Consider the following 57,671-nt stretch of genomic DNA (forward strand, 5'->3'; position numbering starts at 1 on the left):
TGCCATATCGGGCGGAAAGCGGAACATTTCGGCGGCGGTTTGGGCGTTCAGATAACGCGTGGGGACGTCGAATTTTTGCGGAATGGGGAAGTTTTGGTCAAACCCTGCCAGCACAAATCCCCATTCGCCAAAGGAGGGGACGTAAACATGATAGGGCGCGGTATTCAGCTTGGCCGCTTCGAGGGTGGCGACGACCGACCAGTAGGCATTGGGTGCGAAATAAGGCGAAGTCGATTGCACAACAATCTTGCCCTGCGGCTCGAGATGGCGGGCGACGAGGCGGTACATGGGGACGGAGTAGAGTTTGCCCAGCGAGAAATTGGAGGGATCGGGCAGGTCGATGATGATGACGTCGAATTTTTCAGACGACCCTTCCAGCCATTTGGCGGCATCGTCGTTGACGACGTGCATTTTGGGGTGGGACAGCGAACCTTGGTTGAGTGCGCTTAAGGTGGCGGAGGTTTTAAAAGTGGCGGTCATGTCGGGGTCGAGATCGACCAAAGTAACATTTTTGACTTGCGGATATTTCAAGACTTCGCGTGCCGCCAATCCGTCACCGCCGCCGAGAATCAGGACGCGTTCGGCATTGGGAACCATCTGCATGGCGGGCAGAACGAGAGCTTCGTGGTAACGGGCTTCGTCGCGTGAGGAGAATTGCAGGTTGCCGTTGATGTAGAGGCGGGTGTCGTCTTTCCAGCGGGTCACGACGAGCCGCTGGTAGGGCGAGTGGCTTTGATAAACGACGGGATCGCCGAAATAGCTTTGTTCGGCTTTGAAGGAAATGCGGTCGGCGTAGGCGAAGATGATGGCGAGGATGGACAAGACAATCAGCGCACGCAGGCGGATGGCTCGGTAGCGTGGCAGTTCGGCTTTAAACACGCGCGCGGTCAGATAGGCGACGGCGGCGTTGAAAATGCCGAACAAGAGGGCGGAACGCGCCATGCCGAGTTTGGGGGCGAGCAGGAGCGGAAATAATAACGAGACGGCAAGTGCGCCCAAGTAATCGAAGGTCAATACTTTGGAAACGAGTTCTTTAAATTCCGCCCCTTTTTGGTTTAACACGCGCATGACCAACGGGATTTCCATACCGACAACCGCGCCGACAATCAGCACAAAAGCGTAGAGCAGGGTGCGGAACGGTGCGGCGGATAAACCGAAGGCCACAAATAATGCCAGCGCGGAAATACCGCCGATGATGCCGACCAGAAGTTCGATTTCGATAAATCGGTGCAACACGTCTTTATCTTTGATGTATTGGGTCAGGTGCGCGCCTATGCCCATCGAGAAAAGATAAAGCCCGATGACGGAGGAAAACTGCAAAATACTGTCGCCCAAAAGATAGCTTGCGAGCGCGGCAATGATGAGCTCGTAAGCGAGGCCGCAGCTGGCGACGATAAAAACAGAGATGATGAGGGTGCGGTGGGCATTCATGATGACGTTTTTGTTGCTTGAGTGTGGGCAATGTAATGATTTTTAAGGTGGGCTGCAAGTTTATTTATAGGATGTAGAAAAGGCCGTCTGAACAAATTGTTTCAGACGGCCTTTAATCTGTCAGGCATTAATAGCGGTGTTTGAATACCATGCCCACTGCGTAAGAAGATTTTTTCGGCAAATCTTCGTCGTATTTCGGATTGACGTTTTCTTTCAACCAGCCGGCGCCGAGTGTGGCGGTCGTCCGTTTAGAGAAGCTGTAATCGGTGCTGACGGCGACGTGTTTGTAGTCCTCGCCGATAGAGCTTTTACCGTAGGCAAAGCCGATTTGAGGTTTGAAATTACCTACTTTGTATGAGCCGGACACCATAAATTCTTTGGTGTTGTTGATTTCTTTGTCGTAAGAACCGGCTACGTTGCCTGCCGCATCTTTCCATACGCCCCAGCAGCTGAAGCCGTCGCAAGTGTTTTTGGCGTATTGGAACGCGGCATCAACGGAGATTTTGTCTTTGCTGTATCCGGCCATGAATGCATGGGCTTGGAAGTCTTTGGTTTCGGTCGGAGAGTCGTTGGGTGCGTATTCGGCAGCGTAGTGGGCTTTAAAGCCGTTGCTTGGGTGGTAGTAGTCCACGCCCCAGCCGAAGACCCAGTCGCCGTCACGTTTTTTGTCCGGATTCCAGTCGTTATTGTTGCGCGCGGCATTGGAACCGGGGGAAACGTTGAATTTGAATTGGAAACCGTTTTTCCAAGGAGACTCATAAGCCATGGAAACGCGACGTTGGCCGAAGCGGGAAATTTTGCCGAATTCCAAAATCGAGCTGTTGGTGTCGAACGGGTTCAGATAAATGCTGTTCATGGGCGTACTGATGTAACCCATTTTGACGGTGCCAAGGTTTTTGTAGCTGTTGAGCGCGACGTATGAGTCGGCAGTACCCCAGCCGCCCCAGCGGTCGGAATCGAAGTAAATAAAGGAGCCAAGTTGCCATTTCAGCCATAAGTCGTTGTTGAGTCGTACTTCATCGGAGAGATAAAGACTGGAACTTTTATCGGAAATGGTTGTATTGGTGACGCCGGTTTTATTGTTGTGTTCGACCTCGGTCATGATGTATATGGTACCGCTCATTTTAGGTTCGGCGTGGGCGAAGCTTATGGAAGAGCCGATGAGGGTAGTGGCAACAAAACAAGATAACTTGTTCATTTTGTTCTCCTTTTATGTCTTTTTCTTAATTGGGGACGGGAAATTCGGATAATCTTATTTGACAAATTATAAAAAATCAATACATTTGTAACTTATCGTAGGATAAATTGAAAAATAGTTTTCAGTTACGTATTTTTGTGTTAATTTGCCGACAATCTTAGACGGCTGCTTTTATTTCGATGGTATAGGTAGTTTTAAACACTATTTTTATATTTAGAAATAGAGGATTTAACTGGGTTTAAAAACCTTAAATATTTGTAGTTAAGTGTAGTTTGAATAATCAGGCCGTCTGAAAAAGAAGAATACCCAAAAGAAGGAATGAAATATGGCCGGAAAAACCTATCCGCTGTTGGCTGCATCATTGGCCGCCGTATTTGCGTTGTCGGCGTGCAGCCGCGATGTCAAACCCGCCCCTGAGTTTAAGCGTACGGATTATGAGCGCGTGGTGGTCAGCAACGGCGTCGAGCCGGGCACGCTGGATCCTCAGATGAGCGGCGATATGGCGGCGGGTGCGATTATCCGCCAGCTGATGGATGGTTTGGTCGGTACGGATGCCGAAGGCAAAACCATTCCTGCTTTGGCGGAAAGATGGGAAAGCAAGGGCGAGCGTGTCTGGACTTTCCATCTGCGTGATGCCAAATGGAGCAATGGCGATCCGATTACCGCCGAGGATTTTGTGTACAGCTTCCGCCGTCTTGCCGATCCGGCCACGGGCGCACCTTTCGGCAGCTATTTGGTCGATGCCCAAGTGGAAAATGCGGAAGATATATTAAACGGCAAAGCCAAGCCTGAGACATTGGGCGTTAAGGCGTTGGACGCAAAAACCCTGCAATTTACGCTGATTGCGCCCGTACCTTATTTCCCCGATATGCTGATTCAGCAATTCACGTTTCCGGTGCACCGCGCCACTGTCGAAAAATACGGCAACAAGTGGACGCAACCCGGTCATTATGTTTCCAGTGGCGCTTATCTGTTAAAGGATTGGAAAGTCAACAGCCACATTAATATGGAACGCAACCCCAATTATTACGATAAAGACAAAGTGGCCATTCCGAAGGCGGTTTTCTTGTCAGGCAGCGGCGAGTACAACCGTTATCGCGCCAATGAAATTGACGTGACTTACGGCATTCCCAGCGATCAGGTCAAAGTGGCGGATATTGAGTTTCCGGGCCAAGTGAAACGTACGACTTCTTTGTGCAGCTGGTATTTGGAGCCGAACCACGAAGCAGCGCCGTTTAATGATCCGCGCGTCCGCAAGGCGCTCAATATGCTGACGCGCCGCGACATCGTCGTCAAAGTGGGCGGCCGCGGCGATACGCCTGCCTTCCAATTGACGCCGCCGCAAATGCAGGGCGTGATTCCTGTTTATCCGGAGTGGAAAGAGTGGACGCCTGAAAAACGCATCGAAACCGCACGCAAACTGTTGAACGAAGCAGGCTACAACGATGACCATCCGCTTGAGTTCGATATTTTGTACAGCACCAGCGAAGCGTCTAAAAAACAAATCACTGCCGTGCAGTCGGTGTGGAAGGCCGCCATTCCGTTTATCCGTCCGACTTTGTCCAACGAGGAATGGAAAACTTATTTGGATACGCGCGCGCAAGGCAATTTCAAGGTTTCGTTCAGCGGCTGGTGTTCCGATTTCAACGATCCGGCAGGCATGCTCAATATCTTGAAATCCAACAATTCAAACAATGCATTCCGCTACAAAAGCGCGGCGTTTGACGCATTTATGAACAATACGTTGAAAGATGGCGTCAGCAAGGAAGCGCGCAGCCGTCTTTATGCCGATGCGGAGAAGCAGCTTCAAGAAGACGCTGCGCTGATTCCGCTGTATCATCAGGTTGAAGTGCGTATGGTCAAACCCGATATTATCGGCTATTCCGACAAAGACCCTTTGCGGAACTACACGGTCAAGAGCTGGTCGTTCGCACCGAAAAAATAGATTGATGATAGACAGCACAAATTTTCAGACGGCCTTAATGACAGGGGCCGTCTGAAACAATAGGAGACATAACACATGAAATCTGTACAACAACGTTTGTCCGCTTTACGCGAAGCCATGAAAAAACATGGCGTGGACGCGTTTGTCATTCCTTCCGCCGATCCGCACCTTTCCGAATACCTGCCCGAGCATTGGCAGGCGCGCCGCGATTTTTCCGGCTTTACCGGTTCGGCCGGTACTTTGGTGGTAACCGCCGATAAAGCTGGCGTGTGGACGGACAGCCGCTATTGGGAACAGGCCGGCCAACAGCTTGCGCCAAACGGCATCGAGCTGCAAAAAATGGGCGTTGATGCGCCTTATACCGAGTGGCTGGCACAAAATCTGCCCGAGGGCGCAGTGGTCGGCGCGCCTGCCGATATGTTCGCACTCAGCGGCGAGCGCGGTTTGAAGCAGGCACTTGCCGCCAAAAACATCCGCCTCGAATATCCTGAAACCTTGTTGGACGAAGTGTGGGACGACCGTCCTGCATTGCCGACTCAGGAAATCTACGTTCACCATCCCGATTACGTTTCCGAAATTGCGGCCGAAAAACTGGCCCGTATCCGTGCGGCCATGAAGGAGCAGGGCGCAGATGCGCATTTGGTTTCTTCTTTGGACGACATCGCTTGGATTACCAATCTGCGCGGCGACGATGTGCCGTTCAACCCTGTGTTCTTATCTCATCTGTTTATCAGCCAAGACAAAGCCGTATTGTTTACCGATGCAGGCCGTCTGAAAGCCGAATCTGCCGAAGCTTTGAAAGCGGCAGGTTTTGAAGTGTTACCTTATGCGCAAGCGGCAGACTATTTGGCAGACGTTAAGGGCGCATTGCTGATTGATCCGAACAAAACCGCCGTCGGCACTTTGCGCCGCCTGCCTGAAGATGTTCGTTTGATTGAAGCCATCCACCCAAGCACATTCTTCAAATCAGTCAAATCCGATGCCGACATCGCCCATATCCGCAATACCATGGCGGAAGACGGCGCGGCATTGTGCGGCTTCTTTGCCGAGTTTGAACAAATCTTGGCAGACGGCGGCGAATTGAGCGAGTTGGACATCGACGGCATGCTCTACAAACACCGCAGCCAACGTCCCGGCTTTATTTCACCAAGTTTCGACACCATCGCCGGCTACAATGCCAATGCCGCCTTGCCTCATTACAGCGCGACACCGGAAAACAACAGCAAAATCAAAGGTGACGGTATGCTGCTGATTGACTCCGGCGGCCAATACTGGGGCGGTACGACCGACATCACGCGCGTGGTGCCTGTCGGCAATCCGAGTGCGGCCATGAAACGCGACTACACTTTGGTGTTGAAAGCGCATATTTCTTTGGCGGAAACCATTTTCCCTGAAAACATCAAAGGCCCGATGATTGATGCCATCTGCCGCAAATCGCTCTGGCAGGCGCAATGCGATTACGGTCACGGTACAGGTCATGGCGTGGGCTATTTCCTCAATGTGCACGAAGGCCCACAAAGCATTGCCGTTGCCGCCGTACCGCAACCGCATCACGCAATGAAATCAGGCATGCTGACGTCCAACGAGCCGGGTCTTTACCGTCCGGGCAAATGGGGTATCCGTATTGAAAGCCTGGTCATCAACCGTCCGGTTGAAAACCCAGAGGAAACCGAGTTCGGCAAATTCCTGTATTTCGAGACCGTTACCCTCTGCCCGATCGATACGCGCCTCATCGATACCAAACTGATGACCGGTAGCGAAATCGAATGGCTGAACCAATATCACGCCAAAGTGCGCCGCCGTCTCGAGCCTTTGACAGAAGGCGCGGCCAAAGCATGGCTGATCGAACGCACCGAACCTTTGGCGCGTTAACGTGAAAGGCCGTCTGAAACGGCGGATACCAAGTTTCAGACGGCCTGATAACAACAATTATCTACAAACTACAAAACCTTACCCGACTCCGAATAAAAACAATAACCCGGTCGGAATAGAGAGAGAAACCGGCGCGGCGACGTTACAGATGCCTGCTGCCATTCATCCGATTTCCGCTTCAGGTCAGCTTTGTTTTCACGAGTCCGGTATGTTCAGACAGGACAGCCTGATTATGTTGAAATTCATCATCAAACGGATATGTGCTTCCATCCCGACCATGCTGGTGTTGATTACCGTATCGTTTTTCCTGATGCGGCTCGCACCGGGCAGCCCGTTCACAGGCGAGCGCAACCTGCCGCCTGCGGTCATGGCCAACATCGAAGCCAAATACCACCTCAATGATCCGATGTACCTCCAATATTTCCACTACCTCAAACAATTGGCGCAGGGGGATTTGGGGCCGTCGTTCAAATATAAAGATTTCAGCGTTAATGAGTTGCTTGCCCAATCCCTGCCGGTATCGGCGGAACTCGGCTTCTACGCCTTTTTGATTGCCGCTATCTTCGGCATGTTTATCGGCATCATCGCCGCCTTGAAACAAAACAGTTGGCTGGATTATGCGCTGATGAGCGGTGCGATGACCGGTATCGTCGTTCCCAGCTTTGTGATGGCGCCGGTATTGGTGCTGGTGTTTGCTGTCAGACTGCAATGGCTGCCTGCCGGCGGCTGGAACGATGGCGCACTGATGAACTTGATTCTGCCCGTCGTTACCTTGTCCATCGGTTATGTATCCAGTATCGCGCGGATTACGCGCGGCGCGATGATTGAAGTATTGAACAGTCCCTTTATCCGCACGGCACGCGCCAAAGGCCTGCCCATGAGCCGCATCATCCTGCGCCATGCGCTGCGTCCCGCCATGCTGCCGATTGTTTCTTTCTTAGGCCCGGCATTCGTCGGCATCATCACCGGCTCCATTGTGATTGAAAACGTGTTCGGTATTCCCGGCGTCGGACAATTGTTTGTCAACGGCGCGCTCAACCGCGACTACGGCATGATTTTGGGTTTGACGATTTTGGTGGGCATCATGACCATTTTGTTTAACGCCATCCTTGATATCCTGTATGCCATTATTGACCCGAAAATCCGTTATTAATCCCATTTGCGCAAAGGCCGTCTGAAACGTTCAGACGGCCTGAAGAAAGAAGAAAAAGCGAGAGAGAACATTATGTTATTCAAAAAGAAGCAGACTCAGGCCCTTGCAGAGGCAGCAGAATACGCCCAAGTACACGGCAAAAGCCTGTGGAGCGATGCATGGCGGCGTTTTAAACAGAACAAAGCGGCGGTGTACAGCATTATCATCCTGTTGCTGATCAGCATTTTTGTGATTGTGGCGCCATGGATTGTCCGCTACACCTACGACTTCACCGACTGGGACAATATGCAGATTCCGCCGTCCTTTTCTACCCATCACTATCTGGGTACGGACTTGCTCGGCCGCGATTTGCTGTCGCGCGCGGCAACCGGTGGACGTATTTCCTTGCTGGTCGGTGTGGCCGGCGCATTGGTGGCCGTTGTCATCGGTACGCTTTACGGCGCGATTGCCGGCTTTATCGGCGGTAAGCTCGATTCGCTGATGATGCGTTTTTTGGAAATTTTGAACGCGTTTCCGTTTATGTTTTTCGTGATTCTGCTGACCACATTCTTCGGCCGCAACCTGCTTTTGATTTTTGCCGCCGTGGGTTTGGTGTCTTGGCTGGACGTGGCGCGTATCGTGCGCGGCCAAACCTTGAGCTTGAAGCATAAAGAGTTTGTCGAAGCAGCGCGTGTGAGCGGCGTGGCAAAACGTAAAATCGTAACGCGCCACATTATTCCGAATGTTTTGGGTGTGGTGATGGTGTATGCCTCATTGTTGGTACCGGGCATGATTATGTTTGAATCCTTCTTGAGCTTCTTGGGTTTGGGCGTGCAAGAGCCGATGACCAGTTGGGGTTCGATGCTGCAAGAAGGCGCGATTTCGATGGAAGCCGCACCATGGCAGCTGCTCGTGCCGAGTTTCTTCCTGGTAACCACTTTGTTCTGTTTCAACTTTATCGGCGACGGCCTGCGCGATGCGCTCGACCCGAAAGACCGCTAAACCGCAACCAAAAGGATAATCAAAATGACAAAACAGTTACTGGTTGTAGAAAATTTGGACATCAATTTCGAACTGCATGAGAAAACCGTGCACGCCGTGCGTAATGTCAGCTTTAAAGTGGCAGAGGGCGAAACATTGGCTTTGGTCGGCGAATCCGGTTCGGGCAAGTCGGTAACGTCCATGTCCATCATGCGTCTGCTGCCTGAAAAATTTGCCCGTTATGGCAAAGATTCGCGCATTACGTTTGACGGCATTTCCATTTTGGACGCCGATGAGAAAACCCTGCGCGATTTGCGCGGCAACCGCATCAGCGTGATTTTCCAAGAGCCGATGACTTCCCTCAATCCGTTTATGCGCATCGGTACGCAACTGATTGAAGCGGCGCGTGTGCACAATAAAAAGCTCGGCAAAAAAGAGGCAGGACAAAAAGCATTGGCATTGTTGCAACGAGTTGGCATCAAAGAAGCCGAACGCCGCATGAAGCAATATCCGCACGAGTTTTCCGGCGGTCAGCTGCAACGCATCATGATTGCCATGGCGCTCATCAATGAACCCGACCTGCTGATTGCCGACGAGCCGACCACCGCTTTGGATGTGACCATTCAAGCCGAGATTCTCGATTTGCTCCATGATTTGCAACAGCAAATGGGCATGGCGATTATCTTCATTACCCACGATTTGGGTTTGGCGGAACACTATTCCAAAACCGTCTGCGTCATGCGCAACGGCGAAATTGTCGAACGCGGCAAAATCAAAGAAGTATTTGCCCATCCGAAACACGAATATACCGCCGAACTCATCAATGCCATTCCCAAAGGCATGAAAGAGCCGGAAGAAAACAACGCCGGTGTGTTAATCGATGCCGATAATGTCCATGTTTCTTTCGTATTGAAGCAAAACTTTTTCGGCAAACCGCTCAAAACTTTTGACGCCGTCAAAGGCATCAGCCTCAAAATTAAAGAAGGCGAAACATTGGGCGTCGTCGGCGAGTCCGGTTCCGGCAAATCCACGCTGGGCAAAGCCGTCATGCAGATGCTGCCTTATACCGGCAATATTTCCTTTGAAGGCAAAGACCTGAAAAACTATACCGCCGAAGAAGCACGCCGTCTGAAATCGCAACGGCAAATTGTGTTCCAAGATCCGTTCGGTTCGCTTTCCCCACGTCTGACCGTTGGCGAAATTATCGGCGAAGGTTTGACGGTTCATCATCCTGAAATGAACAAAAAAGAACGTATCCAGCGCGTTTTAGAAGTCATGAAGGAAGTGTCCCTGCCGCTTGACGCGCTCAACCGTTATCCGCACGAATTTTCCGGCGGCCAGCGTCAGCGTATTGCCATTGCACGCGCCGTTATCCTGCGCCCGAAATTCATCCTTTTGGATGAGCCGACCTCTGCACTTGACCGTTCCGTACAATCCAAAGTGGTCGAACTTTTGCGCGATTTGCAGAAGAAATACGGCCTGACTTATATGTTCATCAGTCATGACCTGTCTGTCGTGCGCGCCGTCAGCGACAATGTGATTGTGATGAAGCAGGGCGAAATGGTCGAGTACGGCAGCGCGGATCAGATTTTCCACCATCCGCAAAACGACTACACCAAACGTTTGATTAACGCCGCGTTTGATTTGTAGAAAAACCAAAGGCCGTCTGAAAAGAGATTTTCAGACGGCCTTTTTAAGCGGGGGCTTTTTTCATTTAATTAGCGCTACTATTGCCTATGCCTGTGCGGCATCCAATGCCTGTGCCAAGTCGGCAAGCAAATCGTCGATATGCTCGATACCCACGCTCAGGCGTACCATGTCGGGGCTGACGCCTGCTGCGGCGAGTTCTGCATCGTCAAGCTGACGGTGAGTCGTTGTAGCGGGATGGGTAGCCAGCGATTTGGCATCGCCGATATTCACCAAGCGCAGGAAGAGTTGCAGTGCGTCGATGAACTTCGCGCCAGCTTCACGACCGCCTTTAATACCGAAACTCAGCAAACCTGAGGCTTTTCCGCCGTAGTCTCGGTCAATCAAGGCTTTATACGGACTGTCGGGCAGGGCAGGATAGTTCACCCATTCGACCTGCGGATGTTTCTTTAAGAATTCGGCTACTTTTAGGGCGTTTTCGCAATGACGTTCCATACGCAGGGCGAGGGTTTCCAAACCTTGAAGCAGTAAAAATGCGCTGTGCGGAGACAGGGCGGCACCGGTGTTACGCAATGGGACGACACGGGCACGGGCGATATAGGCGGCCGCACCAAAATGTTCGCAGTAGTTTACGCCGTGGTAAGACGGATCAGGCTGATTGAAGGTTTTTTCAAAACGCGGATTGCCTGCCCATTGGAATTTGCCGCCGTCGATAATGGCACCGCCAATCGTTGTACCGTGACCGCCGATGTATTTGGTCAGGGATTGGATAACGATGTCGGCGCCATGCTCGATGGGGCGGAACAATGTGGGCGTAGCGACTGTGTTGTCCACCATCAGTGGCAGCCCTTGAGCGTGCGCGGCTTGGGCGAATACTGGAATATCAACGACATTGATGGCGGGATTGCCGATAGATTCGCAATACACCAGTTTGGTACGGCTGTCGGTATTGGCGGCGATTTCTTCGGGTTTGGCCGGATCGATAAAGCGTACTTCAATGCCTTGGCGCGGCAGGCTGTGGGCAAAGAAATTGTAAGTGCCGCCGTAGAGCGTTTTGGTTGCGATGATGTTGTCGCCTGCTTCAACCAAGGTTTGAACGGCATAGGTAATTGCAGCCATACCGCTGGCGACAGCCAATGCGGCGATACCGCCTTCCAAACGGGCAACGCGTTCTTCCAAAACGGCAGTGGTCGGATTCATGATACGGGTGTAGATATTGCCCGCTACATCAAGGTTGAACAAGTCTGCGCCGTGTTGCGTGTTGTCGAAAGTGTATGAAGTGGTTTGGTAAATGGGGACGGCAGCGGATTTGGTAGTCGGTTCGGATTGATAGCCTGCATGCAGGGCAATGGTTTCCCGTTTCATTTAAATATCCTTGTAGCGATTAAATAATGATAAATAGAGGCCAGCAGATTCGGATTTGAAGGGCAAACTTTCCATAACGGAAAAGTTCGGTATGCAGCAGCATACAGCCTTTCCTACAAGAAAGATTACCCTGAGCGACACGCAACTGACCCAAGAAGAACGATACCACATTCAAGACCTGTCCTGCCACCACACCATCATCGAATGACACCCCATCACAATACCGTTTACCGCGACCTTCTCCAAGATAAAAGCAACGGCGGTACTTTGTGGCAACAGCTCGGAATATGCAGCAAACCCTACTGCAAACGATACGGCGGCATACAGACCTAAGGCAAAATGCACGATCGCGTCGGCATGGAAAACGTCCCTCCATGGTCGAGCAAAAATTCCGTATTGGTGATGGGTAGGCTAATACCCTTGATGACAAAGATCAGAAAAGCGAAGACCTTTGCAAAAATCCCCCAAATTTCTAAATGTCTGGGTAGGACTTTAGGGATTTGGGGGATTTTTTAAAGGGATTAGGCCGTCTGAAACTGCGTCATAGAAAGTTTCAGACGGCCTTTACGGGATTCTTTGGATTTGAAAATAAAAAAAGACTTGAATCATCAAGTCTCTCATTTCATTTTTCATTAGATAAAAAAATATCAAGAATGGCGGAAGCGGTGAGATTCGAACTCACGGAGGGCTATCAACCCTCGACGGTTTTCAAGACCGTTGCATTAAACCGCTCTGCCACGCTTCCGTTCTTGAAGCCGTAATATTAATGGAACTTACGGCCTTTGCCAAGTGGTATTTTAGGGAAAATATCTAGTATTTTGTTTTTATTTGGATTGTTCTTCACGCATGAATACCCATTCGGCTTCGTTTGAAGCTGCTTCATTGAATGAATAGCCCTCGTAGTCGAAATTTTTGAGCATTTCAGGCTCGGTAATGCCGTGTTCTGCCGCGTAGCGTACCATCAAACCGCGCGCACGTTTGGCGTAGAAGCTGATGATTTTGTATTTGCCGTTTTTCTCGTCTTTAAAAATCGGCGTAATCAGGCGTGCGTTGAGTTTTTTGGTGTTGATGGATTTGAAATATTCTTGTGAGGCGAGGTTGATTAAAACGTCGCTGCCGGCCTGCTTCAGCGTTTGGTTGAGCAGGTCGGTAATTTTATCGCCCCAAAATTCGTAGAGGTTTTTACCGCGCGAGTTGGCAAAGGCCGTGCCCATTTCCAAGCGGTAGGGCTGCATCAAGTCGAGCGGGCGCAGTACGCCGTATAGGCCGGAGAGCAAACGGACGTGTTGTTGCAGGTAGTTGATTTGCTCCGGCTTGAGCGTATCGGCGGCAATGCCTTCATAGACGTCGCCGTTGAACATAAATACGGCCTGCTTGGCGTTTTCAGGTGTAAACGGCGTGTGCCATACGGCATTGCGTTCAGCGTTGAGCAGGGCGATTTTGTCGGAAACGTGCATCAGCTCGGCGATTTGTTGAGGGGCAAGTTTGCGCAATTCCTGCATCAGGATTTCTGCTTCGGGCAGAAGGTCGGGCTGGGTAAAGCTGCTGACGGGGGAGGGGTCTTTTTCGTTGAGGTTTTTGGCTGGGGATAAGACAAAAAACATAATAATTTCGGCTTTGAAATGAATAATGTGTGGGATTGTAGGTTTAAAATCGAGGAAGAACAAGACGGGCTAAACGCATTAATTGAATGCTTTTATTGAAACGTATTTCTGTTGAAAGTAAAATTCGAAGCTTCCACCTGTTTCTGACATTTCTACTTGAGGAGAATATCATGTCTAAAACCATTATCCATACCGACAAAGCCCCTGCCGCAATTGGCGCATACAGCCAAGCAGTCCGCGCAGGCGATACGGTTTATATGAGCGGTCAGATTCCTTTGGATCCGGCTACGATGACTGTGGTCGGTAATGGCGACTTCCGCGCCGAAGCCGTGCAAGTATTTAAAAACCTGCAAGCCGTAGCTGAAGCGGCCGGCGGTTCTTTGAACGATATCGTCAAACTCAATGCTTATTTGACCGATTTGGCCAACTTTGCCGTGTTTAATGAAGTGATGGCTGAATTTATCGAGCAACCTTTCCCTGCGCGCGCGGCAGTTGGCGTGGCCAGCCTGCCTAAAGGCGTTCAGGTTGAAGCGGAAGCAGTATTGGTTTTAAACGCATAATTGATGTTTCAGACGGCCTGGGCTGGGCTTGAGGCCGTCTGAAAATAATAACAACGGAAAACAATAATAATGGCACATTACGCAATCGGAGACATTCAAGGCTGCTTTGACGAGCTGACTTTGCTGCTTGCCAAAATCGGCTTTAATCATGGTACGGACACCCTTTGGCTGGTCGGCGATATTGTCAATCGCGGTCCGAAGTCATTGGAAACCCTGAAATTTGCCAAAGAGCACGACAGCAGTGTGCAAATGGTTTTGGGTAATCATGATTTGCATCTTTTGGCCGTCGGTTGCGGTGAAGGAACGCTCAAGCGCAGCGATACGGTTGAGCCGATTTTGACCCATCCCGAGAGTCAATCCCTATTGGACTGGCTGCGTCATCAACCGCTTTTGGTGCGCGGCAACAGGCATGTGATGGTGCATGCCGGTATTTTGCCGCAATGGTCGGTTGATAAGGCCGAAAGCCTTGCCCGTGAAGCCGAGGCTGAATTGCAAGGTAAAAAATACAGGAAATTTTTTGGCAAAATGTACGGCAACAAGCCGACTGCGTGGACGGATGATTTGACAGGCTACGAGCGCCTACGCATGATTGTCAATGTCTTTACCCGTATGCGTGCGCTGACGTACAAAGGCGAATTGGATTACGAATATAAATCCACTTTGAAGAAAATGCCGCTTTACCTGCGCCCTTGGTTTAAAGCGCCTGATAGACAGAATTTGGATTATATTACCGTGTTCGGGCATTGGTCGTCATTGGGCTACGTTAACACAGACCAAGTAATTGCTTTGGATACCGGCGCGTTGTGGGGCGGAGAGCTGACAGCGGTCAATTTGGATACCAACGAAGTGATACAGGTACCGTCGTTGGGCGGATTGGACTGGAAAACGGCATTGAAATAGTTTGGATAAGATGAAAGGCCGTCTGAAATGTTTCAGACGGCCTTTTTGTATTGGTTAATCCAAAGAAGGCAGGAGTTTTCCCGGATTCATGATGCCGTAAGGGTCAAGCTGATTTTTGATGGCATGCATCAGAGCAAGTTCGGCCTGTGTGCGCACTCGGGGCAGCCAATGTTTTTTGATGATGCCTACGCCGTGTTCGGCGGCAATCGTGCCGTGGCAGGCAAGGATGTTTTCATAAACAATGGTATTGACGGCGTCTTCGTATTGGTAGGCTTCGTTGCTCAATACGTTGGGCAGGAATGTATTGTAATGCAGGCTGCCGTCGCCTAAATGTCCGAAGCAGACAATTTGTATGCCGGGAAAGTGGGTTTCCAAGGCAGGCGCGCATTGGCGGACAAAAGCGGCTACTTGGGCGATAGGGACGGCGATGTCGTGTTTGATGCTGGTGCCGAGTTTGCGTTGGGAAGCGGAAATATTTTCACGCAGGGTCCACAAATCAGCGCGTTCTTGCTCGGATTGCGCCAAGATGCTGTTTTCCCATCCGTTTTGATAGAGAAATTCGGCAAGCTTTTCATCCAAACCTGCGTCGGGAACAGAGTCGGCAAGTTCAATCAAAATATGCCATTCTGCATCGGCAGGCTTTTTGAGTTGGCTGAATTCCGAAGATAAATCGAGGGCAAAGCGGCTAATTAGCTCGAAACTGGTCAAGCGTTCGGCAAAATGGCCTTGAACAGCGGTCAAAAGCGAGACGGCAGATTCAATATCATCTAGGCCTACCCATGCAGTCGCTTTGGTTTTGGGCTGGGCAAAGAGTTTGAGTGTGGCGGCGGTAATGATGCCTAATGTTCCTTCGCTGCCGATAAAAAGATGGCGCAAGTCGTAGCCGGTCGTGTTTTTGTGTAGGGGCTGAAGGTGGGAAATCAGTTCGCCGTTGGGTAAAACGACTTCCAAACCCAATACCAAATCACGCATGCTGCCGTAACGCAAGACATTCAAACCGCCTGCATTGCAGGCGATATTGCCGCCGATTTGGCAAGAGCCTTCGCTGGCAAGGCTGAGCGGAAACAGTCGTCCGGCTTCGGCTGCCGCCTTTTGAGCATTTTGCAAAATCACGCCGGCCTCAACCGTCATGCTGTTGTCGGCAAGATTGATATCACGGATGCGGTTGAGCTTGGAGAGGTTGAGCAGTACGCCTTCGTTGGTTACCGTCGCGCCGCATAATCCGGTATTGCCGCCTTGCGGGGTGACGCGGATGCGGTTTTCAAAACAGAAACGCATGATTTTCTGCACACTTTCGACAGAGTTCGGCTGTAAGACAATATCCGGAGAAGAAGTAAAACGGCGGCGTTGGTCGTTTAACAAGGCCGGAGTGGCTTCGATGATTTCAGTGGCAGAAAGAAACGCTGCAAAACGGTCGTGAAGGTGCATGGCGGTCAGACGGAAATATTGGGAAGGGAAGATGAAGGAATGTAAAAAAGCAGGATACGCAATGGTATCCTGCTTTTTTTATATTCAAAAGAATATTATTTAGCAGCTTCAGAAGCGGCAGAAGCAGCGGCATCAGTAGCAGACGCAGCAGCTTCAGTAGCAGAAGCAGCGGCTTCAGTAGCAGAAGCAGCAGCTTCGGTAGCGGCAGAAGCAGCGGCATCAGCAGTAGAAGCAGCAGCTTCAGTAGCAGAAGCAGCGGCTTCAGAAGCAGCAGAAGCGGCAGTTTCAGCAGCTTTATCAGCACCGCCACAAGCGGCCAAAGCTAAAGACAACAAAGCAGCAGCGAACAGAGATTTTTTCATTTTTAAGAACCTTTTTTAAATCGATTTAAACTAAAAATAGCCGTCAGACGGCCTATACAGTAGAAATTCATTGCTGAATTTTTCAATATTATGCCCCACGGGATAGGTCAATGCAACGTTGCGTAACCGTTTGCCGGCTAAAATCAATACGAAAATAGTGAAAATAATGTAAATCATATTGGCGCGCGAAAAATCATCTAAAAATATTCATTATTAATGAAGATTTTAAAAATATATTGTATTCAATGGTTTGTGTATTTTTATTTGTTATTGGTTTTAAGGGTTTGGAATGTTTTTGCTTTGGGGAAGTTTTTTGTAATTTAATCACTTTGTGTTGTGAAAAAGCAACTTCTGCGTATTGAAATCATTTGATTTTGCTTTTTTATATAGGCTTTTATCTTTTTGTCGCATTTGCACGGGGTATTTATTAAAGCAAGCCGATTGTTTGGTTGCGGCTGTGATAGAATAACTGTAACGTAACTTTTAAATATTGATTAAGGACGGCATGATGTCTATTGTTAAAAATTCCGTAGTTTCCCTGCATTATGAAATGTACGATGCCAACAACCAGCTGTTGGACAAAACCGAAGAGCCGATTGCTTACCTGCATGGCGGTTATGACGGTATTTTCCCTTTGGTGGAAGAGGCGTTGCACGGCAAAAATGTAGGCGATACCGTCGAAGTGGCTTTGTCGCCCGATGATGCTTTCGGCGAACAAGATCCTGAGTTGGTGCGCATTGAAGATGTCAGCGTGTTCCCTGTTGAAGTAGAAGTCGGCATGATGTTTGAAGCCGATGATCCGGAAACCGGCGATGTATTAATTTATCGTGTAACCGATGTTGCCGACGGCAAAGCCGTGGTGGACGGCAACCATCCTTTGGCCGGTATGAAAGTATTGTTCAAGGCGACTGTTGAGGGTGTGCGCGATGCGACCGAGGAAGAAATTGCCCACGGTCACGTACACGGTCCGCACGGTCATCACCATCACTAATCAGGCTTAACGCATGATAAAGGCCGTCTGAAAAGGAATGAAATCCTCCTTTTCAGACGGCCTTTAAGTTTTTACAAGACAGATAAATAGGAAATTTTGGCTCAGGTCAAATCAAGCGGGGAAATATGGGGTTTGTTTGAGACTACAATGAATTACATATCACGGTGCGGCAGAATCTGTATTAAGATTCAGATATTGGTAAAACAGGCAGAATACAATGAGTGAAACATTGGAGCAGCAGGCGGTGCAGGCCGGTATTGATTTAGGTTACCACGACATCAACGGCACTTATCATGTGACCAAAACGGAAGTTTTGGAATCGATTGTCGCTATTTTGGATAAAAGCAAACCGGATTCAGACGGCCTTTATTTGAATACGATGGTTGCGCATGAAAACGGCGAAGAATCTTTACAGATGCCGTCTGAATTTCATGGCGCTGAAGCGGTCGTATTGATTGATGAAGCAAATAAATGTCAGACCTTGACTTTGTATCCGGGCGACAACGATACGCTTTGGATTAAGCTGCCCCAACTGGCTTGCGGTTATTACACCTTGTCGGCCGAGACCGGCGGCAAAAGTTGCCTTGTGCGCCTGATTGTTGCGCCTGAATCGGTTTATCAGCCTAAACTGCTTGCCAATGGCGGACGGATGAATGGTTTGACCATGCATTTGTACAGCCTGCGTTCTGAGCGCAACTGGGGCATAGGCGACTTTACTGATTTGCTGAACCTGATGAAATATGCGGCGGAGAAAAAGCTGGATTTTGTCGGTATCAACCCTTTGCACGCTTTGTTTACCAGCAAGCCCGCCTTTGCCAGCCCGTATAGCCCTTCTTCGCGCGAATGGCTCAATCCGATTTATTTGGATGTTGAGAAGGTCGGTGCGTTCACTTATAACGAGCAACTAAAAAACTGGCTGGCACAACCGAAAATCCGTCAGCGCATCGCTGCTTTGCGTATCACGGAAACGGTGACTTATACAGCGGTTTGGGCATGCAAGCGTGATGCGCTGCACATGGCGTTTAACGCGTTTGAACAAGATACCTGCGAAGCCGCGGAAAATGAACGCGCTGTATTTGAAGCTTTTGTATTAGAAAAAGGCAAGGCTTTGCAGGGCTTCGGTTTGTTTGAGGCTTTGGACCAGTATTACAGCCGTCCCGGACAAGTGGGTTGGCAGTCATGGCCGTCTGAATTTCATCAACCCGATGGCGAAGCGGTAGAAAAATTCGCGCGCAGCCATGAACGTGAAATCCGTTTTTATATGTGGCTGCAATGGCTTTGCGCGGAGCAGTTGCGCGAAGTCAACCAAGCCGCTGCCGAATACGGTGTCAAACTCGGTATTTACGGCGATTTGGCAGTCGGCGTGGCGCGCGGCAGCGCGGATACTTGGTTAAACCGCCAAGATTATTGTATGGACTTGTCAGTCGGCGCGCCGCCCGATCCTTTGGGGCCGACAGGGCAGAATTGGGATTTGCCGCCACTTAATCCGTTGATGTTGAAGCATACGGGCTATGAAAAATTTGCCCATCTGTTGCGCGAAAACATGCGTCTGTATGGCGTATTGCGGATCGACCATGTAATGGCATTGTGTCGTTTGTGGTGGGTATTAAACGGTAAAACGGCGGATTTCGGCGCGTATGTGCATTACGATGCCGAAGTGATGTTTGCTATTTTGGCGTTGGAAAGCCGGCGCAACCGTTGCGTCATCATCGGCGAAGATTTGGGAACGGTACCTGACGAAGCCCGCCATCTGCTCAACCGCTATCAGGTGTTCTCGTACAAAGTAATGTATTTCAGCAAGGGCTGGAACGGTTTCCAATTGCCGGAAGAATACCCCGAGCAGGCGATTACGGTCATCAGCACCCACGATGTTGCGCCCTTGGCAGGCTATTGGACAGGCAAAGATTTGGATACGATGTTCAAACTCGGTACTCTGCCTGATGCAGCCGCTTTTCAGACGGCCTTGGATGAGCGCGAACACGATAAAGCCGATTTGCTGGATAAATTGAAAGAAACCGGCTGTCTGGGTGCAGACGTACAAATGCCGGCAAAAGCCGATGAAACCTTGTTGGCGGCTTTGCACAAATACGGCGCATTGAGCCGCAGCAAGCTTTACGCCGTACAACTGGAAAACCTGCTGGGCGTCATTGATAATCTGAATGTCCCGGGTGTAACCGAAGGCTATCCGAACTGGGCGCAAAAAATGCCGGTTTCTTTGGAAGATTTCCTACAACACCGCCTCATGGGCGGCCAACTTGCCATTATTGACGAGGTACGCATGAAAACAAACAGCCAAATCAAGACTTATCATGAACTTGACCAAATCGAGCGCGATACGGTCGAAAGCCTGTTTCTTGCCACCCATAGCGATGTGTTCGCTTATCTGGGACGACACCGCCTTCCAGAGGGTGATGAAGTAGTACGCGTTTTGATTCCCGGCGCAGTAAGCGTGGATATTGTGAACCGCCGCAGCGGCGAACTCATCGTGCCGTCTGAAAAAATTGATGAACGCGGTTTCTTTGTGGCCGTCTTGCCCGATGATGCGCCCGATTACGCTTTGCGTATCCGTTACACCGAAGACACCGAGCCAGTGATTGAAGAAGACCCTTATCATTTCAGCTCTGCGTTGCAAGACATGGATTCCTGGCTGTTGGCCGAAGGCAAACACCTGCGTCCTTATGAGACTTTAGGCGCGCATTTTGCCGAGTTGGACGGCGTGAAGGGCGTACGCTTTGCCGTCTGGGCGCCCAATGCGCAACGCGTTTCCGTTATCGGCGAGTTCAACAACTGGGACGGCCGCCGCCATGTGATGCGTTTCCACCGCGACAACGGCATTTGGGACATCTTCATTCCTGCCGTCAAACTCAACGCCCTCTACAAATTTGAAATCCGCGATGCCAACGGTAATGTACGTGAAAAAGCCGACCCGTATGCTTTCGGTGCGGAACTGCGCCCGACCACGGCATCTATCGTGCGCGGTTTGCCTGACGAAGTGGAAGAACCGGCCTTCCGCGCCCGTGCCAATGCCATTGATGCGCCGATCAGCATTTATGAAGTACATTTGGGTTCGTGGAAGCGCAATCCGGAAAACAATTACTGGCTGACTTACGAACAGCTGGCCAAAGAGCTGGTGGCATACGTCAAAGACATGGGCTTTACCCATATCGAGTTCCTGCCTGTTTCCGAATATCCGTTTGACGGCTCATGGGGCTATCAGGCAACCGGATTGTATGCGCCGACCAGTCGTTTCGGTTCGCCGGAAGAATTGCGCGCATTGATTAAAGCCGCGCACGACGAGGGCATCAGCGTTATCCTCGACTGGGTGGTCGGCCACTTCCCGACCGACGACCACGGCCTGGCCAAGTTTGACGGCACCGCGCTGTACGAACACGCCGACCCGCGCGAAGGCTACCATCAAGACTGGAACACCTTGATTTACAACTTCGGCAGAAACGAAGTGAAAAACTTCCTGCAAGGCAACGCCCTGTATTGGATAGAACGTTTCGGCTTCGACGGTATCCGCGTTGACGCGGTTGCTTCCATGATTTACCGCAACTACTCGCGCAAAGACGGCGAGTGGATTCCGAACCAATATGGCGGCCATGAAAACCTTGAAGCCATCGCTTTCCTGCGCGATACCAACACCATGTTGAAAGAGGAAGTTCCGGCTGCGACTGAAATCGCCGAAGAGTCTACTTCATTTGCCAATGTAACCCGTCAAGAAGGTTTGAACTTCAGCTTCAAATGGAATATGGGCTGGATGAATGATACTTTGCGTTACATGATGGAAGATCCCATCAACCGCAAATATCACCACAACAAAATGACCTTCGGCATGATGTACCAGTACAGCGAAAACTTTGTTCTGCCGCTTTCACACGATGAAGTCGTGCACGGCAAACGCTCGCTGCTCGGACGTATGCCCGGCGACTGCTGGCAGCAATTTGCCAACCTGCGCGCCTACTACGGCTTTATGTACGGTTTCCCCGGCAAAAAACTTTTGTTCATGGGCAGCGAGTTTGCGCAAGGCCGCGAGTGGAACTACAACGAAGGGCTGGATTGGTTCCTGCTGGAGCAAGAGGGCGGCTGGCACAAAGGCGTGCAAGACTTCGTACGCGAATTGAACCATGTCTATAAAGACACCGCGCCGCTTTACCAATTGGACCAATGGCCGGAAGGCTTTGAGTGGCTGGTCGCCGACGATGGTAATAATTCCGTATTCGTCTTCGAGCGACGCGACCGCGAAGGCAACCGCGTTATCGTTATTAGCAACTTCACGCCTGTGGTGCGCGAAGGCTACCGCTTCGGCGTGAATTCTGCCGGCGAATACCGCGAAATCCTCAATTCGGACGACCTGCATTACAAAGGCAGCGGCGTTTCTGCCGGCGCAACGGTGGAGACAGAAGAAGTTTGGTCGCATGGCAAACCAAATTCCCTGTCTGTTACCGTACCACCGTTGGCAACCGTTTACCTGTATCAGGCGGCAGTCAAAGACGAAGCGTAAATCAACTTTGAGGGTGGGCATCATGCCTGCCCAATCAGCTGAAAATTAAAAGATAGTGGTATAAATATGACTCAAGGCCGTCTGAAAGATTTTCAGACGGCCTTATATTGGACACGAAACCAAATACATACCAAGGAATCATTCTATGTCTGCCAAATCATGGCATATCGAGGAAGGCAAGCCTTATCCCATGGGCGCGACCCTGACAAGCAAGGGCGCGAATTTTACTTTGTTTTCCATCAATGCCGAAAAGGTCGAATTGTGTCTGTTTGATAAAGATAAAGAAACCCGTTTGGAGATGCCTTCGCGGCGCGGTTCGGTATTTTACGGATTTGTGCCGGACGTTAAGGCAGGGCAGCGATACGGTTTCCGCGTGTATGGGCGTGAAAACGCAGAATACGGCTCATGTTTCAACCCCAATAAATTGCTGATTGACCCGTATTCCAAAAAAATTGACGGCAAACCAAACTACCGTAACGCCGAAGAAATGGCATGGTTCAGGCCGGAAGATGAACGCGACAATGCCGCCGTTGCGCCCAAAAGCGTCGTGGTCGGACGCAGCCGATTCAATTGGGCCAAAGATTGCCGTCCGGAAATACCGTGGGGCAAAACCGTTATTTATGAAGCCCATGTCAAAGGGTTGACCAAGCAATTCCCCGATTTGAAGTACGCAGGCACTTATAAAGCTTTGTGCGATAAACGGGTTTTAGCCTATTTGCAAGAATTGGGGGTAACGACGGTCGAGCTGCTGCCGATTCATTATCATCTGGATGAATACCATCTTCAGCAGATGGGTTTGAGCAATTATTGGGGCTACAACACTTATTCCCATTTTGCCGTCGAACCGTCTTATGCCGACAATCCCGAACGTGCGGCGGCGGAATTTAAACAAGCGGTCAAAGCCCTGCATCAGGCAGGTTTGGAAGTGATTTTGGATGTCGTGTACAACCACACGGCCGAGCAGGACGACAAAGGCCCGATGCTGTGTCAGCGCGGTATCGACAACACCTTATGGTATTGGCACACCCCTTACGGCAATTATGAAAACTGGTCGGGTTGCGGCAATACGCTCAATATTGTCCGACGCGACGTTACCCGTTGGGCGGCAGACAGCCTGCGCTATTGGGCGGAAGAGTTTCATATCGACGGCTTTCGTTTCGATTTGGGAACCGTATTGGGACGCGAGCCTGATTTCCAATCGTACGGCCGTTTTTTCCAAGTCCTGTATCAAGACCCGGTTTTGGCCGGTTTGAAGCTGATTGTCGAAGCATGGGACATCGGCGAGGGCGGCTATCACTTGGGTAATTTCCCGCAACCTTTTGCCGAATGGAACGGCCGTTTCCGTGATGACATGCGCGCGTTTTGGTCATGGGAAAGCGGCAATTTGGGCGCATTTGCCGAACGCTTGGCCGGGTCGTCCGATATTTTCAACCATAGCGGCCGCCACCCGTCCGCCAGCATCAACTTCATCACTGCACACGACGGCTTCACTCTGCGTGATTTGGTCAGCTACAACGAAAAACACAACGAAGCCAACGGCGAAAACAACCGCGACGGGCATAATGAAAACATCAGCTACAACCACGGCGTAGAAGGCGAAACCGATGATGAAGAGGTGTTGCTCAACCGCGAATACACCTCCAAAGCGCTGCTTGCCTCCTTGTTTTTATCCAACGGTACGCCCATGCTTTTGGCAGGCGATGAGTTCGGCAACAGTCAGCAAGGCAACAACAACAGCTACTGCCAAGATAATCCGATTACATGGTTGGATTGGCAAAATGAGCCTCATGAGTTGCAAAATTACACTCAAGCGCTGATACGCGTACGCAGCCGAATCAAGCTGCTGACAGATGATTGCTGGTGGGAAAAAGAGCGTGTGCAATGGCTCAATGCGGACGGCAGCCCGATGACCGAATATTGTTGGCATAACAGGGGCAGTAAGGCGATTCAGGTTGTTTTGGACGATGAATGGCTGCTGTTGGTCAATGCCAAACGTAGTCGTCAGTTATTTAACCTGCCTCAAGGCAATTGGGAAATTTCTTGCGTACCATCTGAGAAATTTAATTACGAAGAGGCTGGAAAATGTGTTGTCGAACACATGGGGATTTGGGTTTTACATAAAACGAATTAAATGAAAACCAAGCCGTTATTGTGTTAACTCTTTGATATTTCGTCTGTATCCGTTGGGCCGAAGCTTGCATGGCATAAATGGAAATGCCGATGAGATGATGAGTGGTTTAATTTGTAATTAAATGTTTTATAAAGAAAAAATAATACGGAGTTGAATCTTTCAGTTATAATCCGTATCAAACCTGAAACAAACCTACCTATAAATTTTTCAGACGGCATTTATACTTCTTCAGGCCGTCTGAAAACTGAATGACGTTGTTTCTATAAACCATCAGGCGCGTTGTCCAAGTGCCTCAAATGAAAGAAAGGCTTCCATGGCTAAGCAAAAACTCCCCATCTCCGGCTACGATTACGTTATGCCCAAACCGGATGCAGAAACCATCCGCAAGTCCATTGTTTACAAGTTGATTTTCATCTTGGGCGTCGATCCTAAAGAAGCAACTTCACACCAATGGCTCAATGCCGCCATGTTGGCCGCACGCGACCTGATTGCCGAGGATTTCCTCAAAACACGCCGCGCCCACATCGACAACAGCAAACGCATGGTTTATTACCTGTCTATGGAATTCCTGCTCGGCCGTGCGTTTGTCAATGCGCTGATTAACGAAGGCGTTTATGCCGAGTTTGAAGAAGCCTTCAAGCAACTGGGCAAAGAATTTGCCGATGTCTGCGAACAAGAAGAAGATCCGGGTTTGGGTAACGGCGGTTTGGGCCGTCTGGCCGCCTGCTTCCTCGACTCATTGGCAACCCTGCGCATTCCTGCCATGGGCTACGGTATCCGTTACCAATACGGTATGTTCAAACAAGAAATCGTGGACGGCCAACAAGTCGAAAAACCCGATTTGTGGCTCGACCAAGATTTGGCATGGCAGTTTGCCCGTCCGAACAAACAATATTCCGTCCGTTTCGGCGGCCAAGTATTGAACTTGGGCAACAAAAAAGAATGGCAGCCGAGCGAAGAAATTTCCGCTTGGGCATACGATGAAATTATTCCGGGCTATGGCGGCGAATGTGCCAACCCATTACGCTTGTGGGCTGCACACGCAGGCAACCTGTTCGACCTTGCCGACTTCAACCGAGGCGACTATGCCTCTGCCGTTCGCGCACAAAACAGCGACGAAAACATCTCGCGCGTCCTCTATCCTAACGACTCTACCGATTCCGGCCGCGAATTGCGCCTGAAGCAAGAATACTTCTTGGTTTCTGCTTCCGTTCAAGATATTGTTGCACGCCACAAATGCCGTTTCCCAAGCATCCGCACGCTGGCGGACGAAGTCGCCATCCACTTGAACGACACCCATCCGGTACTCGCCATTCCAGAATTGATGCGCATCCTGATTGACGAAGAGGGCATCGAATGGACTGAAGCATGGAATATGTGCTGTAAGATTTTCTCTTACACCAACCACACATTGATGAGCGAAGCCTTGGAAACCTGGCAGGTTGACCTGATGGGCCGTCTGCTGCCGCGCCATTTGGACATCATCTTTGAAATCAACGCCTACTTCCTCAATGCCTTACGCGCCATCGGCAACTTCGACGACGACTTTGTCCGCCGCGTATCCATCATTGACGAAACCCACGGCCGTCGCGTCCGCATGGCATGGCTTGCCGTGATCGGTTCGCACAAAGTTAATGGCGTGGCCAAAATCCACTCCGATTTGATGACCACATCCATTTTCGCCGACTTTGCCAAAGTATTCCCGGAACGCTTTACCAACGTAACCAACGGCGTAACCCCGCGCCGCTGGATCAACATCGCCAACCCGGGCCTGACCAAATTCTTGGACAAACATCTGGGCAACGAAGACTGGCGTCTGCATTTGGACAACCTGACCAAGCTCAACGACAAAGTGGACGATGCCTCCGTACAGGCAGAATTCGGCGCAGTGAAAAAAGCCGCCAAAGAGCGCCTCGCCAAATACATCGAAACCGAGCTGGGCATCAAGGTTAATACCGATGCACTTTTCGACATCCAAATCAAACGTATCCACGAGTACAAACGTCAAGCGTTGAACGTGATGCATATCGTCGACCGTTACAACAAAATCCTAGAAAACCCGGATTTCGATTGGCAGCCGCGCGTGTTCATCTTTGCCGGTAAAGCCGCTTCCGCCTATTACATGGCGAAGAAAATCATCCGACTGATTAACGACGTTGCCAAAGTCATCAACAACGACACCCGTATCCGCGACCTGATTAAAGTTGTATTCATCCCGAACTACAGCGTCAGCCTCGCCCAAATCATCATCCCGGCCGCCGATTTGCACGAACAAATCTCACTGGCGGGTACAGAAGCATCCGGCACCAGCAACATGAAATTCGCCCTCAACGGCGCGCTTTGCATGGGTACGCTGGACGGCGCGAACGTCGAAATTTTGGAAAAAGTCGGCGCGGACAACTGCTTTATCTTCGGTAACACCGTCGAGCAAGTTGAAGAAATCCGCCGCAACGGTTACGACCCGTTGAGCTATATCGAGCGAGACAGCGACCTGCGCCGCGTCGTCAACCAAATCAGCCAAGGCACTTTCTCTCCGGAAGAGCCAAATCGCTACAACGACGTGTTGCAACCATACGGCGACTTCTATCAACTGATGGCCGATTTCCGCAGCTACATCGATACGCAATACAAAGCGGACGAACACTACCGCAACGTATCCGCATGGCGCAAATCAGCCTTGATCAACATTGCCAACATGGGCTTCTTCTCATCCGACCGCTCCATCGCCGACTACTGCCGCGATATTTGGTACATCAAACCATTGAGCGAAAAAGAATTGCCCGGCAAAAATTAAGCGTTGAGCAGATAGCGAGAGCCGATACATCGGAAAGGTGTATCGGCTTTTTTTATATTCGCTGTTTTGAATTGGATAACAAACTTAAAAGGCCGTCTGAAACCTTTCAGACGGCCTTTTGTTTCATTTGCTTTGAGTATCAATCAAGCAAGATTATTTTTCAGCTTCTTCAAAGCCGACGACTTCGAGGCCGAAGCCGGTTAGGCCGGTGAAGGATGACGGTTGGCCGAGGACGCGCAGTTTTTTGACGTTGAGACCGGCGAGGATTTGTGCGCCTATGCCGTAGCTTTTGCTGTCCCATTTGTAGGCTTGGTTGGCGCCTTTGGGCAGGGTGCGGTCGAGCAGGGTGGCGCCGTCTTCGGTGCGGTGCAGGAGGATGACGACGCCGCTTTCGGCTTGTTGGATGCGCTCAAGGGCTTTGGGCAGCGACCATGAGTGGCGCGGGTTGGTTTGGATGAAGTCCATGACGCTGAAGGGTTCGTGGACGCGGACGAGGGTTTCTTCTTCGGCGGAAGGTGTGCCTTTGACAAGGGCGAGGTGGGTTTCGCCGGAGAGTTTGTCAACGTAAACGTGTTGTTGGAACTCGCCCCACGGGGTTTGTACGGGCGCGTTGCCCATGTCTTCAAGCAGGCTTTCGGTACGGCTGCGGTATTCGATGAGGTCGGCAATGGTACCGATTTTGAGGTTGTGTTCTTCGGCGAACTTCATCAGTTCGGGCATACGCGCCATGGTGCCGTCGTCGTTGATGATTTCGCAGATGACGGCGGCGGGAATCAGGCCGTTCATTTGTGCCAGGTCAACGCCGGCTTCGGTGTGTCCTGCGCGGACGAGTACGCCGCCTTTTTGGGCACGCAGTGGGAAGATGTGGCCGGGTTGGACGATGTCTTCAGGTTTGGCGGATGGGGAAACGGCGGTTTGAATGGTCAGGGCGCGGTCGGCGGCGGAAATGCCGGTGGTGATGCCGTGGGCGGCTTCGATGGAGACGGTAAAGTTGGTGCCGTATTGCGCGCCGTTTTTCTGGGTCATCATGGGCAGGCCGAGTTTTTCGACCATTTCACCGTCCATCGGCAGGCAGACCAGGCCGCGTGCGTTTTTGATCATGAAGTTGATGGCTTCGGGGGTAACGAATTGGGCGGCCATCAGCAAGTCGCCTTCGTTTTCGCGGTCTTCGGCATCGGTGATGATGACCATTTTGCCGGCTTTGATGTCTGCTAGGATTTCGGGGATGGTGGAGATGTGGGACATGGTATTTCTTTCTTGGCTGATGGTGGGGGCGTGGCGGTCTTGGTGGTCTTGATCCAGCCACATGTCAGGCATATTGGCTGCCTGCTCGATTTTTCGGGCTTTTTTCTCGCCGAAAGATTTGTTTTTCAGCAGGGCGGACAGCTCGCCTTGGTTGATGGCGATGGCTTGGGCAAACTTGGTTTGCTGGCCGTTGTGGTGTTGTGTTATCCATTGCCGCAGGTTGTGGCGGCGCAGGTCGGTGGTATTCATGATGGGATGAAGTTGAATTGTGTGTAATGGATTGTAGTCTTGTCTTTACCAAAAGGCAAACTTTGTTTGTGGGAATTTTTATTACTTTTTGGTAATGAAATTTATTGTTTCAGACGGCCTGAATATGGCTTGAAATTGATGGTTTTGGGAGAATATGGGGAATGTTTTGATGATTATTTTAACGGGGGATGTTTGAAATGAAAATGTTTGGGCGCGGATTGACCGTGCTGGTGTTGTGTGCGCTGACGGCTGCGGGCGGCTGGTTTTATGCCCTGCATGGTCAGAACGAAGAACATCAGGTTTTGTCCCGTGAAGGGGTTTTGATGCAGATTAAGCAGATGAACCGCTTGGAAAGTACGGCGTTTTATATCGATACGATTATCCGTACGGAGAAAAAAGGGGATTGGCGCAGGCTGTGGCAGGATTCGCAAAGCGGTATTTTTATTGTGCGCGGTAAGGTGTTGGCCGGTTTGGACTTGGACAAATTAGGCGCGGACAATGTCAATATTGTGGATGACAAAGTCTTAATCAGCCTGCCGGCGGTGGAAATTTTGAGCGTGGATTTGGAAAATATCGAAGTGTACGATATTCAGACCGGCTCGTTTAATTTGCTGCCTATGGATAAGTCGGTATTTAAGACAGTGCAGGAAGAGGCGAGACGGCAGGTGTTGCAAAGCGCGTGTAAGGCTGAGATTTTGGAACATGCCAACCGTCAGGCGCAAATGCAGTTGGAAAACCTGTTTGCATTGACGCAGACGAAGGTGTCCGTCTATCCGGCTGCGGTAGGGAAGTGCGGTTAAATAGATTGCTTGCAAAGATAAGGCCGTCTGAAAATTTTTCAGACGGCCTTTGTTTCATCAAGCCATTATCCGCGGCGTAAAACGGCGGTATTGATGTATTTTTGAATGCCTGATGCAATGGCTTGGGCGCATTGTTGGCGGAATGATTCGCTGCCGAGCAGCCGCTCTTCGGTAGGGTTGGAGAGGAAGGCGGTTTCCACCAAAATGGACGGAACGTCCGGAGCGCGAAGGACGGCAAAGTTGGCTTCGTCAACGCGGCCTTTGTGCAGTTGGTTGAGTTTACCCAATTCGGTCAGCACCAAATGGCCGAGTTTGCGGCTGTCGCGCAGGGTTGCGGTTTGGGTCATGTCCAAAATCGTGTTGTCAACATTGCGGTTGCCACTGGTCTGAATGCCGCCGATGGCGTCGGCGTTGTTTTGAGTTTGGGCCAGGAATTTTGCCGCCGAGCTGGTCGCGCCTTTGGTATTGAGCATGTACACGCCGGTACCGCGTGCGGACGGGCTGGTAAAGGCATCGGCGTGAATGGAAACAAATACGTCGGCATTGCGCGCGCGGCCTTTGGCGACGCGGATGCCCAAGGGAATGAAGATGTCTTCGTTGCGCGTCATGAATACGTTGTAACCCAAGGCTTCGAGGCGTTTTTTGGTTTCGCGTGCGATGGAGAGTACGACGTTTTTCTCTTTGAGGCCGCTCGGTCCGATGGCACCGGGGTCTTCGCCGCCGTGGCCGGGGTCGAGCATGATCACGGGACGGCGGTTGCCGCCGCTGCCGCGATTGCTTTTAGGGGCAGGGGTGTCGTATGCGGTGTTGGTATTGGGACGTTGTTTGGGGACGCTGCCGTTGAGCAGGGCCATCATCGGGTCGTTGGCATCTGCGCCGTGCGGATAGAGGTCGATAACCAAGCGGTTTCTGAAGTTGCCGACGGGGGCGAGCGCAAAGACTTGCGGATGGGTGCTTTGTTTGAGGTCGATGACGATACGCACGGTGCTGGGCGTATTTTGACCGGCGCGGATGCTGCGGATGAAAGGGTCGTCAGACAGCACTTTGCTGGAAATGCCTTGCAGGACGCTGTTGATTTCCGCTCCTTGAATATCCACAACCAACCGGTTGGGGTTGTCCAACATAAAATGTTGGTATTTCATCGAGTGGTTGCTCTCAAGGGTAACGCGTGTGTAGGCGTTCGCCGGCCAAATGCGGACGGCAAGGAATTGCGCAGGAGAGGCCGGTTTGGCCAATGCGGCACCAACGGGCGTGAGGGTGAGAAATAGTCCTGTGCCTTGACGGAGAATGTGTCTTCTAGTTAATTTGACCATGATTCTAAACTTTTTCGGCCTTGGTTTGTGTGGGCGGAAAAGGTGCAGGTTCTGCCCTTATCGGTGTACGTCAATGTAATGGTAATGTCTGCCGGAGGTGTGAATTCCCCGCCTTGCTGCGGCCATTCGATGAGGCAGATGCTGTCGGGCGCAAACAATTCGTCCAAACCGGCATCTTCCCATTCCTCGGGCATAGTAAAGCGGTAGAGGTCGAAATGGTGGAGGGTGAATGTATCCAGCGGATAAGATTCGACAATGGTGTAAGTCGGGCTTTTGACTGCACCAGTATACCCCAGTCCGCGCAAAATCCCGCGTGTCAGCGTGGTTTTGCCTGCACCCAGCCCGCCTTCAAGATAGATGGTCAGCGGAGCGGAAAGCTGCTTGCTCCATTCTTCACCCAGTTTCAGGGTTGCTTCTTCATCGGGCAGAAAACGGGTGTACAGTCCGTTTGAGTGCATGGAATAGGCCTTGTCGTTTAAAAGGCTTAATTATGATGGAATTGGAGGCGTTTGCAAACCTGATAGACGATAAAGTTAGATAAAGATAGTGTTGAGGCCGTCTGAAAACGGAATTCAGACGGCCTTTAATGTTAAAATGAAAATATCCCTCACAAAATTGCGAGACAGCTTATGCCTTTATCCATAGACGAACAATTATTGCCGCACCGCAATGCCATCGACAGCATCGATGCGGAAATCCTCCGTTTGCTCAACGAGCGCGCCGGTCATGCGCATGCTATCGGCGAATTGAAAGGGACAGGCGCGGTGTACCGTCCTGAACGGGAAGTGGCCGTTTTACGCCGGATTCAGGATTTGAACCGCGGCCCTTTGCCTGATGAATCAGTTACTCGACTGTTTCGCGAGATTATGAGCGAATGTTTGGCGGTGGAGCGTCCGCTGACGATTGCCTATTTGGGTCCGAAGGGGACATTTACCCAGCAAGCCGCCATCAAACATTTCGGCCACGCCGCACACACCATGGCGTGTACTACCATCGACAACTGCTTCAAACAGGTCGAAACGCGCCAAGCCGATTATTTAGTGGCGCCGGTGGAAAACTCGACCGAAGGCTCGGTGGGCCGTACTTTGGACTTGCTGGCCGTAACCGCGTTGAAAGCCTGCGGCGAAGTGGTTGTCCGCATTCATCACAACCTGCTGCGTAAAGACAGCCATGAAATCGGCGGCATTACCAAAGTTTTTGCCCATGCCCAAGCCTTGGCGCAATGCAACGACTGGCTCGGCCGCAATCTGCCCAATGCCGAGCGTATCGCCGTAGCCAGCAATGCCGAAGCGGCGCGGTTGGTTGCCGAATCTGACAGCCCGAATGTGGCCGCCATTGCCGGACGTATCGCGGCGGAAATTTATCAGTTGAGCTTTGCCGCCGAGTGTATCGAAGACGAGCCGAACAATACCACGCGCTTCTTGGTGATGGGTCATCAGGACACAGGCCGCAGCGGCAACGACAAAACTTCTTTGGTCGTCTCCGCGCCCAACCGTGCCGGTGCCGTTACTGCTTTGTTGCAACCTTTCACCGAGTTGGGCATTTCCATGACCAAATTTGAAAGCCGCCCAAGCAAATCGGTTTTGTGGGAATACCTGTTCTTCATCGATATCGAAGGCCACCAAAGCGATGAAAATGTCCAAAAAGCCTTGCAGCTTTTGGGCGAACGCGCTTCCTTCGTGAAAGTTGTCGGCTCTTATCCGACCGTTGTTTTGTAAGGATTATTGGGCATCAAAGGCCGTCTGAAAAGTTTTCAGACGGCCTAAATTATGTTTTCAATAGTTGCCATTTATGCAACATCATTGGCAGATTGATGTCAGTAAGTTTGCATGATTGGAAATGAACCCTCTATAATCCGAACGTTTTTAATATTTTCATGCAAAGAAAGGAGTAAGCCATGACACGCAATACTTCAATCCGCTCAATCACATTCTTTGCAGCCCAAGCGTCGGTCTGACTTTCGGATAACGCTTTTCGCATTCCATGTCGCCCGCTTCGGGCTGCTTTCCTTACGATTATCGGCTAGAAACCAGGCCGTCTGAACATTTCGCAGACGGTGGCTATTTATTGTCAGCCGTTGACGGTTTCTATCCGTTTTAAAGAAAGCATAAACACATGGGCAATTATCCCCATCATATTCAAATTATTGCCGATTCAAATACATGGATTGAAGGCAACGCTGTCGCACAGCTCGAAACCACCGCCCGATTACCGCATATGTTGCGCGTTGCCGGAATGCCGGATTTACACGCTGGGCGCGGTTATCCGGTTGGCGCGGCATTTTTCAGCGACCGTCATTTTTATCCTGCCCTGATTGGGAACGATATCGGTTGCGGCATGGCGTTTTGGCAGACCGATTTACGCGCGGCCAAACTCAAACCGGCCAAACTCGCCAAACAGCTTGGCAACATCGATACGCCGCTAGACAAAGACGAACAGGTCGAATTATTAGGCGACGCTGTCGATATGCGCCAATTTTCAGACGGCCTTGCCGTCGGTACGATTGGCGGCGGCAATCATTTTGTCGAGTTGCAAACCGTTGACACCGTTTATCGCACCGATTTGCTTCCGCCCGATTTTGATGAAAACCATCTGCAACTGTTGGTGCATAGCGGTTCGCGCGGATTGGGCCAGCAGATTTTGCAATACCATATTGCCGCCTTCGGGCATCAAGGTTTGGCGGAAGAGGGCGAAGCGGCGGCGGCCTATCTTGCCGAACACCAAACAGCCCTTGAATTTGCCAGCCTTAACCGCCGTTTGATTGCGGCCAGAATGCTTGACCGTTGGCGCGCAGAAGGAACATGCCTGCTCGATGTCCATCATAATTTTTTGGAACAAGCCGAGATTGACGGCACAACCGGTTGGCTGCACCGAAAAGGCGCAACGCCCACTGATAAAGGCTTGGTCATGATACCCGGATCGCGCGGCGATTACAGCTATCTGATCCGACCTGCCGAAGATTGCCAGATTTCGTTGAACACATTGGCTCACGGCGCAGGTCGGAAGTGGCAGCGCGGCGAATGCAAAGGCAGGCTGTCGCATAAATACACTGCCGACAGCCTGCGCCAGACAGAATTTGGCAGCGTAGTCGTTTGTCAGGATAAGGCTTTGATTTTTGAAGAAGCGCCGCAGGCTTATAAAAGCATCGACAGCGTTATTGCCGCCATGAAAAACGCGGGTTTGATTGAATTGGTCGCGCGGTTTAAGCCTGTTTTGACTTATAAAACCGGCGGCGAGTGTGGAGCGTAAAGATGAAACAGAATACACCAGTGATTTATCTGCAAATTTCCACCGCGCAAGGGCCGGCAGAGTGCCGTATATTTGCCCGTTTCGTCTTGGGCAAGCTGCTTGCCGAAGCCCAAGCAAAAGGCATTGATGCCGAACTTGTTACCGAAACCGCCGATAAGCACGGCATTTTGTCGGCGACGCTCAAGTTGGAAGGGCAGAAAGCCGAAAGCCTAGCGCAAACTTGGCAGGGGACACTCCAATGGATATGCCCCAGCCCTGTCCGTCCGAAACATCCTCGCAAAAATTGGTATATAGGCGTTTTCCGTTTGCCCGATATGCCGCAGACGTATGAAATGCCGTCTGAAAACGGAATCGAGTTTCAAACCTGCCGTTCGGGCGGTAAAGGCGGGCAACACGTCAATAAAACCGAGAGTGCAGTCCGCGCTACCCATAAAGAAAGCGGCATTTCCGTGCGGGTCGAGAGCGAACGCAGCCAGCATGCCAATAAAAAATTGGCGGTAATGTTATTGGCGCAAAAGCTGGCGGAGCATCATGCCGGACAGGCAGGAAGTTTTGCGCAGGAGCAGCACGCGCAACTCTATCAAGTTGAGCGCGGCAATCCGAAAAGAACGTTTGTCGGTACTGCTTTTAAGGAGAAGTAATTTGTCTGCCGGATAAGGAGGTATTTAAAACATAAATAAAAGGCCGTCTGAAAACTTTCAGACGGCCTTTTATCGGTTTATCAATTAGCGTTCGCTTAACGCTTGTTTCATACGCGTAATCGGCTTGATCAGGTATTGGAAGATGGTTTTTTCGCCGGTTTTGATGTCCACCGTTGCCACCATACCCGGAATAATCGGCATAGGTTTGCCGTTTTTGTCTTTCAGGGAGTTGTTTTCGGTTTGGACGAGAACGCGGTAATAGACTTGGTTCGGGTCGAGTTTCAGGTCATTGGCACGGTTTTGCATGGAGTTGCTGACGGTATCGGCGCCAACGAGGGTAACTTTGCCTTCCAGGCCGCCGTAGATGGAGTAGTCGTATGCGCTGACTTTAACCAATGCAGGTTGGCCTGTGCGGATAAAGGCGATGTCTTGCGGACGGATATAGGCTTCGACCAGCAGTTTGTCGTCAACCGGGACAATTTGCATGATGTCTTCGCCTGCGTTCACAACGCCGCCAATGGTGGTGACTTTTATGCCTTTGACGATGCCGCGCATAGGGGCGCGGATTTGCGAGCGTTCAACCGGGTCGGCACGCATGGCAACGTTTTCTTTGGATTGCGCCAGCTCGGATTCGGCTTGCAAAAGTTCGTTGTTGGCATCGGCTTTGTAGCGGTTGCGGCGCTCGGAAATTTGGGTGGCCAAGTCGGCAGACTCACGGCGCATTCTTAAGAGTTCGACTTCGGAAACCACGCCTTCGGCAACCATGGGGGCGGTAATGGCGATTTCGCGGTCAAGCGCGGCCTTGCTTTGGGAAAGGCCGCTGACGGCGTCGGTCATGGCTTGACGGCGTGCTTTGTAGGCGGCGATTTCGCGACGGCGAAGCTCGGGACCCACGCTGTCAGGGAAGGAGAGCTTGGCGCCGTAGGCTTCGGCTTTCAAGCGGGCAACAGTGGCTTCGAGGTTTTCGACTTTGGCTTCACTTTCACGCAAAACGGCGGAGCTGCGCGTGTCGTCGAGTTTCATCAGAATCTGATCTTTCTCGACCATATCGCCTTCTTTAACCATGATTTCGGTTACGATGCCGGGGTCGAGGCTTTGGATTACTTGCTCACGGCTGCTGGGAATGATATTGCCGTTGCCGCGGGTCACTTCTTCGACCGGGCTGTTGTAAGCCCAAATAACGAAGACAACCAGGAAAATGAAGAAAAGGATGATGACCCAAAATTGACCGCTGTGTTTTTCTTTTTGAAGGGCGGCGTTGAGGTCATTGATGAGGTGTAGGTCTTTGGATTTGACGTTGTTTTCGCGGCTCATAATCGTGTGTCTTTATTGTGTTTGGTGGATTTTAACCATTAGGGCAGGCCGTCTGAAAGGGTAAGTAGGTTTTCAGACGGCCTTTTGCTTTATTGTGCTGCCGATTGAGGGGCGGCGGCTTGTTGTTGCTGTTTGGCGTTGACAGCTTGTTGCTGTTGTTTGACGTTGGCTGCTTTGGCCTGTTCGTTTTGCATGAGTTTTTGCAATACCAGGTCGCGCGGGCCGTCCATCACGACTTTACCATTGTCCATGACAATGATGCGGTTGACGATTTGCAGCACTTGCGGACGGTGGGTTACCAAAAGCATGGTGCGGTTGCGACCCCATTGGGCGATGGCATTGAGTGCCATACGTTCGGTAGCCTGGTCCAGGCTGGTGGTCGGCTCGTCCAGCAGGACGACTTTCGGATTGCGCAAGGTCATGCGCGCCAGGGCGATGATTTGTTTTTGACCGCCGGACAAGCCCAAGCCGTCTTCACCTAAAGGCATATCCAAACCGCGCGGATGGTTGCGGATGATTTTGTCGAGGCCGAAGCGGTTGAGCGCAATCAGCAGGTCTTGGTCGGTAGAGTAGCTGCCGGTACGCGCTAAGTCCATGTTTTCGCGCAATGTACCGAGGAACAGGCGTGGCGATTGGCTCAGCAGTAGGACTTGGTCGCGCAGGAAGTTGGGGTCAAGCTGGCGCATATCGACGCCGTCAAGGGTAACGTTGCCTTTTTCAGTGTCGTACAGACCGCTGGCCAGTTTGAGCATGGTGCTTTTACCGCTGCCGATACGTCCCAAAATACCGACTTTTTCCCCCGGCTTGATGGTCAGGCGCAAATCTTCGACGGCGCTGTTGTTGTCGGCTTGATATTTGAACGATACGTTTTCAAAGGTAATATTGCCCTGAACGTTGTCCAAAGTAATGTATTTGCGTTCCGGATTGCGCTCGATAGGGCGGGTAACGATGTCGTTTACGCCTTTGAGGGCAAGTTTGGCCTGTTGGAAGCGGGTGGCCAAACCGGCGATTTGTGCCAACGGCGCCAAAGCGCGGCCGGACAGAATCACGGAGGCAATCAATGCACCCATGGTGATGCGTTCCGCATGGTTGTCGGCATGAATCAGATAGGTGCCGACGACGACCAGGAAGACGGTATTGAGCTGCTGCATGGCGACGGCGAAGTTGACCATGAAGTTGCTGGTGTCTTTGACTTTGATGGAAGAAGCGGAAGTTTTGGCGGTGTATTCGTCCCAGCGTTGTTGCGCCCAAGATGTGGCGTTGTTGGTTTTTAGGGTTTCGATGCCTTCGATGGCTTCAACGGCAAGGCCGGAGCGTTGCGAACCTTCTTTCATCGATTCGTTGATGTGGCGAGAGAGCGGGCGTTGTACGACAAAACCGACAATCACGACAATCGGAATGATGGTCAGGGGAACGAGTGCCAGTTTGCCACCGACCATGGAAATTACGAAGATAAACAGCAACAGGAAAGGCAAGTCGACGATGGTCAACAAGCTGGCACTGGTCATGAACTCGCGCACGGCTTCAAATTCGCGCAAATTGCTGGCGTATGAACCGGAAGAAGCGGGACGGTCTGCCAGACGCAATGCCATCACTCGGCGGAATAAAGCGGAGCTGATGATCAGGTCGGCTTTTTTACCGGCAATATCGGTCAAGTGGCCGCGGATCATCTTGGCGGCAAACTCAAACAAAATCGCCAAGACCACGCCGATACTCAATACCCATAAGGTTTCATAGGCTTGGTTGGGAATCACGCGGTCGTACACATTCATCACATACAGGGAGCTGACGAGCGCAAGGAAGTTAATGATGATGGTGGCCAAGATGACTTGGTAGTAGTAGCTGCGGAAACGCCAAATAACTTTCCAAAACCATGCTTTGGGCAAATGGTATTCAGGCAGCTCCGAGCGCATATCGGTAGCCATTTTGGGTTTGATAAACCAGCAGTAGCCCAAATACAGGCCGGAGAGCTGCTCGTGGCTGAGTTCCTGTTCCAAACCGTCAACCTGGCGGATATGGTATTTGCGCTCTTGGCCGGAACCTTCGATTTGGGTGATAACCGCGGCCTCTTCGTTGTGCAGGATAATCATGACCGGCACGGCGAGCGAGGGGATGTCTTCCAGATTGCGTTTGGACAAGGTGTTTTCAAAGCCGTGGCTGCGCAGGACTTCGACCAGTGAGTGATAGTTGACCTTGAGCTTTTTATCGCGTACGACTTCGGCGGACAAAGCGGCTTCGGATACGGGTGCACCTAAAAGGCGGGTCACTAAAACGATGTGTTCAATGATAGCTTTCATATTTTTTCGCGTAATGTTTTTGGTTTAACCGGCGGATATGGCTTTATTTTTGTGCCAAACCGACCCAAGCGGAGATTTTGGCTTGGGTATTTAAATAGTCGAGCGCCGCATCGCGGAAATCGTTGCGGGCGGCGACGTAATCTTGTTCGATGGAAGATAACTCGCTGTATGCGCTCAAAACGTCGGTCAGCGTACGTCGGGCGATTTTAAACTGCAATTCGTACACTTTGATGACTTCTTTTTGGGCGGCGATGTGTTGCGCCGTCAGCGCGGCACGCTGCTCGCTTTCCTGCATATCGATGGCAGACGTTTGGACGCGTTCGTTCATGTCGCGCAGGATTTGTTCGGATTTGGCTTCTGCGGCAATCAATGATTTGGCATTACGCTCTACATTGTGTCGGGCGGCAATATCCAGCACATTCCATGCAACATTTAAATAAAGCTGTTTGGTGTTGCGCGTTGCACTGCCTTCCAAATTGAGGGCAGGCAGCCGTTCGGCTTTGGAGGCGTCCAAGTCGGCACGGACGCTGTCGCGCTCGGCCAACTGCGCCTGATAGGACGGATTATTGTTGCGGTTGGGGCTGCTGAAGCGTTCGCTGATGGATTTTGCCGTGTCGTTTTTAAACGGATCTTCCAAATCGTTGGCAGTCAGTTGGCGCGAGGTGTAGCGGGACAGGCGGCTCAGCGCCAAATCCATGGTGCGGCGTTGTTGGGCAATGATGTTGGCCACTTGTAGTTGGCGCGCGCGCGCTTCAATCAACTCGGAACGGCGGCCGGCATCATATTTGACGATGGTATTTAAGTCTTTTAAGAGGTTGTTGTGGCGCGCCAAAGTCTGCTCGTTAAGAATCAGGGTTTCTTTTGCACGCAATGCGCTCAGATAGAGGCGGCCGATATCGCTTCCCAGCTGCTCTTGGCTTTCGGTGTATTTGTGTTGATAGTATTCTTCGCGGCTGCGGTCGCGGCGGACGGCGGCTTCAATCGCGCCCCATGAATAGATGTTCAGGCTGCCGCGTACGCCGACGCCGTCTTCCATATCGTTGCTGGTGTATTTATTGTGTTGCGCCAGCACTTTCGTGCCGGTCAGGGTAACAACGGGGTAATGGCGCGCACGCGTGGCTTTAGTCGTGCTTTGCGCTGCTTCTTGAGTGGCTTTGGCTTCACGCACAATCGGGTCGCTGATTAAAGCATCCCTGAGGATGTCTTGCAGGCTGTATGCAGAGGCCGTCTGAAACGGCAGCAGACAGCAGGCGACGGCAACGGCCGATGACAATAAACGGGGCTTTGTGGGGAAAGAATAAATATGCGACATGATTTTCAACCAAATGATTTATATATTATCGTTGTCTGTATCGGGTATCGCTTGAGGCATGACCGGGCGAATTTTGAACGAGAACACATACATTTACAAAGCATAAAGCATTTTTTCCGGCTTTTCACAATATTCTGATAAAAGGTCGAGATACAGGCCTCAAAGTATATTATTGCAAAGCGCGACTATCGTAATTTATGGTTTTAATGTAAGAAAACTATCGATAAGGCCGTCTGAAAGGAATTCAGACGGCCTTTTTTCAACCTTAATCCTTACGTTGCAATACAGCGGCAAAGAAGCCGTCGGTTTGGTGTTCTCCGGAGTTGAGGCGCAGGTATTTGCCGGTATCCAAATCGACCTTCAGACTTTGCAGCAGTTCGGCGCAGTTGACGAGTTCAAATTCGGGATGTTCGGACAGGAAACGTTCGACTTGCAGCTCGTTTTCTTCCGGCAACACGCTGCAGGTGGCGTACACCAAGCGGCCTTGCGGTTTCACCAGTTTGGAGGCGGCATTGAGGATGCTGTGTTGCTGTTCCAAAAGGTTGGCCACGGTCTCGGCGGATTGGCGGTATTTGAGGTCGGGGTTGCGGCGTAAAGTACCCAAACCGGAGCAGGGCGCGTCCACCAATACGCGGTCGGCTTTGCCTGCCAGTCGGGCGATACGGGTATCGTGTTCGCTGCTGATGCGTTCGGGGTGGATGTTGGTCAGTCCGGCACGGGTCATGCGCGGTTTGAGGTTGGCAAGGCGTTTTTCGGCGATGTCGAAGGCGTAGATTCTGCCTTTGTTGGCCATTTGTGCGCCGACAGCCAAGGTTTTACCGCCGGCGCCGGCACAGAAATCGACAATGATTTCGCCGCGTTTTGCACCCACCAATAAGGCAAGCAGCTGGCTGCCTTCGTCTTGGACTTCCAGCGTGCCGTCTAAAAACAGTTCGTGTTTGTTAAGCGCGATTTTGTTTTTCAGGCGGATGCCCCAAGGCGAATAAGGCGTTGCCTCTGCATCGGCACTTTCAGCCTGCAACAATGGCAATATTTTATCTCGTTTGCCTTTCAAGGTATTGACGCGGATGTCGAGCGGGGCAGGTTGGTTGATGCTGCGGCCGAAGGTGAGGATTTCTTCTTCGCTCCAATGCTGTTGCAGTTGTTCCACCAGCCATTGCGGCAATTCTGCGGCGGTATTTAGGCCGTCTGAAAACTCGGTTTTACGGGCTTTCAAATTGCCGAGGAACGCTGTTTCTTCTTCATCAAGCAGGCCTTTGATTTGGCTGATATTGGTGCTTCTGCCGAGAACCAGCGCGGCAAGAGCGGCTTTGCGCGGCTGCGCGTGCGGACGGCGCAGGGCGGTGCTGATTTTTTGATAGTGGCGCAGCGCGGCAAAGGCGGTTTCGGCGATTTCATGGCGGTCTTGGCGGCCGAGTTTTTTGTGTTCGCGGAAGTAGGCGGAGAGGACGGCATCGGAAGGCTGTTTGAAAGTCAGCATTTCAGCCAAAACTTTTGCGGTATGGTCGAGTTGTGCGGCGTTCATAATGTAATGGGTTTCTCTTAAAGTTAGTAAAGGGTTTCAGACGGCTTTCATGATGCGTTCGATTTCGTGCCAAAAGCCGTCCGGCCGTAATTCCAAAATGGCAATCAAGCCTTGGTTGATACGGCGGATTTCGGTTGCATTCAATGTTTCGGTTTCGGCAACACGCGCAGGTGCAAGATAGGCCATGCGGTCGAGCAAGTGATAACGCGCTTCTTGGCGTTCAAACCCGTATTCCTTCCAATCTTGAATATAGATGCCGCGCCAGCCGTATGGGTTAAGCGGCGGCTCAAAAGCATGGAAACCTTGTGGAAAAAATCCGATGCCGCGCACGATGGAAGTGGGGAGCGGATTTTCAGGCAGACCTTGTGCAGCTAAGGTTGCTTTGCCTTGCGGCGTATGCAGCAGCTGGGATTGCTGCACCAGTTTGGCGGCTTTGTCCGTCAGCGTGTCTTTAGTGTTGAGGCCGCGCAGGTTTTGCACTTGGTCTCCGCCGTAGTATTTACACGCCAGCTCGATATGGTAGGGCTGTTGGTTGAGGGAAACGACAAAATCAGCGGCGCCTAAAGTTTGGCCGTCTGAAAAAACGGGCAGATTGTATGCGTGCAGTTTGGCGTGCGGCGCGTTGGCAAACCAAAAAGCCAGCAACTCTTCGGCATAAATGCCGAGACGGTGTCCGAACGGGGCGCGTTGGGCAAGATGTTCCTTTAGCGGAGCGGGATCGGCGTCCAATGCCAAAAGATAGCGGAAACCGTGTTCCCCCAATAGTTCGCGCACGCTCAATTCGCAACCGCTTTGCCACAAAGGCGGCGCAGTCAGCAGCGAGGCGAGGTCGCGGACGGGTTGGCTGGTGAGTTTCCACCATAATGCGTCTAGGGCGTAATTCATGCTTATCCGAATATCAGTCATGCCGTCTGAAAAGCTGGAAATGTTTTCAGACGGCCTTAATCAGTCTTTTTTATGGATACGGTGGCTGACGGTATTGAAAAAACCGCGCAGGATGTCGATGTCTTCGGTTTGTGTATTGGCGCGTCCGAACAGGCTTTGCATTCGGCGCATCAGGCGTTCGCCGTTGCGGCGGTTGAAAAAGCCGATGTCGTTCATCACGCTTTCCATGTGGGCGACCATGCCTTTGATTTGCTCATGGGTCGCGGCGTGGTCTTCCTGTTGCAGATGGGTCATGGGCGAATCGGTTTGGCTGAAGATTTCGTAGCACACGACCTGCACGGCTTGGGCAAGGTTGAGCGAGAAATAGTCGGGGTTGCCGTTGATGGTCATCAGGCGGTTGCAGGCTTGGACTTCTTCGATGCTCAAACCGAACGTTTCGTTACCAAAGACCAGCGCCACTTTCTCGCCGCGGTTGGTGGCCTGCAGTAATTCGGGTACTAACTCGCGCGGGGTTTGCAGCGGTGCAGTAATTTCGCGGCGGCGGCTGGTCAGGGCGCAGGCGATGGTGGTGTCGGCAAGGGCTTCGTCCAAAGAGGCGGCAATGGTGGCATTTTCCAAAACGTCTGCCGCGCCGGAAGCGAGGATGAAACTTTCTTCCGGTAATTTAAACGATTGCGGATGCTCCGGATCGAATACGGGCGGATTTTCCGTCATCGGCGTTGCCATCAGATTGGGGGCGACGATGGTCAGTTTGTGCAGGCCCATTGTTTTCATGGCGCGTGCGGCGGAGCCGATATTGGAAGGATGGCTGGTGCGCGTGAGGATGATGCGGATGTTGTCTAGGTAAGCGGGCAGGGCGGGTTTTTCGGAAGTCATGTTTTGTTTTCTGTTTGTACGGGAATCAGGTATAATGCGCCATCTTTTTGTTTTCAGACGGCCTTTTCCCATGCCGTCTGAAATGTTCTTTAACAGCATCGGAAACGATTAACAGCCTCTTGTGTGCCATGTTCGGCGCATTAGGGCGTATTTTACCTGAATTAGGAAGAAAACCATGAATCCGTTTTTAAATACCGCTTTCAAAGCCGCCCGTAAAGCAGGGCAAATGATGATTCGCGCCGCCGGCAATCTGGATGCCGTCAAAGTAGACAGCAAAGCATTCAACGACTTCGTTTCCGATGTTGACCGCAGCTCCGAGATGATTTTGGTGGAAGCGCTCAAAGAAGCCTATCCGCATCATAAAATCACTTGCGAAGAAGGCGGCTCCCACGGTAAAGCCACCGCCGAGTACGAATGGATTATCGACCCGCTCGACGGCACAACCAACTTCCTCCACGGCCATCCTCAATACGCCATCTCTATGGCACTCCTGCACAAAGGCGTGTTGCAAGAAGCTTTGGTGTACGCACCTGAACGCAACGACGTATACATGGCTTCCCGTGGCAAAGGCGCGTTGCTCAACGACCGCCGCATCCGTGTCTCCAACCGCATCGAATTGAACCGCTGCCTGATCGGCACCGGCTTCCCTGTTGTCGATCAAAGCATGATGGACAAGTATCTGGCAATTTTGAAAGATTTCTTGGCAAAAACCGCCGGCGGCCGTCGTGAAGGCGCGGCTTCTTTGGATTTGTGTGCCGTTGCGGCCGGCCGTTTGGACGGTTTCTTTGAGTTTAATCTCAAACCTTGGGATATTGCCGCCGGTGCATTGATTGTCCAAGAAGCAGGCGGTATCGTTACCGATATGTCCGGCAATGAAGGCTGGCTGGAAAGCGGTGACATCGTTGCGGCCAATCCTAAAGTATTGGCGCAAATGCTGAAAATTATTTTTGACCACCAATAAACGTTTGTAGGGAACGGTCTGTATTTATCTTTGCAGACTAGAGTTTCAATAATCGGTAAAAGGCCGTCTGAAACCTGAAATAGGATTTCAGACGGCCTTTTGTTTTGTTGTTAATGGATTCGGATAAGAGCTGAAAATATGGCTTTTGAAGGAGGCACTTTTTAATTTTGTCTGTATTTTCTATTGCTTCGCAGTTATGATGTAGATACGTTTGGCTGAAATAATGCCGCTTGCAATCATAAAAATAGAAAGCAGAGGAGAATAATGAAACGAGATTTTGAAGCAGTAAAACGCATTGTCATTAAGATTGGAACCAGTTCTTTGGTGTTGCCAAACGGTAAAATCAATTTGGCAAAAATCGACCAACTGGCCTTTGTCATTTCCAGCCTGGTCGGAAAGGGCAAAGAAATTGTGCTGGTGTCTTCCGGCGCGATGGGCTTTGGGCTGAATGTCCTCAATATGGAAAAACGTCCGGCGGACATGGCGCAGCAGCAGGCTGTTTCCAGCGTCGGCCAAGTGGCCATGATGAGCCTTTACTCGCAGATTTTTTCCCATTATCGGATGACGGTATCGCAAATCCTGCTGACGCGCGATGTGGTCGAATATCCGGAAAGTTTGGCAAACGTTACCAATGCTTTTGAATCCCTGCTTTCCATCGGTGTCATCCCTATTGTCAATGAGAATGACGCGGTCAGCGTGGACGAGATGGACCATGCGACCAAGTTTGGCGATAACGACCGTTTGTCGGCAGTCGTGGCGAAAATCGTTAAAGCAGATTTGCTGATTATGTTGTCCGATATTGACGGTTTGTTTGATAAAAATCCGGCCGTTCACGCCGATGCCAAGCTGCGCAGCCATGTTGCCGATATTACCGAAGAAATTATTGCTTCTGCCGGCGGCTCGGGCAGTAAGTTTGGTACGGGCGGTATGCTCAGTAAGATTAAGAGCGCGCAGATGATGTTTGAACATCACGGCCAGATGGTGTTGATGAACAGCGCCAATCCGCGCGATATCCTTCAGGTTTTAGATGGCGCGCCTATCGGAACGTGGTTTGCACAAGAGAAATAGGGAGGTTTGATGAACTATATCGAACAGTTGGGCAAGAATGCTCAAAAAGCCAGTAAAACGTTGATCAGCTTGGGAAGCGTAGAAAAAAACAATCTGCTGCGTCAGGTTGCAACGGCTTTGGTTGAACAGGCTGAGATGATTTTGGCAGAAAATGCCCGCGATTTGGCCGCTGCAAAAGAAAACGGCATTTCGGACATTATGCTCGACAGGCTGCGTTTGAATCACGAACGCATTAAAGGCATTGCGGAAGGCGTTGGGCAGGTTGCCGATTTGCAGGACCCGATTGGGCAGGTTGTCCGCGGCTATACCAATCTGGACGGTTTGAAGATAGTTCAAAAACGCGTGCCTTTGGGTGTGGTCGCCATGATTTTTGAAAGCCGCCCCAATGTTTCGGTCGATGCGTTCTCTCTGGCCTTTAAAACCGGCAATGCCATTATTTTGCGCGGCGGCCGCGATGCCATCCATTCCAATACCGCATTGATTGCCGTGATCAGGCAGACTTTGGTACAAGCGGGAATAGATGCCGATGTAGTGCAGCTGGTTGAAGATACCAGTCATGCCGCTGCCGAGGAATTGATGCAGGCAGTCGATTATATTGATGTGCTGATTCCGCGCGGCGGTGCACGCTTAATTCAGACGGTGAAAGAGAAATCGAAAGTCCCCGTCATTGAAACCGGGGTCGGCAATTGCCATATTTATGTCGATGACAGCGCCGATTTAGAGATGGCGGTCAATATCGTCGTGAACGCCAAAACGCAGCGTCCGAGCGTGTGCAATGCCGCGGAGTCTTTGGTTGTTCATGAAAAGATAGCGGAGGCGTTTTTGCCCAAACTGGAAGAAGCTGTTGCCAAAGTGCATCCGGTCGAATTTAGAGCCGATCAAGAAGCATTGCGTATGTTTAAAAATGCTGTTTTGGCAACCGAGGAAGATTATAGTACCGAGTTTCTTGACTATATTATGTCGGTCAAAATAGTGAAATCAGTGGAAGAAGCCGTCGATTGGATTAACGGCCATACAACGCACCACTCGGAAGCGATTGTGACCCAAAGTATTGCCCATGCCGAGTTTTTCCAAGAAAGCATTGATGCGGCGGCGGTTTATGTCAATGCGTCCACTCGGTTTACCGACGGCTTTGTGTTCGGATTGGGCGCGGAAATCGGGATTTCCACCCAAAAAATGCACGCCCGCGGCCCGATGGGTTTGGAAGCGCTGACTTCGACCAAGTTCTACATCAACGGCAAAGGTCAGATCCGACGTTGATAAACGCCCCTCAACTTCATCAATTTGCGTATAATGGCGGGAAATTTGATTTTCCCCGAACAACCGATTTAGTAAAAAGGAACACACCATGTCCTCTATCCACGATCAAATCAAAGAAGTCGTTACCACACACCGCGTCGTATTGTTCATGAAAGGCACGAAGCAATTCCCGCAATGCGGCTTCTCTTCCCGTGCCGTACAAATCCTCAATGCGGCAGGTTGCACCGACTATGTAACCGTCAATGTATTGGAAAACGATGCCGTACGCCAAGGCATTAAAGAATACAGCGACTGGCCGACCATTCCTCAACTGTACGTCAACGGCGAATTTGTCGGCGGCTCCGACATTTTGATGGAAATGTATGAAGCCGGCGAACTGCAAGAATTGCTGAAAGCTTAAGCATTTTAAATATTCCCGCAATGTAAAATTGTTGACAAAGGCCGTCTGAAACCCTGATTCAGACGGCCTTTCGCATGAATACGCACTTTGCGCGCCATGCGAAAAAAAGTATAATCCCCCTCCATCAACGCAATTCGGAAAATCAACATGAACGTTACCGTTATCAACCACCCTTTAGTCCGCCACAAACTCACGCTGATGCGTGAAGCGGATTGCAGCACTTACAAATTCCGCACGCTTACCACCGAGTTGGCACGTCTGATGGCATATGAGGCCAGCCGTGACTTTGAAATTGAAAAATATATTATTGACGGCTGGTGCGGCTCTATCGAAGGCGACCGCATCAAAGGCAAAACGCTGACCGTCGTCCCGATTTTGCGTGCCGGTTTGGGTATGCTCGACGGCGTACTCGACCTGATTCCGACTGCCAAAATCAGCGTTGTCGGATTGCAGCGCGATGAAGAAACTTTGAAACCGGTTTCTTATTTTGAAAAATTTGTCGACAGCATGGACGAACGTCCCGCGCTGATTATCGACCCAATGTTGGCGACCGGTGGCTCTATGGTTGCCACCATCGACCTTTTGAAAGCCAAAGGTTGCCGCAACATCAAAGCATTGGTATTGGTTGCCGCACCGGAAGGCGTGAAAGCCGTCAACGAGGCGCATCCTGATGTAACCATCTACACTGCCGCACTCGACAGCCACTTGAACGAACACGGCTACATCATCCCCGGTTTGGGCGATGCCGGCGATAAGATTTTCGGTACACGTTAATTGAAATGTTTAAGGCCGTCTGAAAAGTGTCAAACCTAAACTTTCAGACGGCCTTATTATATGGTTTGCTTTAAAACCCACATCAGAAAGGACAATCATGAGCTTCCAAGATAATCTTGCCGCCATGCCTGCCATCGATCATTTGAGCGGCTTGGATATTCTCGACAAAGAGGGCAATGTGGTTCATCACATTCCCAATGCACCTGGCAAACAAGGCTCGCTCAAGCTTTACCATGCTTTGGCGCAAGAGTTTGACGGTAAACTTGACGCAGCGGCGGCAGAACGCGGCCTGGCATGGTTTGCCGAACATGTTGCCGATGCCGAAGCCAATCCGGGCAAACATCCGAATATTGATTTGCTGTTTAAAGTGAAAGCTGAAAATGCCAGCCTGACTTTGAAACCATTGGCTGCTTAATGAATACAAAAAAGGCCGTCTGAAAACAATTTTCAGACGGCCTTTTTATATGCTTAAAACCTTAAGCGATAGAAGCTTCAACGAATGCAGTCAGTTGGCCTTTAGCCAATGCGCCGACTTTAGTGGCAACGTTTTCGCCGTTTTTGAACACCATCAGGGTAGGGATGCCGCGAACGCCGAATTTGGCAGGAGTGGCTTCATTGTCGTCGATGTTGATTTTAACGACTTTCAGACGACCTTGGAATTCGGAGGCAATGTCGTCCAAGATTGGGGCGATCATTTTGCAAGGGCCGCACCATGGTGCCCAGAAGTCCAGCAATACAGGTACGTCGGATTTCAAAACGTCTTGTTCAAAGCTGGCATCGCTGGCGTGGATAATCAATTCGCTGCTCATGTTTGTTTCCTTTTGAATGGGGATCGATAAATATGTTGTTCAGGATAGTGGCAGACTGGGAAAATTTCAAGTGCTGCCACTCGGTAATAGTTTTTTTGAAATGCGTCTATCGTAATCCTTAAAGATTCAGACGGCCTCTTGGACCATGTGGCCGGAGTGGGCAATCAAATGGCGCGTGTAGTCGCTGCTTGGATTGGCAAATACGTTTTCACATTCGCCTTCTTCAACGATTTTGCCGTCTTTCAACACCATCACACGGTGGGAAATGGCGCGGATGACGGCGAGGTCGTGGCTGATGATGATGAAGGCGAGGCCGTATTCTTTTTGCAGGCCGCTGAGCAATTCAAGGATTTGTTGTTGCCATTGGACATCGAGCGCGCTGGTTGGTTCGTCCAATACGAGGATTTTCGGGCGGACAATGATGGCGCGGGCGATGGCGAGGCGTTGGCGTTGGCCGCCGGAGAAGGCATGCGGATAGCGTTCGAGTGCGTCTTCGGGCAGGCCGACTTGTTTGAGGACTTCTTCGACGCGGCGGCGCATTTCTTCGCGTGGCATTTCAGGTTCGTGCACGCGTAAGGCTTCGGAAACGGTATCAAAGACGTTCATGCGCGGATTGAATGCGCCGAACGGGTCTTGGAACACCATTTGGATTTCGCGTCTCAATTCGCGTTTCCATGGCTCGCCGTTGACAATCAGACTGCCTTCGGAGTCGATAAGGTGCATAACGGCTTTGGCCAGCGTGGTTTTGCCGCTGCCGCTTTCGCCGATGATACCCAATGTTTCGCCAGATTTAAGGTCGAAAGAAATGGGGTTGAGGATGGTTTTGTCGCGTTTTTTAAACCAACCGTCCGACTCTTTGACGGAAAAGGCGACGTGTTCGGCCTTAAGTACGGTGGCCGGGTTTTCAGGCAAGGGGGCGACGCGGCGTGTTGTGCCGGCATTGAGCAGCATTTTGGTGTATTCGTGTTGCGGATTGGCGAAGACTTCGGCTGCTTTGCCGGCTTCAAGGATGCGGCCGTTACGCATAACGGCGATGTCGTCGGCAAAACGGCGCACGAGGTTTAAGTCGTGCGTAATGTAGAGCATGGTCATGCCGTGGTCTTCCTGCAGGCGCGAGAGCAGGTCGAGAATTTGGGCTTGGACGGCAACGTCCAAAGCAGTGGTCGGTTCGTCGGCAATCAGGAGCTTGGGTTGGGCGGATACGGCCATGGCAATCATGGCACGCTGGCGTTGGCCGCCGGAAAGTTGGAACGGATAAGCCTGGGCTTTTTGCTCGGGCTGGTGGATGCCGGTTTCGTCTAGGAGTTCGATGGCGCGCGCCCATGCCTGTTTTTTATCCAAACCCAAATGCAGGGTTAGGACTTCGGCGATTTGTTCGCCGACGCGCATCACGGGGTTGAGGGCGGTCATGGGTTCTTGAAACACCATGCCGATTTCGCAGCCGCGCAGCTTTTGCAGGGCGCGTTCGGGCTGGGTCAGCAGATCGGTTCCGCAATATTTCAGACTGCCTTCAAAGCTAACCATCGGGTTGAGGCGCATGATGCCTTGTGACAATACGGTTTTGCCGCTGCCGCTCTCGCCGACCAATGCCAGTTTGCGGCCGGGTTGCAAGGTCAGGTTGATATCGTGTAGGACTTGCTTGCTCGGAAAGGAGCCGTTTAGGTTTTCGATTTCGAGTATAGGTGTCGTCATGGTCGTGGCCGTCTGAAAAGGTTTGTGGAATACAGGTTGTTTTCAGACGGCCTGCATGAATCAAGAGGCCGTCTGAAACAGCGGTTTAGTCTTGAAACTGTTCTTTGAGTTTGCGTTTTAACACTTTGCCGGTGGCATTGCGCGGCAGCTCGTCTTGGAAGATGATTTGTTTGGGGATTTTAAAGTTTGCCAGCAGGCCGCGCAGGTGGCTGCGGACTTCGGCTTCTTCCAGCTTCATGCCTTCTTTGAGTTGGATAAAGGCAATGATTTCTTCATCGGCGTATTGGTCTTTCACACCGATGACGGCGGCGGCTTCCACGGCATCGAGTTTGTAAATGGCTTCTTCGATTTCTCGCGGATAGACGTTTTGGCCTTTGGAGATAATCAGGTCTTTTTTGCGGTCGACGATGAAGATGAAGCCGTCTTCGTCTATGGTGACGAAGTCGCCGGTTTTCAGCCAACCGTTTACGATGGTTTCATCTGTGGCGTCAGGCATATTGAGGTAGCCTTGCATGACCGAGCCGCCTTTGATGATGAGTTCGCCCACTTCGCCGCGTGGCACTTCGACCAATTCGTCATCGACGGCTTTCACGGTCAGGCCGGGCAGGGCAACGCCGACGCTGGCGGTTTTTTGGCGTTCGGGCGTATTGACGGCCACGACGGGCGAGCATTCGCTCAAGCCGTAGCCTTCCAGCAATTTGGCACGCGGGAATTTGGCTTTGAAGTCGTCAATGGTTTGTCCGGCCAAAGGCGCGCCGCCGCTGATAAACAGACGGACGCGGTTGAACCATCTGAAATACCAAGGGATTTTGGCTTTGCTCATGGCAGTGTAAATAGCCGGTACGCCGAGGAAAATGGTAGCGCGTTTGAGTAAAACCTGTTTCAACACGTTGGAGAACGGGAAGACGGATTTGACCAAAATAATCGAGCAGGCCTGATATATCGGCAGCAAAACCATGGCGGTCAGCGTAAAGCTGTGGAACATGGGCAAGAAGACGACGAAGCGGTCTTTTTGCGAAATTTGGAAAATTTGTTCGACGCCCGAAAGGTTGGAAAACAGATTGCTGTAACTGATTAATGCGCCTTTGGGATGGCCGGTTGTGCCGGAGGTGTAGATAATGTGCGCCAAATCGTTGACGGACGGCTGACGGCTCAGATTCGGCTTGCCGGGGAATGTACGCGCGGCATCGAAATAGCTGTCTTCGCCACTGGCGGCTTTGGTTTCGCCAATCCAGATGATTTTACGGACTTTGGTTTTGGCTTTGATGTTTTTGAGTTCTTTGGCCAACGGCGCGGAGGCGAACATAAAGCGTGCGTCGCAGTCATTGAGGATGTAAGAGAACTCTTCGCTTTTCAAAAAGACGTTGAGTGGGACGGCTACCGCACCGATGGAAGTAATGGCGAAATAGGCGGTAATAAATTCGGGAGAGTTGGAAACGACAAGGGCGACCTTGTCACCATATTGTACGCCTTCATGTTGCAGATAGGCGGCGACGGTTTCTACTTCGTGTTTGAGGGAGGAATAGCTGATTTTTTCTTTATCGTTGAAAATGACCGTGCCTTTACCGTTTTTTTGGCAGGCGGCTGTCAACATGGCGTAAAAATTAGAGTGGGTGTGCATTTCGGAGTTCGTGTCCATATTGTGTCGATGGGTGTACGGTTTCGATGAGCCGTTTATTTCGAAGGATAGGTTTTACATCCTATCGGTAAAATAAGCAAGAGGCCGTCTGAAAATACTTTCAGACGACCTCTTGCTTTGTCGGGCTTAGGAAAGCAATATTTTGAATTTAAACTTATTTATTGTGTTGATGGGAAAATTCCCATTCTTCAAAAGGCTGGCCGTTCGGAAGATAGCGCAAGCCGATTGTGTTTCTGTCTCGGGTCATTTCGAGTTTACCGTTGAGTTTGAGGCAGGATCTAGATGACAGGTAGGCAGAGCCGATGGTAGAGGCTTTAGACCTAGCCGTTGTTCAGACGGCCATCGGGTACTTTCTTAAACAGGCGATAGAAATTGTCGCTGGTGTTTTGTGCCAATGTTTCCAAGCTCTCGCCGCGCAGATTGGCTACGAATTCGGCTGTATAGCGGACGTAGGAAGGCTCGTTTTGTTTGCCGCGTTTGGGAACCGGCGCGAGGAAGGGGGCATCGGTTTCTACTAAGATTCTATCGGCAGGGACGTATTTGGCGGCTTCCTGTATCAACGGTGCGTTTTTAAACGTCACAATACCGGAGAAGGAAATGTATAAGCCCAAATCTAAAGCGGCTTTGGCGAAGGCAACGTCTTCGGAGAAGCAGTGAATTACGCCGGAGTTGGTATGGCACTCTTTCAAAATCCGCAATGTGTCTTCGGCCGCATCGCGCGTGTGGACGATAACGGGCAGGCTGCTTTCGTTGGCGGCTTGGATGTGGTCGGCAAAACGTTGATGCTGCCATGACAAATCGCCTTTGCACCAGTAATAGTCCAAACCGGTTTCGCCGATGCCGACGATTTTGGGATGTTTGGCCGCTTCTACCATTTCGGCAACGGTAAATTCTTCCGCTTCTTGGCTGTCGGGATGTATGCCGATGGTGCAGTAAATGTGGTCGTGCGCCTGGGCAATGTCGAAGACTTCGGCAAAACTTTGTTTGCTGACGCTGATGGCAAGCGCTTGTTTGACGCTTTGCGCTTCCATATTGGCAAAGACTTCGGGCAGGCGGTCTTTTAGGCCGTCAAAGTTGAGATGGCAATGTGAATCGATTAAATGCATGGTATTACAGGGTAAAAGTAGTACGGTCGCTGCGCAGGCGCGGACCGAGCTCGGCTTCGATCAGGTTTTTTGCCTGCTGGCAGCTTTCGTGTTCGGAAAAGGCAAGGCCTACGCCTTTGGGGCGGTGGGCCGAGGTGCGCGCGGGATTGATCCAAACGACTTTGGTTGGCAGGAAGCGTTTGGGATAGTCGGCGATTTCGACGGCCAAGAGGATGTCTTCGCCTAGGGAGAATACGTCATCGGTCGGCACGAACAGGCCGCCGTGTTCTAAAAACGGCATATAGCAGTTGTACAACAGATTGGGGTCTTTGAGTTGCAAAGCCAACATCTTCGCCGGAATGTCTTTTTTATTCATCATTTATTACCTGTTAGGGTTTGTTTTGCCAAAAATCTAAATATTCGATAAGCAGATACTCAAGTTGCATTTTAACACTCAAGGTATGGTATCCGTAAGGGTTGAGCGCGTTCAGACGGCCCAATAGGGCAAACAGCCTGCGTGAATCGGTTTTGGAGGCCGTCTGAAGCAGGGCTTGGGCATGGTGCGGATAATAAAGCGGCGCCATGCTTTGTTGTGCCAAGCCGACATCCGTCAGCCACTTTTGCAGCCAGTCGATGAAAACGGCCAGCGGTTGCTTTTGTTTGTCGAACGCGGCGGCGTAGTCGAGTATGGCCAACAGGCGCGGGGCAGCCAGCAGCGTCAGCAACTCTTCACGCAATGCGTCCAATTCGGGAGTCGGTGTGAATAAAGGCGCGCCGCTGTGGAATGCCAACAAGGCTTCGGCATTTTCCACGCCCTGTTGGCGCAGGTATGCTGCAGCTTGTTCATGGGTCGGCGAGGGCAGCACCATCTGGCGGCAACGGCTTTTGATGGTGGGCAGGAGTTTGTCGCGCGCGTGGGTAACGAGCAGGAAAACAACGTGTTGCGGCGGCTCTTCCAAAGCTTTCAACAAACCGTTTGCCGCCTGTGTATTCATACTTTCCGCCGGATGTACCAATACCACGCGCAGGCCGCCACGGACAGCGGTCAGGTAAATGTTTTCCACAATATCGCGCACGGCATCGATTTTGATTTGCAGGAGTTTGCGTCCTGTTGCCTCGCCTTCGGGAATTTCCGGCGTGAGTTCGTAAAAGTCGGGATGTGTGTTTTGGCTGAACAAATGGCACGAAGCGCACTCACCGCAGGGTTCATGACCGGACTTGGGCGATTCGCACAGCAATGCCTGCGCGACAAAGCGGGCAAACTCGGTTTTGCCGGTATTTTCTTTGCCGGTAAACAGCCAAGCGTTGGGACGGTTTTGCCAATGGGCGGCGAGCTGTTGCCATTGGGTTTCATGCCATGGATAAATCATATCGTTTGGGAACTATAAGGTAGGTGGTTATTATACGCTCAGGCCGTCTGAAAAAGTTTTCAGACGGCCTTTTATTAACTGCCTAAAAATTAATCAAATATCGTTTTGTTTTGAAATATCAAACATTAAGCAGACTTATTCACAGCCTTTACACACGCTTGTTTGGGGAAAAATGTGCATTTTGTTTGGCGGTAAAGTTGTGCTTAAAATTTAGTCAGTTCTGTTTTTTAATTTTAAATCAGACAGTAATCTGATTTATGCACAGGCTGTCCACGCGATTGAACAGTGAAAATGTGCATGGTGGGGATATATTTCAGACGGCCTTATTTGCTGATTTTCAACAAAGCGGTCAAATCCCCGATAAATTTCGGTTCCCGTTTGATGAGGTAAACAATCAAAGGAAGATTACCCACGGCCACAATCAAATACAGCAGCGTGATGCTTTCGAACAACATCAGCAAAACCGCGCTCAAAATAGCGGCCGACACCATAAACACGCCGTTGATGATGTTGTTGGCGGCGACGGCGTGGGCGCGGAAGGTTTCGCTGCTGGCGGTTTGCAGCCAAGTGTAAAGCGGTACGGAGAAGAAGCCGCCGAAAAAGCCGATAGCCGACATGACGAGCATAATCGGATACGCTTGGGCTTGCGATAAAAACCAAATAATGCCGTTTAATTCGGTAAAGCGTTGGCCGTGGGTCAGCCACACCAGCAATAATCCACAGACCGTCAGCCCCAATGTGCCGATGGTGACCAAGCCCAAAATCAGTCGCTCATGGCTGAGTTTGGCGCATAATACCGAGCCGATGGCGATGCCGATGGAGAACAGCGCCAACATCAGGTTGAACACATTATCGTTGCCGCCCAAATGGATTTGCGTGAACGTCGGCAGTTGGGTGGTATAAACCGAGCCGACAAACCAAAACCATGAAATACCGATAATGGAAGTGAATACAGGGCGGTCGGCCACCGCTTCTCGAATCAGCGAATTCGTGCCTTTGATGATGTTCCATTCGATTTTTGTGTCCGGCATTTTAGCGGCTACAGACGGCATAAACAGGCTGGTCATCGTGCCGCCGATAGCGACCAACAACACCAAACCACCAACAATATATGGCGGAACGCCTGCGACTGCCGTGCCCAAAATCTGGCCAAGCAAGATGGCGATAAACGTACCCGATTCAATCAGGCTGTTGCCCATAATCAGCTCTTTGTCGTTGAGGTAATCGGGCAAAATGGCGTATTTCAGCGGGCCAAACAGGGTAGATTGCGTGCCCATGCAAAACAGGCAGATTAAAAGCAAAGGCGCGGATTGGATGTAGAAGCCATACGCCGCCACTGCCATGATGATGATTTCCAACAGCTTGATCCAGCGCGCCAAAACGGCTTTGTCGAATTTGTTGCTCAGCTGTCCTGACAGCGCGGAAAACAGAAAATAGGGTAGGATAAACAGCATCGCTCCTAAGTTCAGCATTTGGCTGGACGGCAGAAAGTCGTTTTTGCCCAAACCGTAAAAACTGATCATCACGAATAATGCGGTTTTGAACACATTATCGTTAAACGCGCCCAAAAACTGCGTCCCAAAGAGCGGCGCAAAACGGCGGGTTGTGTGGAAATTCAGATTGTCTTTTTTAAGGCTCATTGTTAGGATTCTTTGTTTTCGTCTTTTTCGATCAGTTTTTCAGTGGAGTCATCGTCCATCAAAATGCGGTGTGCAGGTCCTTCAAGGTCGTCAAACTGTCCGTTTTTACCCGACCACCAGAAAAACCAGCCGATAATAAAGGCCAAAATAATGCTGATGGGTACAAGGATAAACATACTTTCCATTACATCGCTCCGGTCAAATCGGTCAGGATAAAGGTTTTACCGCTGATGGTCAGATATTCGTTGCGCAGCGCGCCGATGTTTTTATCGTCAAAAAACAATTCGATACGGTCTTTAACCACGCGCCAGTATTGCGGAATATCGGTTTGCTCGAAAGGCGACAATACCGCCGCTGCGGCTGCGTCTTCACTTTGCAGCTTGATTGCGAAGCGTCCGCTTTGCGGCGGATTTTGCGACTCATCGTCTGCCAACATAATAAAAAATCCGGCATGCTCGCCGTCTTGAGTGTGGATACTGAAATAATGCATATTGAAAATTCTTCAAAACCGCCGTCATTTTTCAGACGGCCTAAAATAAAATTTCGTCCATTTTACATCAAATATTAAGTCAAGCAGCCGATTACATTTTTTGTTAGAATACGACGTTTACTTTGTTAATCTGTTCAGACCGCTACCCACTACGTCCCACAAGGGGTGCAACATAGCCGGAGCAGCAGTAAGGTCCCGACAAAAATGCCGTCTGAAACCTCAAGGAGCATAAAATGACACAAAAATTAATCTTGGTTTTGAACTGCGGCAGCTCTTCTCTCAAAGGTGCCGTATTGGATAACGACAGCGGCGAAGTATTGCTGAGCTGCCTTGCCGAAAAACTCAATCTGCCCGATGCCTACATCACCTTCAAATTCAACGGCGAAAAACACAAAGTCGACCTGTCTGCCAAGCCCGACCACACCGGTGCAGTTGAAGCCCTGATGGAAGAACTCAAAGCCCACGGCCTCGACACCCGTATCGGCGCGATCGGCCACCGTGTGGTAAGCGGCGGCGAATTGTACAGTGAATCCATTTTGGTTACCGACGATGTTATCGCTGGTATCGAAAAATGTATTCCACTTGCTCCTTTACACAACCCGGCTCACCTTTTGGGCCTGCGCGCTGCACAAACCATTTTCAAAGGCCTGCCGAACGTTGTCGTATTCGACACCGCATTCCATCAAACCATGCCTGAACACGCTTACAAATACGCTGTTCCACATGAATTGTATGAAAAATACGGCTTGCGCCGCTACGGCGCGCACGGTACCAGCTACCGCTTCGTCGCCGACGAAACCGCACGCTTCCTCGGTAAAGACAAAAAAGATTTGCGCATGGTTATTGCCCACTTGGGTAACGGCGCATCCATTACCGCCGTTGCCAACGGCCAATCTCAAGACACCAGCATGGGCCTGACTCCGCTGGAAGGTTTGGTAATGGGTACCCGCAGCGGCGATATCGACCCTGCCGTTTTCAGTTTCTTGGCTGAAAACGCCAACATGACCATTTCCCAAATTACCGAAATGCTGAACAAAAAATCCGGCCTGCTCGGTATTTCCGGTTTGTCCAACGACTGCCGTACCATCGAAGAAGAAGCTGCCAAAGGCCATCCGGGCGCCAAACTGGCTTTGGAAATGTTCATCTACCGCTTGGCTAAATACATCGGCAGCATGACAGTAGCGGCAGGCGGTTTGGACGCATTGGTTTTCACCGGCGGTATCGGTGAAAACTCCGACATCATCCGCGAACGCGTATTGGGCTACTTGGGCTTCCTCGGTCTGCACATTGACCAAGAAGCCAACCTGAAAGCCCGCTTCGGTAATGCCGGTGTGATTACCACTGCCGACAGCAAAGCTGTTGCCGTTGTGATTCCTACCAACGAAGAATTGATGATTGCACACGATACAGCCCGTCTGAGCGGCCTGTAATCCATCATCATTGAAAACCTGTCCGCAAGGACAGGTTTTTTATTGTGTATAGATGAAGAAAATTTTGAGAATATATTGAGAAAAGCCGGTAAACATTACGTTTGCCGGCTTTTCCGTTTGATCCACTCGCAGTTTCTGCGAATTCTCTTTTAAGTATTTTTCATAGGGTTGCATGAATGCTATTTTTTACCGTTCTTAATACCCTCACTCAACACCTGTTGAAAACGCTCGTAATCACAAAAGCCCTTTTCATCTTTTTCACAGCCTTTGAGCGTTAAAGCTGTTTGGTTTGGTGGTGTCGCTAAACTTAATGGCATGGTGTTAATCAGCTGTTCGGTAGATTGATACACATAATCCAACTTAAATTTGAGCTTACCACTTGGTTTGTGCTTCCACACTTCAAATAGCAGCTTGCCACCGATTGGGATATTTTCCAATGAACCATCTAATTCATAAGGCTCAACACCTAATGCAGCCAGCAGAGCGACGATATTAGAATCGT

General features: G+C 50.9%; 47 protein-coding genes, 1 tRNA gene and 1 pseudogene (2 of these 49 only partly in view). 23 read left to right on the plus strand and 26 right to left on the minus strand.

Annotated elements, in window-relative coordinates; all coding sequences use genetic code 11:
* Both FOC66_RS01575 and FOC66_RS01580 read right to left on the minus strand, forming a co-directional pair.
* Window positions 1-1,434, minus strand: the 5' portion of a protein-coding gene (locus FOC66_RS01575) for a polyamine aminopropyltransferase (RefSeq protein ID WP_346714618.1). Its footprint begins 84 nt before the window's first position; 1,434 of the gene's 1,518 nt are visible here — the first part of the coding sequence; its start codon is at window positions 1,432-1,434; its stop codon lies beyond the left edge, outside the window.
* Window positions 1,435-1,558: 124 nt separating this feature from the next.
* A complete protein-coding gene (locus FOC66_RS01580) occupies window positions 1,559-2,629 on the minus strand; it encodes a porin (protein ID WP_003745985.1) in 1,071 nt (356 codons plus the stop codon).
* A 325-nt stretch (window positions 2,630-2,954) separates the two neighbouring features.
* Between FOC66_RS01580 and FOC66_RS01585 the strand changes: the two genes are divergently transcribed.
* From FOC66_RS01585 to FOC66_RS01605, 5 genes are all read left to right on the plus strand, one after another.
* Window positions 2,955-4,574 (plus strand): ABC transporter substrate-binding protein, encoded by a 1,620-nt coding sequence (locus FOC66_RS01585; protein WP_003745986.1) that lies wholly within the window; start codon window positions 2,955-2,957, stop codon window positions 4,572-4,574.
* A gap of 75 nt (window positions 4,575-4,649) precedes the next feature.
* Window positions 4,650-6,446: an aminopeptidase P family protein gene (locus FOC66_RS01590; RefSeq protein ID WP_003745988.1), complete on the plus strand. Its 1,797-nt coding sequence runs from the start codon at window positions 4,650-4,652 to the stop codon at window positions 6,444-6,446.
* Between the two features lie 232 nt (window positions 6,447-6,678).
* Window positions 6,679-7,599 (plus strand): oligopeptide ABC transporter permease OppB, encoded by a 921-nt coding sequence (gene oppB / locus FOC66_RS01595; protein ID WP_036490316.1) that lies wholly within the window; start codon window positions 6,679-6,681, stop codon window positions 7,597-7,599.
* Window positions 7,600-7,671: 72 nt separating this feature from the next.
* On the plus strand, window positions 7,672-8,580 hold the full coding sequence (gene oppC, locus FOC66_RS01600) for an oligopeptide ABC transporter permease OppC (RefSeq protein WP_003683112.1): 909 nt from the start codon (window positions 7,672-7,674) through the stop codon (window positions 8,578-8,580).
* Between the two features lie 24 nt (window positions 8,581-8,604).
* A complete protein-coding gene (locus FOC66_RS01605; RefSeq protein WP_003745991.1) occupies window positions 8,605-10,209 on the plus strand; it encodes an ABC transporter ATP-binding protein in 1,605 nt (534 codons plus the stop codon).
* Window positions 10,210-10,293: 84 nt separating this feature from the next.
* Here the strand turns inward: FOC66_RS01605 and FOC66_RS01610 are convergent, their stop codons facing one another.
* Window positions 10,294-11,571: an O-acetylhomoserine aminocarboxypropyltransferase/cysteine synthase family protein gene (locus tag FOC66_RS01610; RefSeq protein ID WP_003745993.1), complete on the minus strand. Its 1,278-nt coding sequence runs from the start codon at window positions 11,569-11,571 to the stop codon at window positions 10,294-10,296.
* Window positions 11,572-11,766: 195 nt separating this feature from the next.
* Here FOC66_RS01610 and FOC66_RS10670 point away from each other — a divergent pair.
* Window positions 11,767-11,978 (plus strand): annotated as a pseudogene (locus FOC66_RS10670) (IS30 family transposase); the annotation flags it as partial.
* A 247-nt stretch (window positions 11,979-12,225) separates the two neighbouring features.
* Here the strand turns inward: FOC66_RS10670 and FOC66_RS01615 are convergent.
* Both FOC66_RS01615 and yaaA read right to left on the minus strand, forming a co-directional pair.
* Window positions 12,226-12,316: transfer RNA gene (locus FOC66_RS01615), tRNA-Ser, on the minus strand.
* Between the two features lie 79 nt (window positions 12,317-12,395).
* A complete protein-coding gene (yaaA, locus tag FOC66_RS01620) occupies window positions 12,396-13,175 on the minus strand; it encodes a peroxide stress protein YaaA (protein ID WP_003745997.1) in 780 nt (259 codons plus the stop codon).
* A gap of 170 nt (window positions 13,176-13,345) precedes the next feature.
* Between yaaA and FOC66_RS01625 the strand changes: the two genes are divergently transcribed.
* Together FOC66_RS01625 and FOC66_RS01630 are read left to right on the plus strand one after the other, a co-directional pair.
* A complete protein-coding gene (locus FOC66_RS01625; protein ID WP_003746001.1) occupies window positions 13,346-13,735 on the plus strand; it encodes a RidA family protein in 390 nt (129 codons plus the stop codon).
* 69 nt (window positions 13,736-13,804) lie between these two features.
* Window positions 13,805-14,635 carry a symmetrical bis(5'-nucleosyl)-tetraphosphatase gene (locus FOC66_RS01630; protein WP_003746004.1) on the plus strand — a complete coding sequence of 277 codons (831 nt, stop codon included), beginning with the start codon at window positions 13,805-13,807 and terminating at the stop codon, window positions 14,633-14,635.
* 54 nt (window positions 14,636-14,689) lie between these two features.
* On the opposite strand, the gene FOC66_RS01635 is transcribed toward FOC66_RS01630, so the two are convergent.
* Together FOC66_RS01635 and FOC66_RS01640 are read right to left on the minus strand one after the other, a co-directional pair.
* Window positions 14,690-16,063, minus strand: a complete 1,374-nt coding sequence (locus FOC66_RS01635) for an FAD-binding oxidoreductase (protein ID WP_003746006.1) — start codon at window positions 16,061-16,063, stop codon at window positions 14,690-14,692.
* Window positions 16,064-16,158: 95 nt separating this feature from the next.
* Window positions 16,159-16,425, minus strand: a complete 267-nt coding sequence (locus FOC66_RS01640; protein ID WP_003746007.1) for a hypothetical protein — start codon at window positions 16,423-16,425, stop codon at window positions 16,159-16,161.
* A 508-nt stretch (window positions 16,426-16,933) separates the two neighbouring features.
* Between FOC66_RS01640 and FOC66_RS01645 the strand changes: the two genes are divergently transcribed.
* The 4 genes from FOC66_RS01645 to FOC66_RS01660 all read left to right on the plus strand — a co-directional run bounded on the left by FOC66_RS01645 (window position 16,934) and on the right by FOC66_RS01660 (window position 26,845).
* The gene (locus FOC66_RS01645) at window positions 16,934-17,416 is read left to right on the plus strand and encodes an FKBP-type peptidyl-prolyl cis-trans isomerase (protein WP_003683125.1); all 483 of its coding nucleotides are present in this window, start codon (window positions 16,934-16,936) and stop codon (window positions 17,414-17,416) included.
* A 217-nt stretch (window positions 17,417-17,633) separates the two neighbouring features.
* A complete protein-coding gene (gene glgB / locus FOC66_RS01650) occupies window positions 17,634-21,920 on the plus strand; it encodes a 1,4-alpha-glucan branching protein GlgB (RefSeq protein WP_003746010.1) in 4,287 nt (1,428 codons plus the stop codon).
* Between the two features lie 145 nt (window positions 21,921-22,065).
* Window positions 22,066-24,051, plus strand: coding sequence for a glycogen debranching protein GlgX (gene glgX / locus FOC66_RS01655; RefSeq protein WP_003746012.1), 1,986 nt, complete (start codon window positions 22,066-22,068; stop codon window positions 24,049-24,051).
* Window positions 24,052-24,364: 313 nt separating this feature from the next.
* A complete protein-coding gene (locus FOC66_RS01660) occupies window positions 24,365-26,845 on the plus strand; it encodes a glycogen/starch/alpha-glucan phosphorylase (RefSeq protein WP_003746014.1) in 2,481 nt (826 codons plus the stop codon).
* A gap of 153 nt (window positions 26,846-26,998) precedes the next feature.
* On the opposite strand, the gene ribBA is transcribed toward FOC66_RS01660, so the two are convergent.
* The gene (gene ribBA, locus FOC66_RS01665; protein ID WP_003746015.1) at window positions 26,999-28,339 is read right to left on the minus strand and encodes a bifunctional 3,4-dihydroxy-2-butanone-4-phosphate synthase/GTP cyclohydrolase II; all 1,341 of its coding nucleotides are present in this window, start codon (window positions 28,337-28,339) and stop codon (window positions 26,999-27,001) included.
* Between the two features lie 188 nt (window positions 28,340-28,527).
* Between ribBA and FOC66_RS01670 the strand changes: the two genes are divergently transcribed.
* Window positions 28,528-29,139, plus strand: a complete 612-nt coding sequence (locus tag FOC66_RS01670) for a DUF4230 domain-containing protein (RefSeq protein WP_003746016.1) — start codon at window positions 28,528-28,530, stop codon at window positions 29,137-29,139.
* Window positions 29,140-29,204: 65 nt separating this feature from the next.
* Here the strand turns inward: FOC66_RS01670 and FOC66_RS01675 are convergent, their stop codons facing one another.
* Window positions 29,205-30,452 carry an N-acetylmuramoyl-L-alanine amidase gene (locus tag FOC66_RS01675; RefSeq protein WP_003746018.1) on the minus strand — a complete coding sequence of 416 codons (1,248 nt, stop codon included), beginning with the start codon at window positions 30,450-30,452 and terminating at the stop codon, window positions 29,205-29,207.
* The gene (gene tsaE, locus FOC66_RS01680) at window positions 30,440-30,910 is read right to left on the minus strand and encodes a tRNA (adenosine(37)-N6)-threonylcarbamoyltransferase complex ATPase subunit type 1 TsaE (RefSeq protein WP_003746020.1); all 471 of its coding nucleotides are present in this window, start codon (window positions 30,908-30,910) and stop codon (window positions 30,440-30,442) included. The genes FOC66_RS01675 and tsaE overlap by 13 nt, the downstream gene beginning before the upstream one ends.
* Window positions 30,911-31,081: 171 nt before the next feature.
* Between tsaE and pheA the strand changes: the two genes are divergently transcribed.
* The 3 genes from pheA to prfH all read left to right on the plus strand — a co-directional run bounded on the left by pheA (window position 31,082) and on the right by prfH (window position 34,342).
* On the plus strand, window positions 31,082-32,170 hold the full coding sequence (gene pheA / locus FOC66_RS01685; RefSeq protein ID WP_003746022.1) for a prephenate dehydratase: 1,089 nt from the start codon (window positions 31,082-31,084) through the stop codon (window positions 32,168-32,170).
* A gap of 397 nt (window positions 32,171-32,567) precedes the next feature.
* Window positions 32,568-33,701, plus strand: a complete 1,134-nt coding sequence (locus tag FOC66_RS01690) for an RNA ligase RtcB family protein (RefSeq protein ID WP_003746024.1) — start codon at window positions 32,568-32,570, stop codon at window positions 33,699-33,701.
* 2 nt (window positions 33,702-33,703) lie between these two features.
* The gene (prfH, locus tag FOC66_RS01695; protein WP_081456494.1) at window positions 33,704-34,342 is read left to right on the plus strand and encodes a peptide chain release factor H; all 639 of its coding nucleotides are present in this window, start codon (window positions 33,704-33,706) and stop codon (window positions 34,340-34,342) included.
* Window positions 34,343-34,426: 84 nt separating this feature from the next.
* Here the strand turns inward: prfH and FOC66_RS01700 are convergent, their stop codons facing one another.
* The 6 genes from FOC66_RS01700 to FOC66_RS01725 all read right to left on the minus strand — a co-directional run bounded on the left by FOC66_RS01700 (window position 34,427) and on the right by FOC66_RS01725 (window position 42,551).
* Window positions 34,427-35,656: an HlyD family type I secretion periplasmic adaptor subunit gene (locus FOC66_RS01700; protein WP_003746028.1), complete on the minus strand. Its 1,230-nt coding sequence runs from the start codon at window positions 35,654-35,656 to the stop codon at window positions 34,427-34,429.
* A gap of 89 nt (window positions 35,657-35,745) precedes the next feature.
* Complete coding sequence (locus FOC66_RS01705; RefSeq protein ID WP_003746030.1) at window positions 35,746-37,953, minus strand: type I secretion system permease/ATPase; 2,208 nt, start codon at window positions 37,951-37,953, stop codon at window positions 35,746-35,748.
* Window positions 37,954-37,996: 43 nt separating this feature from the next.
* Window positions 37,997-39,265 carry a TolC family protein gene (locus FOC66_RS01710; RefSeq protein ID WP_430224402.1) on the minus strand — a complete coding sequence of 423 codons (1,269 nt, stop codon included), beginning with the start codon at window positions 39,263-39,265 and terminating at the stop codon, window positions 37,997-37,999.
* A 265-nt stretch (window positions 39,266-39,530) separates the two neighbouring features.
* Window positions 39,531-40,790 carry an RsmB/NOP family class I SAM-dependent RNA methyltransferase gene (locus FOC66_RS01715; protein ID WP_003746035.1) on the minus strand — a complete coding sequence of 420 codons (1,260 nt, stop codon included), beginning with the start codon at window positions 40,788-40,790 and terminating at the stop codon, window positions 39,531-39,533.
* A 36-nt stretch (window positions 40,791-40,826) separates the two neighbouring features.
* Window positions 40,827-41,696, minus strand: coding sequence for a DUF1853 family protein (locus tag FOC66_RS01720; RefSeq protein WP_036493562.1), 870 nt, complete (start codon window positions 41,694-41,696; stop codon window positions 40,827-40,829).
* Window positions 41,697-41,735: 39 nt separating this feature from the next.
* Window positions 41,736-42,551 (minus strand): RNA methyltransferase, encoded by an 816-nt coding sequence (locus FOC66_RS01725; protein WP_003746040.1) that lies wholly within the window; start codon window positions 42,549-42,551, stop codon window positions 41,736-41,738.
* Window positions 42,552-42,726: 175 nt separating this feature from the next.
* Between FOC66_RS01725 and FOC66_RS01730 the strand changes: the two genes are divergently transcribed.
* From FOC66_RS01730 to FOC66_RS01755, 6 genes are all read left to right on the plus strand, one after another.
* Window positions 42,727-43,512 (plus strand): inositol monophosphatase family protein, encoded by a 786-nt coding sequence (locus FOC66_RS01730; protein ID WP_003746042.1) that lies wholly within the window; start codon window positions 42,727-42,729, stop codon window positions 43,510-43,512.
* A gap of 264 nt (window positions 43,513-43,776) precedes the next feature.
* Window positions 43,777-44,580, plus strand: coding sequence for a glutamate 5-kinase (proB, locus tag FOC66_RS01735; RefSeq protein ID WP_003746044.1), 804 nt, complete (start codon window positions 43,777-43,779; stop codon window positions 44,578-44,580).
* Window positions 44,581-44,586: 6 nt separating this feature from the next.
* Window positions 44,587-45,840, plus strand: coding sequence for a glutamate-5-semialdehyde dehydrogenase (locus FOC66_RS01740; protein WP_269208295.1), 1,254 nt, complete (start codon window positions 44,587-44,589; stop codon window positions 45,838-45,840).
* A gap of 88 nt (window positions 45,841-45,928) precedes the next feature.
* A complete protein-coding gene (gene grxD, locus FOC66_RS01745; RefSeq protein ID WP_003681608.1) occupies window positions 45,929-46,240 on the plus strand; it encodes a Grx4 family monothiol glutaredoxin in 312 nt (103 codons plus the stop codon).
* 147 nt (window positions 46,241-46,387) lie between these two features.
* The gene (upp, locus tag FOC66_RS01750) at window positions 46,388-47,014 is read left to right on the plus strand and encodes a uracil phosphoribosyltransferase (protein ID WP_003746048.1); all 627 of its coding nucleotides are present in this window, start codon (window positions 46,388-46,390) and stop codon (window positions 47,012-47,014) included.
* A gap of 97 nt (window positions 47,015-47,111) precedes the next feature.
* On the plus strand, window positions 47,112-47,429 hold the full coding sequence (locus FOC66_RS01755) for a DUF2322 family protein (RefSeq protein WP_003746050.1): 318 nt from the start codon (window positions 47,112-47,114) through the stop codon (window positions 47,427-47,429).
* A gap of 61 nt (window positions 47,430-47,490) precedes the next feature.
* Here the strand turns inward: FOC66_RS01755 and trxA are convergent, their stop codons facing one another.
* From trxA to FOC66_RS01800, 9 genes are all read right to left on the minus strand, one after another.
* Window positions 47,491-47,823: a thioredoxin TrxA gene (gene trxA, locus FOC66_RS01760; RefSeq protein WP_003681479.1), complete on the minus strand. Its 333-nt coding sequence runs from the start codon at window positions 47,821-47,823 to the stop codon at window positions 47,491-47,493.
* A gap of 126 nt (window positions 47,824-47,949) precedes the next feature.
* Window positions 47,950-49,515 (minus strand): ABC transporter ATP-binding protein, encoded by a 1,566-nt coding sequence (locus FOC66_RS01765; protein ID WP_003746052.1) that lies wholly within the window; start codon window positions 49,513-49,515, stop codon window positions 47,950-47,952.
* Window positions 49,516-49,600: 85 nt separating this feature from the next.
* Window positions 49,601-51,154, minus strand: coding sequence for a fatty acid--CoA ligase (locus tag FOC66_RS01770; protein ID WP_036493564.1), 1,554 nt, complete (start codon window positions 51,152-51,154; stop codon window positions 49,601-49,603).
* Between the two features lie 320 nt (window positions 51,155-51,474).
* Window positions 51,475-52,260, minus strand: coding sequence for a TatD family hydrolase (locus tag FOC66_RS01775; RefSeq protein WP_003746056.1), 786 nt, complete (start codon window positions 52,258-52,260; stop codon window positions 51,475-51,477).
* Between the two features lie 4 nt (window positions 52,261-52,264).
* The gene (locus FOC66_RS01780) at window positions 52,265-52,618 is read right to left on the minus strand and encodes a PilZ domain-containing protein (protein WP_003746058.1); all 354 of its coding nucleotides are present in this window, start codon (window positions 52,616-52,618) and stop codon (window positions 52,265-52,267) included.
* Between the two features lie 10 nt (window positions 52,619-52,628).
* Window positions 52,629-53,609, minus strand: a complete 981-nt coding sequence (locus tag FOC66_RS01785; RefSeq protein ID WP_003746059.1) for a DNA polymerase III subunit delta' — start codon at window positions 53,607-53,609, stop codon at window positions 52,629-52,631.
* 323 nt (window positions 53,610-53,932) lie between these two features.
* Window positions 53,933-55,249 carry an MFS transporter gene (locus FOC66_RS01790; RefSeq protein WP_003746061.1) on the minus strand — a complete coding sequence of 439 codons (1,317 nt, stop codon included), beginning with the start codon at window positions 55,247-55,249 and terminating at the stop codon, window positions 53,933-53,935.
* A gap of 2 nt (window positions 55,250-55,251) precedes the next feature.
* The gene (gene ccoS, locus FOC66_RS01795) at window positions 55,252-55,434 is read right to left on the minus strand and encodes a cbb3-type cytochrome oxidase assembly protein CcoS (RefSeq protein ID WP_003746062.1); all 183 of its coding nucleotides are present in this window, start codon (window positions 55,432-55,434) and stop codon (window positions 55,252-55,254) included.
* Window positions 55,434-55,739, minus strand: a complete 306-nt coding sequence (locus FOC66_RS01800; RefSeq protein WP_003746064.1) for an HLGFF motif protein — start codon at window positions 55,737-55,739, stop codon at window positions 55,434-55,436. Before FOC66_RS01800 ends, ccoS begins: the two co-directional genes overlap by 1 nt.
* 233 nt (window positions 55,740-55,972) lie before the next feature.
* Here FOC66_RS01800 and FOC66_RS01805 point away from each other — a divergent pair, with 233 nt between their 5' ends.
* Window positions 55,973-57,169 (plus strand): acetate kinase, encoded by a 1,197-nt coding sequence (locus FOC66_RS01805; RefSeq protein WP_003746066.1) that lies wholly within the window; start codon window positions 55,973-55,975, stop codon window positions 57,167-57,169.
* Between the two features lie 179 nt (window positions 57,170-57,348).
* On the opposite strand, the gene FOC66_RS01810 is transcribed toward FOC66_RS01805, so the two are convergent.
* Window positions 57,349-57,671: the final stretch of a histidine-type phosphatase gene (locus tag FOC66_RS01810; protein ID WP_003746068.1), read on the minus strand. 943 nt of this gene lie beyond the right edge of the window; 323 of the gene's 1,266 nt are visible here — the last part of the coding sequence; the start codon falls outside the window, past its right edge — the gene reads right to left on this strand; it ends in the stop codon at window positions 57,349-57,351.

The sequence above is a fragment of the Neisseria mucosa genome (assembly GCF_013267835.1).
Classification (GTDB): domain Bacteria; phylum Pseudomonadota; class Gammaproteobacteria; order Burkholderiales; family Neisseriaceae; genus Neisseria.

Bases quoted from the DNA above. Each gene is read 5' to 3' on its own strand.
- FOC66_RS01610 (WP_003745993.1), bottom strand. From the start codon at position 11,571: ATGAAACGGGAAACCATTGCCCTGCATGCAGGCTATCAATCCGAACCG.
- FOC66_RS01640 (WP_003746007.1), bottom strand. From the start codon at position 16,425: ATGAAAAAATCTCTGTTCGCTGCTGCTTTGTTGTCTTTAGCTTTGGCC.
- pheA (WP_003746022.1), top strand. From the start codon at position 31,082: ATGCCTTTATCCATAGACGAACAATTATTGCCGCACCGCAATGCCATC.
- FOC66_RS01730 (WP_003746042.1), top strand. From the start codon at position 42,727: ATGAATCCGTTTTTAAATACCGCTTTCAAAGCCGCCCGTAAAGCAGGG.
- yaaA (WP_003745997.1), bottom strand. From the start codon at position 13,175: ATGTTTTTTGTCTTATCCCCAGCCAAAAACCTCAACGAAAAAGACCCC.
- FOC66_RS01780 (WP_003746058.1), bottom strand. From the start codon at position 52,618: ATGATGAATAAAAAAGACATTCCGGCGAAGATGTTGGCTTTGCAACTC.
- upp (WP_003746048.1), top strand. From the start codon at position 46,388: ATGAACGTTACCGTTATCAACCACCCTTTAGTCCGCCACAAACTCACG.
- FOC66_RS01645 (WP_003683125.1), top strand. From the start codon at position 16,934: ATGTCTATTGTTAAAAATTCCGTAGTTTCCCTGCATTATGAAATGTAC.
- FOC66_RS01630 (WP_003746004.1), top strand. From the start codon at position 13,805: ATGGCACATTACGCAATCGGAGACATTCAAGGCTGCTTTGACGAGCTG.
- FOC66_RS01805 (WP_003746066.1), top strand. From the start codon at position 55,973: ATGACACAAAAATTAATCTTGGTTTTGAACTGCGGCAGCTCTTCTCTC.
- FOC66_RS01755 (WP_003746050.1), top strand. From the start codon at position 47,112: ATGAGCTTCCAAGATAATCTTGCCGCCATGCCTGCCATCGATCATTTG.
- tsaE (WP_003746020.1), bottom strand. From the start codon at position 30,910: ATGCACTCAAACGGACTGTACACCCGTTTTCTGCCCGATGAAGAAGCA.
- proB (WP_003746044.1), top strand. From the start codon at position 43,777: ATGAAACGAGATTTTGAAGCAGTAAAACGCATTGTCATTAAGATTGGA.
- prfH (WP_081456494.1), top strand. From the start codon at position 33,704: ATGAAACAGAATACACCAGTGATTTATCTGCAAATTTCCACCGCGCAA.
- glgX (WP_003746012.1), top strand. From the start codon at position 22,066: ATGTCTGCCAAATCATGGCATATCGAGGAAGGCAAGCCTTATCCCATG.
- FOC66_RS01625 (WP_003746001.1), top strand. From the start codon at position 13,346: ATGTCTAAAACCATTATCCATACCGACAAAGCCCCTGCCGCAATTGGC.
- FOC66_RS01705 (WP_003746030.1), bottom strand. From the start codon at position 37,953: ATGAAAGCTATCATTGAACACATCGTTTTAGTGACCCGCCTTTTAGGT.
- FOC66_RS01725 (WP_003746040.1), bottom strand. From the start codon at position 42,551: ATGACTTCCGAAAAACCCGCCCTGCCCGCTTACCTAGACAACATCCGC.
- FOC66_RS01800 (WP_003746064.1), bottom strand. From the start codon at position 55,739: ATGCATTATTTCAGTATCCACACTCAAGACGGCGAGCATGCCGGATTT.
- oppB (WP_036490316.1), top strand. From the start codon at position 6,679: ATGTTGAAATTCATCATCAAACGGATATGTGCTTCCATCCCGACCATG.
- FOC66_RS01770 (WP_036493564.1), bottom strand. From the start codon at position 51,154: ATGGACACGAACTCCGAAATGCACACCCACTCTAATTTTTACGCCATG.
- FOC66_RS01675 (WP_003746018.1), bottom strand. From the start codon at position 30,452: ATGGTCAAATTAACTAGAAGACACATTCTCCGTCAAGGCACAGGACTA.
- glgB (WP_003746010.1), top strand. From the start codon at position 17,634: ATGAGTGAAACATTGGAGCAGCAGGCGGTGCAGGCCGGTATTGATTTA.
- FOC66_RS01720 (WP_036493562.1), bottom strand. From the start codon at position 41,696: ATGACTGATATTCGGATAAGCATGAATTACGCCCTAGACGCATTATGG.
- ribBA (WP_003746015.1), bottom strand. From the start codon at position 28,339: ATGAATACCACCGACCTGCGCCGCCACAACCTGCGGCAATGGATAACA.
- FOC66_RS01670 (WP_003746016.1), top strand. From the start codon at position 28,528: ATGTTTGAAATGAAAATGTTTGGGCGCGGATTGACCGTGCTGGTGTTG.
- oppC (WP_003683112.1), top strand. From the start codon at position 7,672: ATGTTATTCAAAAAGAAGCAGACTCAGGCCCTTGCAGAGGCAGCAGAA.
- FOC66_RS01590 (WP_003745988.1), top strand. From the start codon at position 4,650: ATGAAATCTGTACAACAACGTTTGTCCGCTTTACGCGAAGCCATGAAA.
- FOC66_RS01790 (WP_003746061.1), bottom strand. From the start codon at position 55,249: ATGAGCCTTAAAAAAGACAATCTGAATTTCCACACAACCCGCCGTTTT.
- FOC66_RS01605 (WP_003745991.1), top strand. From the start codon at position 8,605: ATGACAAAACAGTTACTGGTTGTAGAAAATTTGGACATCAATTTCGAA.
- FOC66_RS01765 (WP_003746052.1), bottom strand. From the start codon at position 49,515: ATGACGACACCTATACTCGAAATCGAAAACCTAAACGGCTCCTTTCCG.
- FOC66_RS01635 (WP_003746006.1), bottom strand. From the start codon at position 16,063: ATGCACCTTCACGACCGTTTTGCAGCGTTTCTTTCTGCCACTGAAATC.
- FOC66_RS01580 (WP_003745985.1), bottom strand. From the start codon at position 2,629: ATGAACAAGTTATCTTGTTTTGTTGCCACTACCCTCATCGGCTCTTCC.
- FOC66_RS01660 (WP_003746014.1), top strand. From the start codon at position 24,365: ATGGCTAAGCAAAAACTCCCCATCTCCGGCTACGATTACGTTATGCCC.
- ccoS (WP_003746062.1), bottom strand. From the start codon at position 55,434: ATGGAAAGTATGTTTATCCTTGTACCCATCAGCATTATTTTGGCCTTT.
- FOC66_RS01585 (WP_003745986.1), top strand. From the start codon at position 2,955: ATGGCCGGAAAAACCTATCCGCTGTTGGCTGCATCATTGGCCGCCGTA.
- FOC66_RS01710 (WP_430224402.1), bottom strand. From the start codon at position 39,265: ATGTCGCATATTTATTCTTTCCCCACAAAGCCCCGTTTATTGTCATCG.
- FOC66_RS01700 (WP_003746028.1), bottom strand. From the start codon at position 35,656: ATGAGCCGCGAAAACAACGTCAAATCCAAAGACCTACACCTCATCAAT.
- FOC66_RS01785 (WP_003746059.1), bottom strand. From the start codon at position 53,609: ATGATTTATCCATGGCATGAAACCCAATGGCAACAGCTCGCCGCCCAT.
- FOC66_RS01775 (WP_003746056.1), bottom strand. From the start codon at position 52,260: ATGCATTTAATCGATTCACATTGCCATCTCAACTTTGACGGCCTAAAA.
- trxA (WP_003681479.1), bottom strand. From the start codon at position 47,823: ATGAGCAGCGAATTGATTATCCACGCCAGCGATGCCAGCTTTGAACAA.
- FOC66_RS01715 (WP_003746035.1), bottom strand. From the start codon at position 40,790: ATGAACGCCGCACAACTCGACCATACCGCAAAAGTTTTGGCTGAAATG.
- FOC66_RS01690 (WP_003746024.1), top strand. From the start codon at position 32,568: ATGGGCAATTATCCCCATCATATTCAAATTATTGCCGATTCAAATACA.
- grxD (WP_003681608.1), top strand. From the start codon at position 45,929: ATGTCCTCTATCCACGATCAAATCAAAGAAGTCGTTACCACACACCGC.